At 58.8% G+C, this 57,671-nt stretch carries 49 protein-coding genes and 1 tRNA gene (2 of these 50 running past the window's edge); 26 read left to right on the top strand and 24 right to left on the bottom strand.

Annotated features, from left to right (window positions below; genetic code table 11):
* Positions 1-931: the 5' portion of an ABC transporter permease gene (locus TM1040_RS02130; protein ID WP_011536957.1), read on the bottom strand. Its footprint begins 191 nt before the window's first position; 931 of the gene's 1,122 nt are visible here — the first part of the coding sequence; it begins with the start codon at positions 929-931; its stop codon lies off the left edge, out of view.
* 73 nt (positions 932-1,004) lie between these two features.
* Positions 1,005-1,955 carry a sugar ABC transporter substrate-binding protein gene (locus TM1040_RS02135; RefSeq protein WP_011536958.1) on the bottom strand — a complete coding sequence of 317 codons (951 nt, stop codon included), beginning with the start codon at positions 1,953-1,955 and terminating at the stop codon, positions 1,005-1,007.
* A gap of 186 nt (positions 1,956-2,141) precedes the next feature.
* On the opposite strand from TM1040_RS02135, the gene TM1040_RS02140 reads away from it, so the two are divergent.
* Complete coding sequence (locus TM1040_RS02140) at positions 2,142-3,146, top strand: LacI family DNA-binding transcriptional regulator (protein ID WP_011536959.1); 1,005 nt, start codon at positions 2,142-2,144, stop codon at positions 3,144-3,146.
* Here TM1040_RS02140 and TM1040_RS02145 read toward each other — a convergent pair.
* From TM1040_RS02145 to TM1040_RS02155, 3 genes are read right to left on the bottom strand one after another with little or no spacing between them, the layout of a single operon-like run.
* A complete protein-coding gene (locus tag TM1040_RS02145) occupies positions 3,143-4,276 on the bottom strand; it encodes a Gfo/Idh/MocA family protein (protein ID WP_011536960.1) in 1,134 nt (377 codons plus the stop codon). The genes TM1040_RS02140 and TM1040_RS02145 overlap by 4 nt on opposite strands.
* Positions 4,277-4,288: 12 nt before the next feature.
* Positions 4,289-5,182 (bottom strand): TIM barrel protein, encoded by an 894-nt coding sequence (locus tag TM1040_RS02150; RefSeq protein WP_011536961.1) that lies wholly within the window; start codon positions 5,180-5,182, stop codon positions 4,289-4,291.
* 19 nt (positions 5,183-5,201) lie between these two features.
* Positions 5,202-6,305 carry a Gfo/Idh/MocA family protein gene (locus TM1040_RS02155; protein ID WP_011536962.1) on the bottom strand — a complete coding sequence of 368 codons (1,104 nt, stop codon included), beginning with the start codon at positions 6,303-6,305 and terminating at the stop codon, positions 5,202-5,204.
* A gap of 123 nt (positions 6,306-6,428) precedes the next feature.
* On the opposite strand from TM1040_RS02155, the gene iolD reads away from it, so the two are divergent.
* The 5 genes from iolD (at position 6,429) to iolG (ending at position 12,045) form a co-directional block, all read left to right on the top strand.
* On the top strand, positions 6,429-8,297 hold the full coding sequence (gene iolD, locus TM1040_RS02160; protein ID WP_011536963.1) for a 3D-(3,5/4)-trihydroxycyclohexane-1,2-dione acylhydrolase (decyclizing): 1,869 nt from the start codon (positions 6,429-6,431) through the stop codon (positions 8,295-8,297).
* 100 nt (positions 8,298-8,397) lie between these two features.
* Positions 8,398-9,372: a 5-dehydro-2-deoxygluconokinase gene (iolC, locus tag TM1040_RS02165; protein ID WP_011536964.1), complete on the top strand. Its 975-nt coding sequence runs from the start codon at positions 8,398-8,400 to the stop codon at positions 9,370-9,372.
* Between the two features lie 12 nt (positions 9,373-9,384).
* Entirely contained in the window at positions 9,385-10,227 is an 843-nt protein-coding gene (locus TM1040_RS02170) for a 5-deoxy-glucuronate isomerase (protein ID WP_011536965.1), read from the top strand.
* The gene (locus TM1040_RS02175; protein ID WP_011536966.1) at positions 10,224-11,054 is read left to right on the top strand and encodes a class II fructose-bisphosphate aldolase; all 831 of its coding nucleotides are present in this window, start codon (positions 10,224-10,226) and stop codon (positions 11,052-11,054) included. The genes TM1040_RS02170 and TM1040_RS02175 overlap by 4 nt, the downstream gene beginning before the upstream one ends.
* A 1-nt stretch (position 11,055) precedes the next feature.
* Complete coding sequence (iolG, locus tag TM1040_RS02180; protein ID WP_011536967.1) at positions 11,056-12,045, top strand: inositol 2-dehydrogenase; 990 nt, start codon at positions 11,056-11,058, stop codon at positions 12,043-12,045.
* A 143-nt stretch (positions 12,046-12,188) separates the two neighbouring features.
* Here the strand turns inward: iolG and TM1040_RS02185 are convergent, their stop codons facing one another.
* A complete protein-coding gene (locus tag TM1040_RS02185; protein ID WP_011536968.1) occupies positions 12,189-13,214 on the bottom strand; it encodes a YeiH family protein in 1,026 nt (341 codons plus the stop codon).
* Positions 13,215-13,220: 6 nt separating this feature from the next.
* The gene (locus TM1040_RS02190; protein ID WP_166485495.1) at positions 13,221-14,450 is read right to left on the bottom strand and encodes a cytochrome-c peroxidase; all 1,230 of its coding nucleotides are present in this window, start codon (positions 14,448-14,450) and stop codon (positions 13,221-13,223) included.
* 147 nt (positions 14,451-14,597) lie between these two features.
* On the opposite strand from TM1040_RS02190, the gene TM1040_RS02195 reads away from it, so the two are divergent.
* Complete coding sequence (locus TM1040_RS02195) at positions 14,598-15,041, top strand: tetratricopeptide repeat protein (RefSeq protein WP_011536970.1); 444 nt, start codon at positions 14,598-14,600, stop codon at positions 15,039-15,041.
* 67 nt (positions 15,042-15,108) lie between these two features.
* Here TM1040_RS02195 and TM1040_RS02200 read toward each other — a convergent pair whose 3' ends face one another.
* The 7 genes from TM1040_RS02200 to TM1040_RS02230 form a co-directional block, all read right to left on the bottom strand.
* A complete protein-coding gene (locus tag TM1040_RS02200) occupies positions 15,109-15,423 on the bottom strand; it encodes a Dabb family protein (RefSeq protein ID WP_011536971.1) in 315 nt (104 codons plus the stop codon).
* A gap of 88 nt (positions 15,424-15,511) precedes the next feature.
* On the bottom strand, positions 15,512-16,570 hold the full coding sequence (gene dctP, locus TM1040_RS02205; protein WP_011536972.1) for a TRAP transporter substrate-binding protein DctP: 1,059 nt from the start codon (positions 16,568-16,570) through the stop codon (positions 15,512-15,514).
* Between the two features lie 36 nt (positions 16,571-16,606).
* A complete protein-coding gene (locus TM1040_RS02210; RefSeq protein WP_011536973.1) occupies positions 16,607-18,082 on the bottom strand; it encodes a TRAP transporter large permease in 1,476 nt (491 codons plus the stop codon).
* Positions 18,082-18,672, bottom strand: coding sequence for a TRAP transporter small permease (locus TM1040_RS02215; protein WP_011536974.1), 591 nt, complete (start codon positions 18,670-18,672; stop codon positions 18,082-18,084). Before TM1040_RS02215 ends, TM1040_RS02210 begins: the two co-directional genes overlap by 1 nt.
* Positions 18,673-18,729: 57 nt before the next feature.
* A complete protein-coding gene (locus TM1040_RS02220) occupies positions 18,730-19,248 on the bottom strand; it encodes a flavin reductase family protein (protein WP_011536975.1) in 519 nt (172 codons plus the stop codon).
* On the bottom strand, positions 19,248-20,138 hold the full coding sequence (locus TM1040_RS02225) for an aldo/keto reductase (protein ID WP_011536976.1): 891 nt from the start codon (positions 20,136-20,138) through the stop codon (positions 19,248-19,250). Before TM1040_RS02225 ends, TM1040_RS02220 begins: the two co-directional genes overlap by 1 nt.
* Positions 20,138-21,292, bottom strand: a complete 1,155-nt coding sequence (locus tag TM1040_RS02230) for an LLM class flavin-dependent oxidoreductase (RefSeq protein WP_011536977.1) — start codon at positions 21,290-21,292, stop codon at positions 20,138-20,140. The genes TM1040_RS02225 and TM1040_RS02230 overlap by 1 nt, the downstream gene beginning before the upstream one ends.
* 102 nt (positions 21,293-21,394) lie before the next feature.
* Here TM1040_RS02230 and TM1040_RS02235 point away from each other — a divergent pair, with 102 nt between their 5' ends.
* A complete protein-coding gene (locus tag TM1040_RS02235; protein WP_044026554.1) occupies positions 21,395-22,105 on the top strand; it encodes a GntR family transcriptional regulator in 711 nt (236 codons plus the stop codon).
* An 8-nt stretch (positions 22,106-22,113) separates the two neighbouring features.
* Complete coding sequence (locus tag TM1040_RS02240; RefSeq protein ID WP_011536979.1) at positions 22,114-23,220, top strand: Gfo/Idh/MocA family protein; 1,107 nt, start codon at positions 22,114-22,116, stop codon at positions 23,218-23,220.
* Positions 23,221-23,321: 101 nt separating this feature from the next.
* Here TM1040_RS02240 and TM1040_RS02245 read toward each other — a convergent pair whose 3' ends face one another.
* A complete protein-coding gene (locus tag TM1040_RS02245; protein WP_011536980.1) occupies positions 23,322-24,026 on the bottom strand; it encodes a VIT1/CCC1 transporter family protein in 705 nt (234 codons plus the stop codon).
* 190 nt (positions 24,027-24,216) lie between these two features.
* Complete coding sequence (locus TM1040_RS19660; RefSeq protein WP_166485496.1) at positions 24,217-24,771, bottom strand: LytTR family DNA-binding domain-containing protein; 555 nt, start codon at positions 24,769-24,771, stop codon at positions 24,217-24,219.
* 536 nt (positions 24,772-25,307) lie between these two features.
* Here TM1040_RS19660 and TM1040_RS02255 point away from each other — a divergent pair.
* Both TM1040_RS02255 and TM1040_RS02260 read left to right on the top strand, forming a co-directional pair.
* Entirely contained in the window at positions 25,308-26,084 is a 777-nt protein-coding gene (locus TM1040_RS02255; RefSeq protein ID WP_011536982.1) for a MipA/OmpV family protein, read from the top strand.
* 10 nt (positions 26,085-26,094) lie between these two features.
* Entirely contained in the window at positions 26,095-27,306 is a 1,212-nt protein-coding gene (locus tag TM1040_RS02260; protein ID WP_011536983.1) for a fumarylacetoacetate hydrolase family protein, read from the top strand.
* An 86-nt stretch (positions 27,307-27,392) separates the two neighbouring features.
* Here TM1040_RS02260 and TM1040_RS02265 read toward each other — a convergent pair whose 3' ends face one another.
* Positions 27,393-28,766: an ABC1 kinase family protein gene (locus TM1040_RS02265; RefSeq protein ID WP_011536984.1), complete on the bottom strand. Its 1,374-nt coding sequence runs from the start codon at positions 28,764-28,766 to the stop codon at positions 27,393-27,395.
* Positions 28,763-29,995, bottom strand: a complete 1,233-nt coding sequence (locus tag TM1040_RS02270; protein ID WP_011536985.1) for an FAD-binding domain-containing protein — start codon at positions 29,993-29,995, stop codon at positions 28,763-28,765. The genes TM1040_RS02265 and TM1040_RS02270 overlap by 4 nt, the downstream gene beginning before the upstream one ends.
* 248 nt (positions 29,996-30,243) lie before the next feature.
* Here TM1040_RS02270 and TM1040_RS19665 point away from each other — a divergent pair, with 248 nt between their 5' ends.
* Genes TM1040_RS19665 through TM1040_RS02280 form a run of 3 tightly spaced genes read left to right on the top strand, consistent with a single transcriptional unit; the run spans position 30,244 to position 33,965 of the window.
* Positions 30,244-32,871 (top strand): PAS-domain containing protein, encoded by a 2,628-nt coding sequence (locus tag TM1040_RS19665; RefSeq protein WP_049763185.1) that lies wholly within the window; start codon positions 30,244-30,246, stop codon positions 32,869-32,871.
* 15 nt (positions 32,872-32,886) lie between these two features.
* Positions 32,887-33,252 carry a response regulator gene (locus TM1040_RS19670; RefSeq protein WP_084789005.1) on the top strand — a complete coding sequence of 122 codons (366 nt, stop codon included), beginning with the start codon at positions 32,887-32,889 and terminating at the stop codon, positions 33,250-33,252.
* A complete protein-coding gene (locus TM1040_RS02280) occupies positions 33,249-33,965 on the top strand; it encodes a response regulator (RefSeq protein WP_011536988.1) in 717 nt (238 codons plus the stop codon). The genes TM1040_RS19670 and TM1040_RS02280 overlap by 4 nt, the downstream gene beginning before the upstream one ends.
* A gap of 103 nt (positions 33,966-34,068) precedes the next feature.
* On the opposite strand, the gene TM1040_RS19675 is transcribed toward TM1040_RS02280, so the two are convergent.
* The gene (locus tag TM1040_RS19675) at positions 34,069-35,544 is read right to left on the bottom strand and encodes a calcium-binding protein (protein WP_011536989.1); all 1,476 of its coding nucleotides are present in this window, start codon (positions 35,542-35,544) and stop codon (positions 34,069-34,071) included.
* A 450-nt stretch (positions 35,545-35,994) separates the two neighbouring features.
* Here TM1040_RS19675 and TM1040_RS02290 point away from each other — a divergent pair, with 450 nt between their 5' ends.
* From TM1040_RS02290 to TM1040_RS02305, 4 genes are read left to right on the top strand one after another with little or no spacing between them, the layout of a single operon-like run.
* A complete protein-coding gene (locus TM1040_RS02290; RefSeq protein WP_011536990.1) occupies positions 35,995-37,245 on the top strand; it encodes a sarcosine oxidase subunit beta family protein in 1,251 nt (416 codons plus the stop codon).
* Between the two features lie 28 nt (positions 37,246-37,273).
* The gene (locus TM1040_RS02295; protein ID WP_011536991.1) at positions 37,274-37,570 is read left to right on the top strand and encodes a sarcosine oxidase subunit delta; all 297 of its coding nucleotides are present in this window, start codon (positions 37,274-37,276) and stop codon (positions 37,568-37,570) included.
* Positions 37,567-40,521: a sarcosine oxidase subunit alpha family protein gene (locus TM1040_RS02300; RefSeq protein ID WP_011536992.1), complete on the top strand. Its 2,955-nt coding sequence runs from the start codon at positions 37,567-37,569 to the stop codon at positions 40,519-40,521. Before TM1040_RS02295 ends, TM1040_RS02300 begins: the two co-directional genes overlap by 4 nt.
* Positions 40,514-41,065 carry a sarcosine oxidase subunit gamma gene (locus tag TM1040_RS02305; protein WP_011536993.1) on the top strand — a complete coding sequence of 184 codons (552 nt, stop codon included), beginning with the start codon at positions 40,514-40,516 and terminating at the stop codon, positions 41,063-41,065. Before TM1040_RS02300 ends, TM1040_RS02305 begins: the two co-directional genes overlap by 8 nt.
* A gap of 11 nt (positions 41,066-41,076) precedes the next feature.
* Here TM1040_RS02305 and TM1040_RS02310 read toward each other — a convergent pair whose 3' ends face one another.
* Both TM1040_RS02310 and TM1040_RS02315 read right to left on the bottom strand, forming a co-directional pair.
* A complete protein-coding gene (locus TM1040_RS02310) occupies positions 41,077-42,090 on the bottom strand; it encodes a GlxA family transcriptional regulator (RefSeq protein WP_011536994.1) in 1,014 nt (337 codons plus the stop codon).
* Positions 42,090-42,995 carry a LysR family transcriptional regulator gene (locus TM1040_RS02315; protein WP_011536995.1) on the bottom strand — a complete coding sequence of 302 codons (906 nt, stop codon included), beginning with the start codon at positions 42,993-42,995 and terminating at the stop codon, positions 42,090-42,092. The genes TM1040_RS02310 and TM1040_RS02315 overlap by 1 nt, the downstream gene beginning before the upstream one ends.
* A gap of 111 nt (positions 42,996-43,106) precedes the next feature.
* Between TM1040_RS02315 and TM1040_RS02320 the strand changes: the two genes are divergently transcribed.
* The 6 genes from TM1040_RS02320 to TM1040_RS02345 all read left to right on the top strand — a co-directional run bounded on the left by TM1040_RS02320 (position 43,107) and on the right by TM1040_RS02345 (position 50,679).
* Complete coding sequence (locus TM1040_RS02320; protein ID WP_011536996.1) at positions 43,107-44,555, top strand: aldehyde dehydrogenase family protein; 1,449 nt, start codon at positions 43,107-43,109, stop codon at positions 44,553-44,555.
* A complete protein-coding gene (locus TM1040_RS02325; RefSeq protein WP_011536997.1) occupies positions 44,555-45,535 on the top strand; it encodes a membrane dipeptidase in 981 nt (326 codons plus the stop codon). Before TM1040_RS02320 ends, TM1040_RS02325 begins: the two co-directional genes overlap by 1 nt.
* A 68-nt stretch (positions 45,536-45,603) precedes the next feature.
* Positions 45,604-47,148 (top strand): BCCT family transporter, encoded by a 1,545-nt coding sequence (locus tag TM1040_RS02330; protein ID WP_011536998.1) that lies wholly within the window; start codon positions 45,604-45,606, stop codon positions 47,146-47,148.
* A gap of 112 nt (positions 47,149-47,260) precedes the next feature.
* Positions 47,261-48,964, top strand: a complete 1,704-nt coding sequence (locus TM1040_RS02335; protein ID WP_011536999.1) for a hypothetical protein — start codon at positions 47,261-47,263, stop codon at positions 48,962-48,964.
* Positions 48,961-49,611 (top strand): DUF3726 domain-containing protein, encoded by a 651-nt coding sequence (locus TM1040_RS02340; RefSeq protein WP_011537000.1) that lies wholly within the window; start codon positions 48,961-48,963, stop codon positions 49,609-49,611. The genes TM1040_RS02335 and TM1040_RS02340 overlap by 4 nt, the downstream gene beginning before the upstream one ends.
* A gap of 60 nt (positions 49,612-49,671) precedes the next feature.
* Positions 49,672-50,679, top strand: coding sequence for an Ldh family oxidoreductase (locus tag TM1040_RS02345; protein WP_044026458.1), 1,008 nt, complete (start codon positions 49,672-49,674; stop codon positions 50,677-50,679).
* Positions 50,680-50,908: 229 nt separating this feature from the next.
* On the opposite strand, the gene TM1040_RS02350 is transcribed toward TM1040_RS02345, so the two are convergent.
* Positions 50,909-50,984 (bottom strand) — tRNA-Ala (locus tag TM1040_RS02350).
* Positions 50,985-51,359: 375 nt separating this feature from the next.
* Here TM1040_RS02350 and TM1040_RS02355 point away from each other — a divergent pair.
* Positions 51,360-54,371: an aminotransferase class III-fold pyridoxal phosphate-dependent enzyme gene (locus TM1040_RS02355; protein WP_011537002.1), complete on the top strand. Its 3,012-nt coding sequence runs from the start codon at positions 51,360-51,362 to the stop codon at positions 54,369-54,371.
* Between the two features lie 90 nt (positions 54,372-54,461).
* Here TM1040_RS02355 and TM1040_RS02360 read toward each other — a convergent pair whose 3' ends face one another.
* The gene (locus TM1040_RS02360) at positions 54,462-55,379 is read right to left on the bottom strand and encodes a LysR family transcriptional regulator (protein ID WP_011537003.1); all 918 of its coding nucleotides are present in this window, start codon (positions 55,377-55,379) and stop codon (positions 54,462-54,464) included.
* Between the two features lie 155 nt (positions 55,380-55,534).
* Here TM1040_RS02360 and TM1040_RS02365 point away from each other — a divergent pair, with 155 nt between their 5' ends.
* The gene (locus tag TM1040_RS02365; RefSeq protein WP_166485518.1) at positions 55,535-57,187 is read left to right on the top strand and encodes a GMC family oxidoreductase; all 1,653 of its coding nucleotides are present in this window, start codon (positions 55,535-55,537) and stop codon (positions 57,185-57,187) included.
* Between the two features lie 32 nt (positions 57,188-57,219).
* Here the strand turns inward: TM1040_RS02365 and TM1040_RS02370 are convergent, their stop codons facing one another.
* Positions 57,220-57,671: the final stretch of an aldo/keto reductase gene (locus tag TM1040_RS02370; protein WP_011537005.1), read on the bottom strand. 517 nt of this gene lie beyond the right edge of the window; only the last 452 of its 969 coding nucleotides appear in the window; the start codon falls outside the window, past its right edge; its stop codon occupies positions 57,220-57,222.

Consider the following 57,671-nt stretch of genomic DNA (forward strand, 5'->3'; position numbering starts at 1 on the left):
CGCCCCCGATGACCACGGCGATGATGGCCTCGAACTCTTTCAACAGACCACGGTCTGCGCCCGCAGAGCCGAACTCCATCACCTGACAGACCGCAAATACGGTGGCGCAGAAGGCGGTGAACATGAACATGAGGATCTTGACCTTGTTCACTGGCACACCCGAGTTGCGGGCAGCCTCCGCATCTCCACCGGCGGCAAAGATCCAGTTCCCGAACTTGGTCTTGGTCAGCAGTATATGGCCAAAGAGGATCAGCACAATCGCCCAGATGATCAACATCGGAACGCCATCCACAACGGGCTGGCCCTGCCGGGTGCCGCGTTCAAATGTCGCGATGAGGCCCGCTTCCCCCATCCACTGAAACAGACCTGTCAGGACTTTGCCCCCAAAAATGGGAGCAAGCCAGTCGCCCTCTGCCGCATCCTTGATCCCACCAATAATCGTTTTGCGCTCAATCACTTGCGGCAGAAAGATCGCAAAACCGCGCAGGATGAACAGGAAGGCCAGAGTCACAATAAAGCTGGGCAAGCCTGTGCGGATCACGATGAAGCCGTTTAGCGCGCCGATTGCGACGCACAGCACAAATGTGAGCATGATCGCCATCCAGACCGGCCAGCCAAGCGTCACGCTAAAGATCGCGATCAACATACCGGCAAAGCCGATCATCGAGCCGACCGATAGGTCAAACTCGCCTGCGATCATCAGCAGGCACGCGCCAACGGCGATAATCATGAACTGTGCCGAGACCGTCGCCCAGTTCATCATGCCCTGGCTGTTGAACATGCCGCTGTCGAAGGCGAACAAAAGGAAGAACGTGAACACGGCGACGGTGCCGACCATGCCGCCAAGCTCCGGGCGGATCAAGGCTTCGCGGAGGCGGGATCGGGATTTGATCCTCTCGTCGACCGCGGTATCGGTGGATGCGTTGGACATGGGTGCCTCTAAGCTCCGTTGTCAGGATAGAGAAAGGGCGGCCAAATCGCTCCGGCCGCCCTTGGGAAGGAAATCAGCGATACTCGCCTGCAAACTGCTCGATCTTCTCGAGACCATCGGCGGTTACAAAGCCGGGACCAGAGTTGATGTTGTTGCCGGGCAGGACGCCATAGCGGTGGTAATTCGTCATGACCACAACCGGCAGGTAAGCCTGGAGGAAAGGCTGCTGGTCAATACCCCACTGGATGACACCGGATTGGATGCCTTTGACGATTTCGCCGCCCAGATCGAAAGTGCCGAAGTAGATGTCACCCGCCATGCCGTTTTCTTCAAGCGCCAGGAGCGTTGGGTCGGCACTGGTCGGCCCCAGGGTCAAAACAGCGTCGGTGTCGGGATTGGCCGAAAGATAGGCCAGCACACGGTTCTTGATTTCAGCCGGGTCCTGACCCGCGTCAATCATTTGCGTACCGAGCTCCACCCCGAGACCATCCGCGAACCCCTGGCAACGATCCTGCGAGGAAGGTTGTACAATATAGTGGTTCACACATAGGAAGCTCTCGACACCGTCGCCTTTGGCGCGCAGACCCGCAGCGTAGCCCGCGTCGTACTCCGGCTGCCCCACATACATCAAAGCCCCGACAGAGCGTGCCTGATCCGGGGTGCCCGTGTTCATGATGATCACGTCCACGCCACTGTCGACCGCCGTTTTGATGGGACCGGACAACACGTCATAATCTGCCAGCGTGGTGATAATCCCATTCGGGCCTGATGCGGCCGCCTGCTCGATGATCCGCGCCATATCGGCTAAATCGCCCGTAGGCGGGTTGCGGTATTCCACTTCGACGTCCATCTGCTCGCCGGCCAGTGCGATGCCGTTCTTGATCGTATTCCACCAGCTGTCGCTGTCAGGCGCGTGGCTGACCAGGATGTATTTCTCCCCTTCGGCTGAGACCGTCGTGGCCACCATCAGGGGCGCTGCGGCAACAACCGCCGCCAGCGCAAATTTCTTTGTCAATGAAGTCATGATTTCCTCCCCAAATTCACCTTGCTTCTGGTGCGAGAGCGGTCCTCCCCGCCTCTCCGACTCAAGATTAACCACATCCCAATCCACTTTGCAACCGGTTGCAAAATTTTGTGGAGCATTTGATACTGCGGGAACCTTGTAAACCCGCTACAAGGAACAGACAGGTTAGCTAAGAAGGCAAACGGGATGGCCGTTACGTTGAAAGAGGTTGCAGAACGTGCGGGGGTTTCCCGTTCTGCTGTATCGCGCACCTTTACCGACGGGGCCTCTGTGTCCGACAAGATGCGGCGCAAGGTTGAAAAGGCCGCCCGCGAACTGGGCTACAGCCCAAATGCGCTGGCCTCATCGCTGACAACAGGGCGCACCAAGCTGATCGGGCTTGTCTCGAACAACTTTCACAACCCCATCTTTCTCGAGGTCTTTGATCTCTTCACGCGCGGCCTTCAGGATCGGGGCTTGCGTCCATTGCTTGTGAACCTGACCGATGAAACAGACCCCGAGCATTCTGTGAATATGCTGCGCCAGTATTCCGTCGATGGGGTGGTTGTGGCCTCGTCCACGTTGCCCCCGGGGTTTGCCAAGGCCTTTCGCGACGCAGGCGTGCCCGTGGTTCATAGTTTTGGCAGATCATCCTCGGCGCCTCAGGTGCATGTTGTTGGGATCGACAACGTTGAATCGGGGCGCATGGCGGCACGCGCGCTCATTGCGCGGAACTATACGCATGTGGCCTTTATGGGCGGTCCGGAAACTGCGACCTCCACGCAGGATCGCCATGCAGGCTTCATGTCGGAAATGTCCAAACACCCCAACATCCGGGCGACATACTCCTTCGCCGAGGCCTATTCCTTTCAGGCGGGACGCTCCGAGATGATGAGGCTTCTACAGGCTGGGCCTGCCGAGGCGTATTTCTGTGGCGACGACGTCCTCTCGATTGGTGCGCTCTCGGCCATCTCAGACAGCGGCCTCAGCGTACCGAAGGACATCGGCATCATCGGATTGAATGATATGGAAATGGCTGGTTGGGAGAGCATCGACCTGACAACGGTTCATCAGCCGATCCGACAAATCGTCTCTTCATCCATTGAATTGATGGTGGCGATGCTCGATGAGCCGGACCGCTATCCCGAGGCCCGCATCTTTCCCTGTTCGATTGTCGAGCGGGGCACATTGCGCCCCGCCCCCAAAACCTAGCGAAACATCGGTGGGCGCGCGTCCATCCATTCACCGCCAGCCTTGGCCGAAGACACCGCAGTGTGAACCGCAGCCATGGAACGCACTCCGTCCGCCGCATTGGGCAAGCCATCTCTGGCCGCCCCGGAAATTGCGTCGGCCAGATCGCAATAGATATTGGCCACCGCCAGTGGAAAGCCCTCAGGGTGGGCAATCGCAACGCGGCTGAGACGTTGCGCCTCCTCATGCAGACCTGCTTCGCCCTTCTCGATGACCTGTGTGCGCCCTCCGACGGGCGTATAGATCAACTGGTTTGGTTGTTCAGACGCCCAACGCAGCCCCCCTGTTTCCCCAAACACCTGAATGTCGAAACCATGCTGGCGCCCGATGGCCACGGACGACGTCCAGAGCCGGCCTACGGTGCCGCCTTCGAGGCGGAAGTTGACCATCGCGTCATCCTCTAGCACCCGCGAAGAAATCGTAGAGGCAAAGTCCGCCGAGAGCCGCTCCACCTCATCACAGCAGATAAAGCTGGCCATGTGCAGAGCATGAATGCCGCAATCCGCGAACTGTCCGGACACCCCAGCCATTTCAGGGTCATAGCGCCACCTCACCCGAGGATTATCCGCATCTGTGGCATCCCCGTGATGACCGTGGCTAAAGTTGGTGACAACGAGGCGGATCTTGCCAATTTCTCCAGCACGCACCATTGCGCGGGCTTGCCGCACCATCGGATAGGCTGAATAGCAGTAGTTCACGGCACAGATCTTACCGGATTTCTGCGCAATTTTGACAATCTCCTCGCCCTCTTCCACCGTCATGGTCATCGGTTTTTCGCAGAGCACGTTGAAACCGGCCTCGAGGAAGTTCTTGGTGATCTCAAAGTGCGTGGCATTTGGCGTCGCGACAGTCACCAGATCAACACGGTCCTCACGACCACGCTCACCATCGAGCATTTCGCTCCAATCTCCGTAGGCGCGATCTGCGGCAATGCCGAGACTCTGCGCATAGGCCCGACCGACATCGGCGCGATGATCCAAGGCCCCGGCCGCGAATTCAAAACGCCCATCTGCCAATGCTCCCAAACGATGCGCCGGGCCAATCTGGCTGCCTTCACCGCCGCCGATCATGCCCCATTTCAGTTTCGTCATGGCTGCATCTCCTCAGTTGAAGCCGATCGTTTCGAGATATTCGCGGTTCTTCAGTGCGTCTCCAACCGGATCCGGATCAAGGGTCGGGTCGCAGTCCTGCTCAACCGTACACCATCCCGCAAATCCTGCCTCCAAAAGCACCTGACGCACCGCCGGAAAATCGACATCCCCAAGGCCCAGATTGCAAAAGATGCCCTGCCCGCATGCCTCGTAAAAACCGGTGCGATTGGCGATAACCTCCGCCTTTACCTTCGGGTCTATATCTTTGAAATGCATGTAGGAAATCCGACCAACATGGCGCTTCATAAACGCAACCGGGTCAAACCCTGCATAGGAGTGATGACCGGTGTCGAAACAGATCTTCAAAAGCGATTCATCCACCTCACTCAGAAGGCGCTCCAGCTCGGGTTCAAAGTCCATAAACCCAGCAGCATGCGCATGGATGCCCACAGTCAGACCGTATTCTTCAGCCCCGATCCGAGCACTCTCTGCGATGCGGTTTCGGTAGGCGGTCCATTCGGCTTTGTCCATCTGCTCAGCCTCTGCCGCGCGACCCGCGGTTGGCGCGCGACGTGGCGAGATCGAATCGATCAGGACAAGATGCTGCGCACCATGCGCTCTCAATGCGCGCGCAGTACGATGGGTGGCATCCACGACATCCTCCCACGCCGCTGGATCATGGTACGCGCGAAAAACCACGCCACCGATCAGGTCGAGATCATGCTCGGCCAAAGCCTCCCCAAGCTCCACAGGATCCTCGGGCATGAAACCCACGGGCCCCAGTTCTATCCCCTTGTACCCTGCCTCAGCACAGTCCTTCAGGACTGACCGCCATGTCGGATTGCGCGGATCATCCGCAAATTCGACACCCCACGAACAGGGGGCGTTGCCAATTCTGATGCTCATCGTCTTGCGTCTCCGCTACTTAGAAATCTTTGATATCTTTCCAGGTTTTGCTCTCGGATGCGGCCAGCCCCGCAGCGATTACCCGGTTTACGTCATGCCCGTCGCGAAACGTGGGCCACTGCGCTTCACCGGTCTCGATCGCGCGCAGGAAATCCCGCGCCTCAATGATGATCTGGTCCTGATAGCCCGTTCCGTGCCCCGGCCCCTGACAGAAAGGTTCGTAATCCGGGTGGGCGGGACCAGTGAGGATCTTGCGGAATCCTCGCTCTGCTTCTGGACCTTCCATACGATAGAGCCACAGCGCGTTCTGATCTTCTTGATCAAAGCGGATCGCACCTTTTGTTCCTGTGATCTCATAGGCATAGCCCATCTTGCGTCCTGTCGCGATGCGGCTGAAATACATCTGCCCCATGGCCCCGTTCTCAAAGCGGCACATCATCTGAGCGTGATCGTCATTTGTGACCTGGCCGCCCGGTCGTTCTTTGTGAACGGTTTCAACCTCAGCCATGACACGCGCGATCGGTCCGATCAGTGCCAGTGCCGCATTGACCATATGTGGCGCCAAGTCCCCCATGGTTCCATTTGCCATGCCACTGGTTCGCCAGCTCGCCGGGGTCTCGGGGTTAGCATAAAAATCCTCGGTGTGTTCGCCGCGGAACCAGGTGATCTCACCAATGTCACCGGCAGCAACCAGGGCGCGGGCAAATTGGCTCGCAGGGGTGCGGATGTAGTTGAAACCCACCATATTCGCGACTCCGGAGGCTTCGGCGGCCGCGACCATGGCTGCACTGTCCGCGAGCGATGCACCCATGGGTTTTTCACACAGCACCGGTTTACCCAACGCAAAGCATGCCTCTGCGATCTGACGATGAACCTCTTGTGGCGTAGCAATGACTACCGCTTCCACGCGTGGATCGTGAACAAGCTCTCTCCAATCCGCGGTCGCACGGGCAAAACCATAGGCCTGCCGATAGCGCTCGGCACTATCTGGAGAAGAAGCGCAGACCATTTCCAAGCGAGGGCGAAGAGCCGTGTTGAAGACCGCTCCGACCGCGGCCATGGCCACCGCATGCGCCTTGCCCATGTAGCCACCCCCAAGGATACCGATACCGATTTCCGACATGCGATTTTCCCCTCCCCTGTGAAAACTGTTTGCAACCGGTTGCAAAATTCGTATCGTGTGAATCGAGATCTAGCAAGCCACATTTGGCAATGCGCCGCTTTTTCCCATGGGAGATACGCTGACATGTCTGCGCAAGACGACACCATCCGCCTGACCACAGCACAGGCCATCATCCGCTGGCTGTGCAACCAGTACATTGAAATCGATGGCGAAGAGATGCGCCTGTGTGGCGGTGGCTTCGGCATCTTTGGACATGGCAATGTGACCTGTCTGGGCGAGGCGTTGAACACCGTCCGCGATGCGCTTCCGCTCTATCGCGGACAGAATGAACAAAGCATGGGATTTGCAGCTGCAGGATATGCCAAGACCTGGTTACGGCAGCGGTTCATGTTCTGCACCGCAAGTGCGGGGCCGGGCACCGCCAATCTCGTGACGGCGGCAGGGCTGGCTCATGCCAATCGCTTGCCGATGCTGATGCTCTGCGGAGATACCTTCCTCACCCGCCTGCCGGACCCAGTTCTGCAACAAATGGAAAACTTCAACGATCCGACCTTTGGCGTGAACGACGCGTTCAAACCGGTCAGCCGCTTTTGGGATCGAATCTGCCATCCAGCACAGGTGATTCAATCGCTCCCGGCTGCGATTGCAACCATGCTTGATCCGGCGGATTGCGGCCCGGCCTTTATCGGCCTGCCTCAGGACGTGCAGGGCTGGACCTATGATTATCCAACTAAATTCTTTGACAAAAAGGTACATCGCATTCGCCGTCAGGCACCAGATGCAGATGAAATCGCAGATGCGGTCGCCGCGTTAGCCGCGGCGGAGCGCCCCATCCTGATTGCAGGTGGTGGCGTCCAATACTCTCGCGCCGCAGAAACACTCCGTGAATTTGCCGAGACCCACCAGATCCCGGTGGTCGAAACCATCGCGGGCCGCGCCAATATGCGGGCGACACACCCCCTGAACATCGGCCCGATTGGGGTGACAGGGTCAGACAGCGCAAATGCAATCGCGGAAAAGGCCGATGTGATCGTCGCCGTTGGCACCCGGTTGCAAGACTTCACCACCGGATCCTGGACAGCCTTTTCAAAGGACGCTCAGTTTATCTCGATCAACGCCGCGCGCCATGATGCAGGCAAGCATATGTCCTTGCCAGTTGTGGGCGATGCCAAGTTGAGCCTCGCCGCAATCGAGGCCGCAACAGACTACAATGCACCCCTAGATTGGGTCGCTTATGCGCAGGATCAGCGCAGCAAGTGGGACCGATATGTGGTCGAGAACACCGCCCACGGCAATCGCCCTAATTCCTATGCCCAGGCGATCGGCGTCGTGAACGACCTCTGCGATCCGCGCGACCGCGTAGTGGCCGCTGCGGGTGGGTTGCCGGCTGAGGTCACAGCAAACTGGCGCACGCTTGATATCGGCACGGTGGATGTGGAGTTTGGCTTTTCATGCATGGGGTACGAGATTGCTGGCGCCTGGGGCGCGCGCATTGCTCAGTCGCAGATGGAACCCGATCAGGATGTCATCACTTTCTGCGGGGATGGCTCTTATATGATGCTGAACTCGGACATTTATTCCAGTGTCCTCTCAGGCAAAAAAATGATTGTTCTCGTGCTCGACAACGGAGGCTTTGCGGTCATCAATAAACTGCAAAACAACACAGGAAATCAGAGCTTTAACAACCTTCTTGCGGATTGCCCGACCATTGCAGAACCCTTCGGCGTGGATTTTGTCGCCCATGCCGCCTCGATGGGGGCGATGGCCGAAAAAGTCGCCAACCCGGCAGAACTAGGCGAGGCATTCAAACGCGCGAAGGCTGCCGACAAGACCTATGTGATCGTAATGGATGTGGACCCCTATGAGGGATGGACCACCCAAGGGCATGCATGGTGGGAAGTCGGAACGCCCCATATCACCGAGGATGAAGCCGTCAGGACTGCGCATCTGGACTGGGAGTCCTCGCGCAGCAAACAGCGAAAGGGCATCTGATGAAGCGCTTTCTTGCACTCACATCCAAACTTGTGTCGCCCGCCTTCGAGATACGTTCCCGTCAGGCACCGTTGAACGCGGACAACACGGAGGGACAACAGTGAACCTGATAGACGGCATCAAAGGCAATCGCTTTGCAGTCTTTGGACGCGCTGGCATGGATATGTTTGCCGACCCCATCGGAACCAAAAGCGAGGACGCCACGACATTTCGCGCTGATCTGGGGGGATCTTCGGCCAATATCTGCGCCGGTCTTGTAAAACTCGGGGCAGAAGCGGCACTCGTCACCTCGGTCTCGGATGACGCGGTCGGACGATTTTGTGTGAACCGTCTGCGAGACTATGGAGTCGAGACACGATATGTCCGCGCGGTCGGAGGCGAAGCACGCACATCGCTAGCCGTCTATGAGAGCCGGATTGATGATTTTCAGAACGTGATTTATCGCAATGGCGCTGCCGATTTTCAGGTGACCAAAGCCGATATGGATGCAGTCGACTATAGCGCGTTCTCGGCTCTGATCACGGCAGGCACGGTCTTTGCCGCCGAGCCGTCTCGCTCCGCGACCTTTCGCGCGTTCGAGCACGCACGGACGGCGGGACTGCCAGTAATCTTTGACATTGATTACCGCCCCTATAGCTGGCCCTCGCCCGAAGTGGCCTCGGAGGTCCTGACCCGCGCAGGTGAGGCCAGCGACCTGATCGTGGGCAATGATGAAGAATTCGGCTTTATGGCAGGTCACATCGACAAGGGGCTCGAGAAGGCGCGCGCCCTCGCCGCACAAGGTCGCATGGTGATCTACAAGATGGGCGAGGCGGGCGCGATCACCATTGCCGAGGGACAGGAAATCCGTACCGGCATCTACCCTGTCACCGCAGTCAAACCCAATGGCGCAGGCGATAGTTTTATGGCCGGGCTTCTAGCGTCAATCGCGCAGGGCCATGCGCTCAGTGACGCCGTACTGCGTGGGTCAGCCTGTGCATCCATCGTTGTCTCCCAGCCTGGCTGCGCAAACGCCATGCCTACAACTGCCGAGCTTGAGGCCTTTCTGGCTTCGCACCCCGGCCCAACCGTCTGAAAGGAACGCCCAATGCATATTGCGCCCCATGACAACCAAAACAAACCTATCGTAGACGCAGAGCATGATTTGGTGCCGCTGAACTACTTCAACATCGTAAAGCTCAGGCGAGGAGAGGTGTTTGAATACGCCGTACCCGGCTATGAAACCTGCGTTGTGCCCGCCACGGGCACCGTCGATATCGACGTCGAGGGCGCGATCTATCCCGACCTTGGCAATCGCACCGAAGATGTGTGGGATGGCGAGCCGGAGGGTGTTTATGTGCCCGTTGGAGCCAAGGTGCGCATCACCTGCAAAACCGACGTTACCGAGACCTTTATCGCCGGTGCAAAATACGACAAGGTGCTGGAGCCCTTCGACGTGCGCGCGGATGCGCTGGATGTTGTACAGTATGGGTCTGACGACACGAAGACGCATCGCAAGATCAAGCATATCCTGGGCGCGAACCACCATGACAAAGTAGGTCGTCTCTTGGTGAGCGAGCTCTATACAGTTGGGGAGGGCGGCTGGTCCGGGTTCCCGTCGCACAAGCACGACACCGACCGCCTGCCTGATGAGACCCGCCACGACGAGACCTATAATTTCCGTTTCAAGCCAAACTATGGTTCCGGCGTGCAGATGCTTCAGCGCGAAGACAATCAACCTGGCGACGCCTATCACATCATGGACGGATCGACGGTCCTGATCGACAAGGGCTATCACCCTTGCGCGGTTCTGCCGGGATACCAGATGTATTACTTTACCATTCTGGGTGGCCTCAGCCAGCGAAGCCTCAAACAGTATTTCCAACCCACCCATGCCGAGCAGCTGCACACGATTCCCGGCATCATGGACATGGTGGCAAAGTTCAAATGAGTCTGGCGACACTAAGAGACGTCCTTCAACCTGCATTGAAGGACGGCTACGCTGTGGCAGGCCTTGTCACGCTGGGGTGGGAAGACATGCGCGCCTATGTGGCAGCAGCAGAGGCCGAACACGTGCCAATAATCCTGCAAGCTGGTCCGTCGTGTAGGGAGCACACGCCTTTGCCGGTGTTGGGCAAGATGTTTCGCCATCTGGCCGAAGCGGCAAGCATACCGGTCGTGGCGCATTTGGATCACGGCTACACGGCCGAAGACTGCCGGATCGCGCTTGAAAGCGGTTTTACGTCGGTTATGTACGACGGATCGCGCAAAGCGCTTCAACAAAACATCGACGAAACCGCTGCAATCGCGGAAATGGCGCATAGCGCGGGCGCATCCTGCGAAGGCGAGATCGGCTTTGTCGGGTACTCGGGGGGCGAAGGCTCTGCAGGGACAGATCCGGAAGAGGCCGCCCGATTTGCGCGTGAGAGCGGCGTTGATGCAATGGCCATCTCTGTGGGGAATGTCCACCTCCAGCAAGACAAGGAAGGCGGTTTGGATGAGTTGCGGATCCGCGCGATCGAAGCGTTGACCGATGTGCCGCTGGTCATCCATGGCGGCTCTGGCGTGCCAGTGGCACAACGCCAAGCGCTCGCGCGCGGCTCCAAGATCTGCAAGTTCAACATCGGGACAGAATTGCGCATGGCGTTTGGGCAGGCGCTCCGCGCTGCGGTCAACGCGGATGATGCGCGCTTTGACCGGGTGCAAATTCTCAAGGAAACACATGATCCCGTCGTCACAGCGACACGCCGGGTGTTACAAGCATTTAAGGGAGCCTGAAATGGCAAGGATCGGACTTCTCGGCTGCGGCCGGATTGGTCAAGTTCACGCGCGCTCGATCAGCCAGATTGAAGGTGCCACCGTGACGGCAGTTGCAGATGCCTTTGCAGAGCCCGCACAGGCCTTGGCCGACAGTACTGGCGCGCAAGTTCTGGACCCTTTGGCGCTGATCGAAAGCACAGAGGTGGATGCCGTCGTGATCGGCACCCCAACAGACACGCATTATGATCTCATCCACGCGGCAGCCCGCGCTGGCAAAGCAATCTTCTGTGAAAAACCAGTGGATCTGTCGTCTGATCGCATTCGCGATTGTATTGCTGCAGTGGAACGCGCAGGCGTCCCCTTTCTGACAGCGTTCAATCGACGGTTTGACCCGAACTTTGCAGACCTACAAACGCGGCTCCGCCAGAAGCAGATCGGCGAGGTCGAGATCGTGACGATCCAGTCGCGAGATCCCTCTCCGCCACCCGTCAACTACATCCAGAGCTCGGGCGGGCTGTTTCGTGACATGATGATCCACGATCTCGATATGGCGCGGTTCTTGCTGGGCGAAGAAATGGTACGGGTCTACGCGGTTGGCTCGGCGCTGATCGACCCCGAGATTGGCAAGGCTGGCGATGTCGACACAGCCGCCGTCACGCTCACCACCGCAAGCGGCAAGATCTGTCAGATCACCAACTCGCGGCGGGCAAGCTATGGATATGACCAGAGGATCGAAGTCCACGGCTCTGGCGGTATGCTGCGCGCGGAAAACGTGCATGAGACAACCGTGGAAATCGCAACACAGTCCGGGTTCACCAGAGCCCCGGTTCAGCACTTCTTTCTGGAGCGCTATAAGGCCGCCTATCATGCGGAGATGTCTCATTTCGTCGCGGCAATCGAAACAGGCAGTGCGCCGACCCCCAGCCTGTTTGATGGCTTGCAGGCCCAGCTTCTGGCGGATGCCGCAACGCGATCATGGGTCGAGGGCGGACCGGTCGACCTGACCTGAACGCGGCGCCCCTGCATGCAGCGGGATAACACATGAAACGAGTGTACCAAGCCCCTGATATAAGGGGCCTGGTACATTCAAGGGCGAACCCATTGGACGAGACCAAGACACGCTGCCCGCGCAGGTTTGGTGGAAATGGCGTGTCACATCACGACAAAGGCCAGCACGAACACCGCAAGTCCAATTGTCTGCGCAACGATCATTGCAACGGAGCTCCCCCCTAGCGAGCGCAACTCGCCGATGGAAGTCTTCATTCCCACTGCAGCGACCGCCGTCACAAGCGCTGCGCGCGACAGCGTATCGCTTGGCTGCACCAGCACCTCTGGGATCAAATGCATCGAGTTCAGCGCCGCGAAAATCAGGAAGGCCAAAACAAAACCGGGGATCAACGGCGGACGCTTGGCGCCAGCAGGGACTTGATTGCGCAGGACCAGCGCGCCGAGGAATACGATCGGCGCCAGTAATGTGACCCGGAACAGTTTGACAACGGTAGAAAAATCGCCTGTCTCGGTGTCGATCGAATACCCCGCGCCAACAACCTGCGCGACATCATGGATCGTGCCACCAAGAAAGACACCTGCATGACGCGCATCCAATCCCAGGCTCTCGGCCAGGATTGGATAGAAGATCATAGCAACCGTCGACATCAACGTCACCGCGATTACCGTAAAGCTCAGGTTGCGCTCACTATCTTGGGTCTTTGGCAAAACTGATGAGATTGCAAGGGCCGCGGAAGCCCCGCAGATCGCAACAGCACCCCCGGTCAAAAACCCAAAGAGCCGGTCTTTGCCGAGCATTGGTGCCAATACGATGGAGCATATGATGGTCAAAAACACCCCGGCAAAGACCACAAGAATGAACTCCATCCCAAGCCCATGGATCATCTCGACACTCACGCGCAGCCCCAATAAGGCGACCCCGACGCGCAACACGACGCGCGCCGCAAATTGAATGCCAGGACCGGTGCGAGGCTCTTGCGACAGGAACTGGAAAGGGATGCCCAGAAGGATCGCCATCAGCATCACTGGCGCGCCATAGTGGTCCGAGATGAACTGCGCGGCCATTGCGATCATGGCGGCAAGAGCAAGCCCCGGGCCGATGTCGCGCGCCTTTAGCAGAAACGCACGCGCGACGAAGCGCCCGCGTGGCGCGATGGATTGTGTTTCCATTGATCCTTACCTGTCTACTGGAAGGCCGCTTGGAACGGTCTTGGGAATTTCAGATGTCTGTGCCTCGGCCCGCGCACCGGTCAAACTGTGCAAAAATGCAACCAGATCAGCGACTTCCGCATCGGTGCGCGGTGGGATATCTATATCGCGCGCTGCGGCCTGTCGCGCCATTTCGAGTCTATCTTGTCGGATCACAAAATCGATCTCGCGCAGCCACGTCACATCAGGCAACACCAGAAGCTCAGGCGACCAAGCCTCACGCGATCTGACGGGATCCAGATGATGCCGGACCATCAACTCCAGCGTCGGAAAGGCACCGTTATGCCCGTAAGGGGCCGTCAGCGCGACATTGCGCAACATCGGCGTACGAAAGCGGTAGAAATCTTCAAGAGCATCGCTCTCGCCCGCGCGCCCCACATCGCGTGCATAGGGATCAAACTTTCGCGTGCGCCCCGGCCCAAAGGCTGGGAGCCCCAGTGCATGAAACCCCTGATCCGTCAGCAAGGATCCGGCGTGGCAACCGCTGCAGCCAGCGGTCCCGAAAAACAGATCTGCGCCACGCTTCTGACTTGCGGACAAGGCGGTATTGTCGCCGGAAAGATAGGCATCGAACGGGCTGTCATAAGAGGTGAAATCCTGCACCATGAAATGCGCCAAAGCCTCGGCAACATGTGTGATATTGACGTCCGGAGCAGTGCGGATGTCCTCAAACGCGCTGATAAAACGCTCGCTGTATTCCGGGATGACCCGCACCCGTTTGGCCAGAATGGGCCAGGCCGCATCGATCCGATCGCGGGCGGCGCCGATGACCTCGTTTTCGCCTACGTTGCCCGCCATCTCGATGCTCGAGGTCATCGGGAACAGCGCTTGGGCGGCAAGCAAGGACTGAAGACCCTGTGGCAACCACTCCTCTGCGGGCGTATTAAACCCATTTGCATAGATCGGATCCCTGCTCACGCGGCCGTCATGCATCACATGCTCAAGCGCGTGCGCCCCGAGGTTCCAAAGCGCTGGCGCGTTCCGGGGCACACGTTTTTGCACCCGGTTTTGTCCCGTATCGCTTTGGCGTTCCGACCCCAATCCATGCCCCCCCTCGCCCAGCCCCAAAGAGAGCCCATCAGAAGTTCCGTGACGCGGATGATGACAGGTGCCGCAGCTGATATTTCTGTTCCCTGACAGTATTTTGTCATAAAATAGCAGGCGACCGAGTTCGGCTTTGGCGGGATCGGTCGCCATGAAATCATCGGGTGTCAAAGCCGGTGGGACATCAGGTGCAGCTGCGGCCCAATGAGGAGCGCTGACGGCGATAAATACCGTCAACAGGAGTGAAACAAGATGATGAAGTTTGCAACGCACAGGATCATTGCAGCCACGCTGGCTGGGATGATCGCAACCACCGGTTTTGCTGAAATCGAAAAGGCGCGGGACCTGATGGAGGCGGGCGACTTTGAGGACGCCAAGCAGGAACTTTGGCCAGCTGCGCGATCCGGCAATGCTGATGCCGAGGAATTGATCGGCGTCATGTATGCCATGGGTCTGGGCGTTGAACGTGACGACGCCCGCGCCTTTGAATGGTACCTGCGCAGCGCCATGAAAGGACATCCCGGCGCGCAGTCCGGCATTGGCTGGTACTATGAGGTTGGGCGCGGCATGCCCGCCCCGGACCTGGTGCGCGCCTACATGTGGTACACCCTGTCCGCCATCGGTGGAGACCCCGACGCTGCGATCAGTCTTGAAGAAGTGGTCAAAAAGATGACCCCAGCGCAGATTGAAAAAGCGCATATCCTTGTCTCCGATTACAAGGTCTGGATGTACCCGTTCAATTAACGGGGCCACTAAAAAGACGTCCCGGGACATTCAAAGATGAGAACTGGCACACGGCCTGTCGCGCGCGTCAGTCTTCAACCTCGAGATCATAGACCAGAATACTATCCGCCCCACCGACGCAAAGATCGACCAGCCGCGCGGCCAGAGCCATATGGGTCGGGTGTTTGGCGTATTCATCCAAGGCGTCTTTGTCCTTGAACTGCAAGACAAACCCATAGCTGTAGTCTTGTGTCTTCTGTTCGAAATCCCGATTGGGCCCGAATTCCGCGCTCATGCAGCGGCGGATCGACAGGGCAAAATCGCGCAATTCTGACAACACTGCATGCTGCTCGACTGCGCGAGCTTCGTCGGAAAAATTGCAGAATACACAATGCAGGATCATGCGCGCCCCTCCCCTTCCCAAACGTTCTTTCCCTGAGCGTATCGGATAAGGGCCGCCGCGCAATGAGACGGCCCCTGTGTTTACAACCTTATTTCAGGTCTTTAGCGCGATCCGCGTCGATCTCGGCCTCGGCAGCTGCCACGGCGTCGGTCAGCGCGGTGAAGATTTCGTCACCACGGGTCACGTTGGACTTGAACCAGTCGTAGACCGGGGAAGCGGCTTCTTTGAAGGCGGCTTTCTGGTCCGGGGTCGGTACGTAGAGGTCGCCACCACCTGCTACGAATTCTTCGTAAGCCGCGATGGATTTACGCTTCGGAGACGCGAAGGTCGCCTGCTGCAGCGCGTAGAAGCCGTCCACAACCACGCGGCGCATGTCTTCCGGCATCGCCTGGAAGCTTTGGTTCGACATCCACCACAAGGCCCCCATGTAGGCGTGGCCATCCAGGGTGACATACTGCAAACCAGCATCGGGGAACTTCATGCCCATGATGTCGGTGATACCGTTCTTCGACCCTTCAACAACTCCGGTCTGAAAGGAGGTGAACAGTTCCGGCCACGGGATCGGGGTCGGGGATGCACCCAGGGCTTTGACCAGTTCTTGCGGCAGGTCCGCAACCACGGTGCGAATCTTCAAACCTTCCATGTCCGCAGGCTCTGCGATGCGGCGTTTGGTGTTGGCAAAGTTGCGCCAACCGCCGGTGTTGCCGATGGTCATCAGACGAATGGTGTCGCCGGAATCTTCCAGAGCCATGTCCCGCATGGTGCGGGTGAAATCACCGGACAGGACATGCTCTGCAATCCGGTCGTCCGCCATCAGATACGGAAGGTCCAGAACCTGCACATAGGGGAACAGGCCGGAGGCACCGCCCGAGGTCGAGATATAGATGTCAATCGAACCATCCGCGACGCCCTGAAGGCATTCCGCCCCGTTCGAGCACAGCTGCGTACCGATGAACAGCTCCACTTCGATGGCGCCATTGGATGCGGCTTCGACGTAGTTTTTGAAAACCACGAGGCCATCGTAGTCTTCGTCGTTTTCGTTCGAGTTTGCCGTTGCACGCAGTGTGTAATCGGCAGCACTTGCTGTCAGGGCGGTGCCTGCCAGAAGCACCGACAGCGCAGCTGTCTTAACCAAAGTTTTGAGCATTCATATCTCCTCCTGTTATGCTCTTCTTTTTGTCTACTAGTTCAAGAACCCAGTAAGCCTTGGAACTGTAAGGGAAATCGCGGGCACGAAAGTGATCAGAAAGATCACTGCGATCTCGATCGCCAGGAAAGGCAGGATCGCCCGCGCGATCGTGGTCACCCTCTCGTGTGACACCGCTGCCGCCACAAACAACACGAGCCCCATCGGTGGCGTCGCCAGGCCAACCGTCAGATTGACGCACATGATGATTGCAAAATGCACCGACTCGACCCCGAGATCCGCAAAAACGGGGCCGAGAATGGGGCCAAGAATGATGATCGCCGGCCCCGCATCGAGGAACATCCCTACGATGAAGAGCAAGAGGTTGATCAGGAACAACAGGATCAGCGGGTTCTCGGACAGGGTCAGAATGAAAGAGGCAAGCTGCTCCGGCGCATGGCTGAGGCTGACAACGGTTTTGAACGACATCGCCGCCCCCACCAGCAAGAGCACAACCGAAGAGGTGATGCCCGCACGAGTCAGCACATCCGGCAGATCTGCCAGCGTCATGGTCCGCAGCACGCCAAACCCGATGAAAATCGCATAAGCAACCGCTACGGCTGCGGCCTCTGTCGGGGTGAACACACCCGCTAGGATACCGCCAAGGATCAGCACAGGGGTCTGCAATGGGACAACAGCCCGTTTGCAGATCAAGCGAAACTCATGGCTGACCTGGCGTCTCAGGCCAAGCATCAGCCCATGCGCCGCAAGGAGACTCGCGAGGAAGATCAACCAATGAGTTGTTGCAGTGGCGTCTGCCCCGCTGGGTACGAACTGCGACAGGATCAGGCCGAGGTTGAGGCGCACCAGAAGAAAGGACACCACGGATTCCATCCGGCCAATTTCGACCTTTTCAAAAACAACGCGTTTTGCTTCTGGCAACTGGTACCGATTGGCCATCAGACGCACCGCGACCATCAGCCCAACCCCCACCAGAACACCCGGCACGATCCCGGCAAGGAAGAGCGCGGCGACGCTTTCCCCCATAACATAGGCGTAGATGATCATGATGCCCGAAGGGGGGATAATCGGGCCGATGACCGAACTTGCGGCAGTGATGGCAGCGGCAAACCGGCGCGAATAGCCTTCTTTTTCCATCGCGGGGATCAGCATGGACCCAAGGGCCGAAGTGTCTGCGACCGCAGAGCCAGACAGGCCAGCAAAGAGAATCGAAGACAGGATGTTCACCTGTGCCAAGCCTCCGCGCAGATGCCCCATCAATGCCTGAGAGAACTCCACCAGTCGCTGCGTGATGCCGCCACGGTTCATCAACTCCCCTGCCAACATGAAGAAGGGGATCGCCATCAGCGGGAAGCTGTCCATACCATTGTAAAGGTTACGATAAAGAAGTGTCAGGTCGCGTTCTTGACCGTTCAAAATCAGCAACGCGCCGGGGGCCGCCAGTAGGCTGAAGAACACCGGTAGGCCGATCATCAAAAGGACCAGAAATACCGGGAGGAACCAAATCAGCATTACTCCGCACCTCCCATGGTGAACTTGTCGCGTGCGGGCAACAGGTCGCCCTGCCCGAAGATATGCACAACGCGCTCGAGCATGAGCTCGATGCACACGAGGATCAAAAGTCCGACCCCGATCAAAAGCGACATCATCATCCAGCTGCGCGGGACGCGGTACCACTCATCAAACGCAAAGGATGTCGGGACATAGAGAGACGCGGTGGCGAAGCGGCCGCCAATCCCGCCAACTTCTTTGTATCCGATCTGAAAGGCGAGGATCAGCACGCTCATGGCGATGCCCAGAAGCACCAGTTGCAACAGGTGAACTGCCACCCCGCGCAAGAGGACTTCGAAGACATCAATGGCGACAAACCCACCGCGCCGAAACGCGGTCGGCGCCATCAGGCCAGTCATCCACAGCATGCAGAAACGCGCTGCCTCGTCCGGCCAAGGCAGCGCATTTCCAAGCACATAGCGAAAGAAAACCTGAATCAGGATCGCAATCACCATTGCGGCAACGGCGCACACCCCGATCCAGCGTCCAACCGCCAAAAGCCCGCTGTTGAGCGGGCGTAATACAGCCAGTAGAGCCAGGATTGGCTTCATTTGTTGTCATCCTCCCTTAGACCGCCCTGGCCCATGGGGCCAGAACGATACCGTGCCTCAACGTGCTGCGAACTGCCCCATCTGCCCTTTGAAGAACGTCAGTGCCTCGCCATCCTCCCGCATAGTGGCGCGGCGCACCTCGCCGAGCACAATCGCATGATCTCCTCCATCGTAGATCGCCGTGCGACGGCACTCAAAGCGGGCCAGGCATCCCTCCAGCACCGGCACCCCCTCGTCATTTACGGCAAGGTCCATTTCCTTCAGGCCAAATGCATCTTTTGCCACATGCCAACACAGGTCGCCTTGTTCTGCGGCGAGGACGTGAATGGCGTAGTGTTCGGCTCTCTCGAAATAGGGGAACCGGCGCGAGTTGCGATCGGGCGACCAGAGCACCAATGGGGGCGTCAGCGACACCGAGGAAAAACTGTTTGCCGTTATGGCGACCGGTCCTTCTTCGGTGGCAGCAGTCACGATTGTCACGCCAGTTGCGAACCGGCCAAAGGCATCCCGCAACAGGCGGGTATTGGACGGGTCCGGCTCGAAGCTTTGCGTCAGAGTAGGTCCATCAATCGACATCATGGCACCTCTTTGCCCAATGCGGCCTCATAGAGTTTGAACCAGGTTTCACGATCCAGCTCGACTTTGGTTGCGTCTGAGATCGTTTTGATACGGTCGAGGTTATTGGTCCCCAAAACTGGCAGGATCTGTGCCGGGTGGCGCAGCAGAAAGGCAACCGCGACAGCAGCGCGATCCACACCCTGCGCTGCGGCAATTGCATCCATCCGTTTGGTAAGCTCACTTGTAGCGGTCATCAGCCCGCCACCGCCCAGCGGCGACCAGGCCATAACGGGGTGATTGTGCTGCTGATGGAAAGCCAGATCGCCGTTGGTGAAGGGGGAGACCTCTCCCAAAGAGATTTCGATCTGGTTGGTCGAAAGTGGTGTCTTCATCGCCGACTGCAACAGCGACCAATCCCATGGACGGAAGTTGGACACGCCGACGGCGCGCACCTTGCCGGAGGTCACCAGTTCATCGAGCGCCGCGCCGGTCTCATTGTGATCCATCAGCGGGTCGGGACGGTGGATCAGCAAAAGGTCGATCTGCTCGATGCCCATCTCGGACAGTGAGGTTTCAACCGAGTGCATGATGTGCGCGCGCGATGTGTCGTAGTATTTCACCGATTTGTCGGCGTATCGACCAATCGGGGCGACGATGTCGCACTTGGTCACGATCTCCATCTGGTCGCGCAGAGAAGGGTTCGCCTTCAAGGCTCCACCCAAGATAGCCTCCGCGCCATAATCCCCATAGATGTCGGCCTGATCAAAGGTGGTGATGCCTTGCTCGAGACAGGCTGCGATCTTTGCTTCGACGTGGGCGGGGGAGGTGTCTTTTACATCTCCGATGCGCCACATCCCATAAACAAGGCGGCTGAACGACAGATCAGATGTCAGGTTTACGCGATCCATTAGCGGCGTTCTCCTACGGCAAGAGGTGTCGCCGGGGCTGTGGACGGAACTCGGCCATGCGCCTCGGGCAACGAACAGGTTTTCAAATGCGGCATGATCCGCGCACCAAAATGCTTGGCTTCTTCGAGGTGCGGGTAGCCCGAGAAGATAAACGCGCGAATGCCCATCTTCTGGTAGTCTTCGAGCTTGCTCATGACCTGATCGGTGGAGCCGACCAGCGCGGCACCACAGCCGGAGCGGGCGCGCCCGACGCCAGTCCAGAGGTTCGGTTCGATAAAGCCATGGCTATCTGCAATTTCTCGGTTCTTCGCCTGATGGCTCACGCCGAGTGATTTGGCGTCCAGGGCACGCTCGCGGATGGCGCTGCCCCGCTCGTCTTCCAGCTTGGAGACGATATAATCCGCATATTCACGGGCTTCAGCCTCGGTGTCGCGCACGATGGTATGAACACGCAGCCCATAATCCAATGTGCGATTGTATTTTTCCGCCACAGCGTTGACAGCCTGCATACGCCCTTGGAGCTCTTCCATCTTCTCCGGCCACATGAGGTAAACATCGCAATGCTGACCGCAGAGTTCCAATGCCGCTGGGGAGTACCCGCCAAAGTACAGGAGAGGGCCACCGGTCTGATACGGCCGGGCCGGGTCCGTGGTGAGACCGCTGAAACTGTAGACCTCACCCTGATAGTTGATCTCATCGCGGGTCCAGGCCTGCTTCAGGATTTCGACGACCTCGCGTGAGCGCTGGTAGCGATAATCGCTATCCGCTTTTTCGCCCGGGAAGTCGGAAGAGATGATATTGACCGTCAAGCGCCCCTCGAGCATGTGATCGAGCGTTGCAATCGTGCGCGCCAACATGATCGGCTGCATTTCTCCACAGCGGACAGCGGCCAGAAGATTGATCTTGTCGGTGATCGGCGCACAGCCCGCAACAAAGCTAAGCGTGTCCTGCCCGACCTGATAGGAAGAAGGGCAAAGGATGTTCCGAAACCCCTGTTGTTCCGCCTCTTTCACAATGTTTGAACAATGTGCCCAGGACGAACGCAGGTTGCCGTCAGGCACGCCCAGAAACTGGTAATCGTCTGAGCAAAGCGCGGCGAACCAGGACACTTCCACGGCGTCTAGATCGGCGGATGTCACGGGGACAACGGTCATCGATTTCTCCCAAGTCTTCGATCTCAATTTTGACTTGCATAGCCTGCGCGTTAATGTACATCAATGGTGTATCAATTTTTTCTGCAAGGCAAGCTCCTTCCCATGACAGATGCGCCTATTTCCGCCACGTCGATCCCGCTCTACCTCCAAATCAGCGAGTCCCTGATCCGGGAAATTGCAGCGGGACGGCTTGTGGACGGAGAGCGCCTGCCGCCAGAGCGGCAGCTGGCCGCCCAGTATGGCACAACGGTGCGGACGCTACGCAAAGCCTTGTTAGAACTTGAAAAACAGAGCCTTCTCGAGCGCGTCCAAGGGTCCGGAAATTACGTCAGATCAAGCCAGAGCGCACAGAGCATCTACTCGATGTTTCGCCTTGAGCTACACCAAGGCGGCGGCCTACCGCACGCGGATATTCTCAGCGTGGACTATGTCAAAAAGCCGGATGATCTGCCAGCATTTGGCACCTCTGCCCACGGCAATCGAATCCGCCGGCTTCGGTATCTGGATGGCGTCAAAATCGCGATCGAGGAAATCTGGCTGGACGGAGACTCGGGTCGCGTCGACCCCGCGCAGATGTCTGATTCTCTCTATCGCTACTACCGGCTGAACCTCGGGTTCTGGATCACCCGCGCCGAAGATCGCGTTTCAATCGCGCGGGTTCCAGAGTGGACACCAGAGAGTTTCACCAAGCCTGCGGGCGAAATAACCGGATATATCGAACGCTTTTCCTGGGCACAGACGCCCGATGCGGTCGAGTTTTCCCGAACATGGTTTGACACGGACAAGGCACTTTATGTGCAGCGTCTGACGTAGGAGGAAAGATGTCAAAACCCACGCAATATGGTATCATCGGCTGCGGCATGATGGGTCAGGAACACCTTCGCAATATCGCTCTGCTTCCCGACGCCAGGGTCGCCGCAATCTTTGAGCCAAACGCTCTGATGCAGGCAGAGGCGGCAAAATTCGCTCCCGACGCGCAATTCGTCGACAGTGTCGAAGCGCTTTTGGCCATTGCAGAGCTGGACTGCATTATGATTGCCAGTCCCAACTTCAGGCACGTTGAACAGCTCGAAACATTGGCCTCACAGAACCCGCTGCCGGTTCTCGTTGAAAAGCCATTGTTCACAACCCTCGACGATCTCAACCGGATTGAGGAGTTCGCTGCGCATTACCCCGCTCCGGTCTGGGTTGCGATGGAATATCGCTACATGCCGCCGATCACAGCATTCCTGAACGAGGCCGATACCGCGACGGGCGGCATCAAGATGTTGACGGTGCGTGAACATCGGTTCCCTTTCCTTAGCAAGGTCGACGATTGGAACCGCTTCAACGCCCAATCGGGTGGCACCTTCGTGGAAAAATGCTGCCACTTCTTCGATCTGATGCGTCTGGCGCTCAAATCCGAGCCCGTGCGCATCATGGCCTCGGGCGGACAGGACGTGAATCATCTCGACGAGCGTTACGATGGGTCCGTCCCGGATATTCTCGACAATGGCTATGTGATCGTCGAATTCGAGTCAGGCGCGCGCGCCATGCTGGAGTTGTGTATGTTCGCAGAAGGATCGAAATACCAGGAAGACGTCTCTGCCGTCGGCCCCAACGGAAAAGTCGAGGCTTTTGTGCCCGGTCCCGGCCGCTTCTGGCCGTCCCATCTGGGTGACGCCCCTGTGCCCAAGCTTGTGCTTTCGCCGCGCAATCCCAAAGGGCCAGAAGAGCGCGATATTCCCGTCGATCCCACGATCCTTGATGCAGGGGATCACAATGGATCGACCTTCTACCAGCACCAGAAATTTCTCGAACTGGTGCGCGGGGAGCGTAGCACCCCCGAAGTCAGCCTGAATGACGGCAAAATGGCCGTCTTGATGGGGTTGGCCGCACAGATGTCGATTGCCGAGAACCGCACCGTGGAGATATCCGAATTGCTGTAGCCGCGCATGCAAGGGGCGCGTGAATCTACGCGCCCTGCCCCGCGCGCTTACGCAACGGACGCCTCCGCCTGTTGCACCCCGCTGCTAGCGCCAATCCGAGCCTATACGCTCACACCAAACAACCAGCCGATCACGGCTGTGACGACCATCGCGAAGACCCCCCATCCCACAACGCGGATGACCGCAGGCGCGATGGGTGCCGCACCAGCTATTGCGCCGAGCGCTCCGAGAATGGCCAACGCAAAAATGGTCACGATCAGCACCACGGGAATGATGGCCGACGCAGGTGACAAGATCGCAGCCAACACCGGAATGGCTGCTGCAACGCTAAAGGTCGCCCCCGACGCCAAAGCAGCCTGCAGAGGATTTGCGGTGTGGACTTCAGACAAGCCCAACTCATCCCGAATATGAGCCCCCAAGGCATCCTTTTCGGTCAACTCCTTTGCAACCGCCTCGGCGGTCGGTCTGCTCAGCCCGCGCCCCTCATAGATCTCGATGAGCTCTTCCAGCTCAGCCTCGGGCGTCTCGCTCAGCGCGCGGCGCTCGCGTTCGATGTCAGCCTGTTCCACATCCGATTGCGACGACACCGAAACGTATTCACCAGCCGCCATCGACATCGCGCCCGCCACCAGACCGGCGATACCTGCGATCAAGACCGGGCGAGGGCCGGGATCTGCCGCCGCAACGCCGACAACCAGCGAAGAGACTGAGACGATCCCATCGTTGGCCCCAAGAACCGCCGCGCGGAGCCAACCGCTCCTGTTTACATAATGCGGGTCGTCTGGATGCGCGCTGGCGTCGTTCATGTGGATCCTCCGAGGTAAATGTGGCGGGCCGAAGCTGCTGCTCGTCAGATATATAGTCCGCAGCCGCCTTCAGATCTTTGATCTAGAATAAAGACCCATTGGCCCGTCGCCTATCCTTGCAGACCCGCTCTTCGACACCGCATTGGGTCCCCTTTGCTTAGATGGAGACGCAACAACTGCCCCCAGCGTTTCAGATCGTGTCGCGGCGCGCTGTTTTTGTGAAGTGTTGGAGGCTGAGCTTAAGGTCCGCGTGTTTGCGGCGGCTGACAGGAATCTCCGTTCCGTCCAGCATGGAGCAGAGATAGCTGCTCCCGTTGGTGCGCACATGCGACACATGCGCGAGGTGGACCCAATGTGAACGGTGCACCTGCACCCCGTCAAACGCGGACAATTGCTCGACACAATCCGAAAATCGCCGACTGAGCATGGCGCTGCCCTCAGTCGTTCGCAGATGGACGTAGTGATCATTCGCGCTTGCGCTGACCAGATCCTCGCCCAGCGCGGCGGGAAGTTCTGGAAACAGAGTCCGGAGCGAGGGCTTCTTTGCAAAACGCGACAGGATCTCCGATTGGCGCGCAAAGGCCATCTCCACCGCCTTGAAAACCGCAAGAAGCGCGACAGAGGTCAAACTTATAGCGGGCAAGGCAACATGTTGCAGCTCTTCCCAATAGCCATCCGCTCGAAACTGCGGCTCCCCGATTGCGGCGGCAATGAGTGTCTCGATCCCCACTGAAAGAAATGCCACCCCAAAAGGTAGAGCTGCAACCGCCAACGCGACCCGCCAGCGATCCGATAACCCCGCACGCTGAGCGGTTAGGTAGACTGCAATCAGGACCCCCAGCCCTCCGGCAAGATGTGCGGCCCAGTGAAATAGGGCCCATAAAAACGGCAGATCCCGACTCGCACGAGGCTCAAAAAGCGCCAACAGAACTGCACAGACCAGAGTACCAGCCAGGCAGATCACTAGCGTTTTTCTTGGTGTGGCATCTCTGAATACATAGGAGAAAACCTGTCGGGTGGTGAGTTCTGTCTTCATCGAATGCGCCTGTCCAAATCCGCGATCAAATCGCCGCCACTCTAGACCGGTGCTCGGTCCATGGACACCGGTTTTACGCCAGTGGTCGATATCGACCGTTCGCGTACTGACCTGAACCGCCCGCGAAAAATCCTCGTTGTTTCAAGTGCTTTCGCTGTCCTGCCCCAACGTCTCGGACAAGTTTTTGCCCACCGCGCCGATGTGTTCGCCGCGGTGGGAATTTTGGCTTTGAAAGGTCTCAAAAAATGCAAAGCAAATCGAACCTGGCAGCACTCGGAGCAGCCCTCTGTGTTCTCCTGTCTACCCCGGCCCATGCCGAGAATAAGCTAGTCAGTGGCGCTGTTGGCCTGGGGTTTGGCACTGGACCGACGTTTCCCGGAGCGGACGAGAATGACAGCGGCCTCTTCCCCGTCGTTGATCTCAAGATCGGCCAGTATGTCGTGGTGAACCAGCGCGGGCTGGGGCTCGAGCACAGCCGCTCACTGGGGCACGGTGAACTCAGCTATGGCCTTGGGGTGGGATATGACTTCACCTCTCGCAGCGTTGAAGATGATCTGCGACTCGCAGGGCTGTCGGACGTGGACGCGGGGGCAATGGCGACACTGTTCCTCGAGTATCAGACTGGGCCATTCAGCTACGGGCTCGAAGTGATGCGCGGATTGAATAGCGATGGTCACGAAGGAACCCGCGCCAAACTCTCTGGCGGATATGACATTCAGCTTAGCGAACGCGCGGGGCTCTCGGTGTCGCCCTACCTGATCTGGGCCGATGACAACTGGATGGATTCCTTCTTCTCGGTTTCCAACGCGCAGTCGGTCGCTTCGGGGCTGGCGGCCTATGACGCCAACGCGGGGATGTCTCAGGCCGGTTTGAATCTCACTGCAAGCTACGCACTGCGCGAGCAGGTGATCGTTTTTGCAAGCGTGGATTACGCCACCCTCTTGGGAGACGCCGCAGACAGTAGTGTCAGCTTTGACGACAACGCAGCAAGCCTGTCTGCCGGCGTAATGTTCCGGTTTTGAGGGGGATCTGATGCGATATTCCGTTCTGCTTCTCTGTGCCGGCCTGTCATTGGCGGCCACGATCTGGCTCACGCTTGACGAGGATCCCAAACGCCGGAACCACTTCAACGCCGAAAGCACGCCCCTCAAGATGGGCGTGCTCACTCCGGAGGATGGCATCACGCTGGCGCTGACCCGGACCGCCTCAGGGGACACGCCTCATATACTCCTCATAACCGAGGCAAACAGAGAGGGCGTTGCTGCGATAGACTTGACGGCGGGGAACTGGACCGGCGCAACAGACTTCTTTGAGGTTCTCGACGAAATCGGCGCTGGGAACCTTGCCAAGATAGCGCTGCGTGCAAACAGAGGTGAGCTGTCAATCGAGAGATTTGAATATGACCGTCTGCTTCCGGCCGCTGGCTCTGCGACACGTCACGTCGCCAGCGGGACAAATTTCCCCGAGCACCAAGAAGAAGCCAATGCGCAAGGAGTATTCAATTTCCCCAAGTTTGGCGCAGCGACACCTCCCGTGACCTCGGTTGAAACCAGCCCCCAGACACTTTTGGACTATGAAGTTGAAATCTGCGCGCGGTTCGACCGCGACATCAAAACCGTTGAGGATTTTGACGCCGCACGCAAAGGCTTTTTCCTCTGTGGCGACTTTACCGATCGGGCAGTACTCTCGCGTCTGGTGGATCCCGATAACCTGGACTCAGGAACGGGCTTTAGCGACGCCAAGAGCGGACCAGGTCAGTTTCCATCCGGCGGACTTTTTGTCGTACCAAACACCTGGCAGGACTTTGTCGCAGAAGAACGCCTGGTAACTTGGGTCAACGAGGAGCTAAGGCAGGATACCCGCGCAGGCGATATGATCTTGTCCTTTCGCGATTTGATCGAAAACGTGTTGGCGGATACGCAGCGGCAAAGGTTCCTCTATCGCAATCGCTACTGGCACCTGGTCAACGATGGCACGATCGGACGGGGCCAAGTACTGATGTCTGGCACTGCAGAGGGCGTTATCTTTATGCCGCCCACGCTGCGACAAATTCTGCGCGGTGCTCTGAAATATGTGACCGAAGGCGATGTGTTCAAAGGGACCTCTCCCTACACATCGGTGGTGGCATCATTTATCAAAGAAGAGCTCGCCTCCGGGCGCTATCTCCAGCCAGATGACCGGGTGACCCATTTGTCCTCCCATATGGGACTGATTTCTACGCAGATCGTCGAAGGCGAACGCTGACAAGGCTTGCGCATTTCGTCCGCAACAGACTCAAACTGAAGAGAGCACGCGCGAGACCTTCTATGGTCTTGCGCGCGCTCACAGGGCTAGAGGTAAGGATCAATAATATCCCGCAGGCAAAGCTTGGTACGAAGCCGATTGCCAAGCAGAAAAAGGCCGCCAAATTTGCGCTGCAGATAGAGAACATCCATGGGCAAAGAGGGCGGGTGGTAGCCGCTTTGAGCCAAGGCCATGCCCTCTTCGTTCAGCGCACGGATCAAGGTCTGGTCGGCAAAATCAAACTCTTGCGCTCTCAGCACCTCAAACACACCCGCAATCAATGCAAGTAGGCGCGCTTCGGACGAGCCAATGTCTGGCCCATCGGAAATGAGACCCAAGGCGCGCGCCGCGTCCCAGATCCCGTGATCGTCACCGACAAGGCCAGATCGGAGCATGTCAGCATAAGATTTTGTCACCAGCGGGTGGAGATCACGCGCGGCCCCAAAGTCGAGCAACACGATACGTCCACTCTGCGGCACGTAGCGATAATTGGCAAAGTTGGGATCGCTCTGCATGGCACCGAAGTGAAAGACTTCGCGCAGGCTGAGATCAACAAGTGCAGTCATTACACGGTTGCGCGTTGCCGCATCCGCGTCGGCCAAGGTTTCAATCGGCTGACCGGCGACATACGACATGGCAAGGATCTGCGCCGTGCTGAGATCCGCATGATACTGTGGCACGACAAACGTGTCGGAGTCCGTGAGCCACTCTGCGAAACGTTTGAGCTGCGCGCCCTCGCGCGCGTAATCCGTCTCCTCATGCAGCTGTCGGCGTGCCTCAGCAAGGTAGGGCGATATATCAAACCCCTTTGGAAGCAGGCCCGAAAGACGCAATAAGGCCCCGACGTTGCTCACATCGCTGTCGATGCTGCGTGCGACTCCGGGATATTGAACTTTGATCGCCAGATCTCGACCGTCCCGCGTCCGTGCGCGGTGGACCTGTCCAATGCTTGCCGCCGCAATCGGGCGGACGTCGAACCGTTTGAACTGGCGGCGCCACCCTGCCCCCCATTCGCGTTCCAACACTTGGCCAAGCTGGGAAGGTGGCATGATATGTGCCCGATCCCGCAACCGAGCCAGAATTTGTGCAAGCTCCGGAGGCAGGACCTCCCCAGCATCCATCGACAGAAGCTGGCCGATTTTCATCGCCGCCCCGCGCATGCGAGCCAGTTCATCCGCAACGCGCCGAACATTCGCAGGTGAGGCCAAAAGGCTGCGTGCGTCAGGTCTGGTGCCACGCGCGATGCCGGCAATGGCCTGAAGCGTAGCACCCCCTGCGATCCCGGCCGCCAATCCGCCCAGCCGCATAAGTCGGTTGACGCGGCCAGCAGGCACCTTGATGGCGTCTGTGGACACCGTGTCTCCGTTCGGGAGCAAGGCCCCGGCGTCTGCGACCATGTTCCCTTCATCGCGGCGGCTCATGTCAGCCCGGCCTTGGTCAGGATGTCAGGCAAGCGCTTTTTGACCTTGAAAAACCCGGCCGTTGCATGTGGCCACACCAGCCCGTCCCAATCCCGTTGCCATTCCGCTACCGCGACCCCCCGAGCCCGCAACAAAGGCAGCGCCCGCGCAATCCAGTCTCCCAGCGGGCCGACCGTTGCATAGGGCATGAAGATCTGCTGCGCCCCAATCGACTGCACCCAATCAGCCAGCGCCTCTGGCTCCGACGCCGCCCAGGGCTGTGCATCCAGACCTATGCGCGCAACGGTATCTGCCAGAGCATCCTCCTCGAATGTTGACACGGCGGCGGCCACCCTGCGTGGCGAGCGCAGGTGACTGCAATATAGGCGTGCCGCCCCCCGAATATCCAGTGACGCAAGATCCGCTGACGCAGGCATACAGTCTTCTTCGGTCAAAAGAACCGCAGTCGGCTTTGCTTCTTCAGGGGAGAGGACAGATCGCAAGGGGTTCACGTGCGGAAGCCCCTCTGGTTCTTCGTCCATCAGGCCAGTCACTTCTGTTGCGAGCTCACTCTCCTGGGGCGCAAATCGCCCACCACTGAACCGCGCGATATTCGAGGCTTGCGCCACGTAGGGCTTGCCCCGCGTATGAAGTCCTGCCACCCAGCGCCACGAACAAGTGTTCGACGCGGGGTCGCCGTCCAGCAAGTGTCGAAGGAAGAAATCTGCTCCCAACCGCCACGGCAGCTTGAGCGTGAAGATCCAAAGCGACGCAAACCACATCCGCGCGTGATTGTGCAGATACCCTGTGCGCACCAGCTCCTTGGCCCAGGTATCGAAATAGGCAAGACCGGTCTCACCCGTTTCTGCAGCATTCACGCGTATCGCCAACCCCGGATCCTCTTCAAGGGCGACGAAGTCCGCATCGCGCCCGGTGATATAGTTTGCCCAGACCTCCGGTCGCCGCTCCATCCATCCCTTGAAATAGCCGCGCCACAGGACTTCTTGGACGAATTTGTCTGCCTCCTGAGGTCCGTGTGCCGCCAAGGCTGCCGCAATCACTTCCGGCTCGGTCAGGAGGCGACGGCGAAGATAGGGCGATAACATCGACACAGCGCTTTGACGTTGAGGCCCATAGTCATGGTTGCGAAATGTCGCGTAGTTGAGCCCCATGCGCGGCGTGAATGCCTCCATTCGCAGCAGAGCTTCGGCGCGTGTCGCGGGGCCTATTTGCGGTTCTTGTGTTGCCATATCCGAGAAATGTTCTGCGCAGCGGCGCAGTCAATGGCGCGTCACATTTTGACATGCGGGCGCAGCGGTCGCGGCATCAGGTGGTCTTGATTTCGTGCGCTCCGCCAGCGGTGCCTGACACAATTGATACAGAACATGGGGATGATCTGAAAACCAAAGTCGTTAAGAGTAGGAGAAGTCCGACAAAAACGCCTTATGCCGAGGATACTGCCATGCACGCCCACAGGACGAGCAAGGAAACCCCAGACGTGAGTGTCACCCGGGAGAGACCGGGCCCCGTTTTATGCAACGCCCTCGACATCCTCGATGAAGGCTTTGTGCTCTTTGATCGCGACCGCAAGCTGGTGTTTGCCAACAAGAGCTACGCCGCGATGCTCGGCCCGCATGCACATCTTCTGGAACCAGGCCGCGCCATGCAGGAAATCATCAGCCAGGCAGTCGCAAGTGGCCATATCAGGATCCTGCGCGGCGCAGAGCAGGGCATGCCAGCATTCTTGGCCGCGCTCGGCACACTAGATAGCGCCACGATCGAGATTTCGGTCAAAGACGGCACCCAGCGCGAGATCAACCTGACCTGTCTGGAAGATGGCCACCTTGTCGCCAAGGTCAAAGACGTGACCGAGCAGCGCACGGCAGAGGCGCGCGCACGCACGCTTCTGAACAAGGCGATCGACGCGGTTGATTTTGGGATCGCACTCACCGACGAAAACGACAGGCTTGTCTTTGCCAACCAGAAGTATCGCGAAGTCGCAGATCCCGATGGCGCCCTCCTTGAACCTGGTAGGCACATCGTCGAGGCCTATTCACAGGCCATCGAGACCGGCGTTTTCCAACTGCCCGAAGGTAGCACTGCGGCTGAGATCCTGTCAGAGCTGCAAGACCTGATTGGAAGTGCGGCGAAGGGATTTTCACTCACCAGTTCTACCGGACGCGAGATCGTCGGCAACATCTACGAGACTGACCTCGGAGGTAAGCTGCTGACGTTGGAAGATGTGACCGATCAGTTGCGGGCCGAACGGCTATACACGGATGCGGTTGGGCGGCTGCCGGTTGGCGTCGCCATTGAGGAAGCATCGGGGACGCTGTCCCACTGCAACAACGCCTTTGCCGAACCTTTCGGACATTCCGCAGAAGACTTGATGAAACTCAGCGATACCGAGCGTTTCTTGTCCCTTGCGCCTATGATCCAATCCATCGCGGGACAGGATGTTGGCACGCGCGGAGTCGAAATCTTTAGCGCCGCGATTAAAAAGCAGAGAGACACCCTGCAGCCGATGGAGGTCTGTTTTAGAAACGGGCGCCATTTCCTCGTGGAGCGCGCGATAACCGAGGGCGACGGTCGCGTGGTCGTAGTCACGGAAACCACGGCATTGAAAGAAGCAGAACGACGGAGTCTCGAGACCCTGACCGATACGATCCAGTCCTTGGAGGAGGGGCTTGTCGTCTTTGACAGCGATGCGGGGTTCTTGCTCGGCAACCGGCGCTGGCGGGATCTGTTCTTCGGCGATACTTCCGAGCCCGCCCCCGGCGAGCGGGTCTCGATGCTCTGGCAGCGCCTGGTATGCGCCGGTGCGATCTGCACACCCGCAGGCACCACGCCCGAGGCCTACGCCCAGCAACTCGACCAGTTCACTCAATCACTGGGGCAGAACGAAACTCTGTTTCTGCGCGACGGGAAAACTCTTCTTGTTTCAGCACATAGGACCGAGCAGCAGGGCTTTTTGCTCACCTTCGTGGATGTCACCGAACAAAGACGCGCCGAAGCGGAGCAGCGCGAAGCGGACCTATTGCTGCGCAAGATCGTCGATGCATGCCCTGCCAACTTTCTTGTCTCGCGGGTCGACGATGGCAAGATCATCTATTGCCCTCCGCCGTCGCGCGAACGCTTTGGCAACATCACCTCGACCCTCAGCTTTTTCCTGAACGCAGAAGACCGCCAGACATATCTTGATGCTTTGTTGCCCACTGGCGCGCTTGATGATTACCGCGTCCAGTTTCGCCGCGCCGATGGCTCGATCATGCAGGGCATCACGGCTGCGCGGGTCACCGAATACAAGGGCGAGCAAGTGATCGTCTCCTCTACGCGGGACATCTCTGATCTGCTTGCGATGCAGGAAGAGCTGCAGCAACAGCGTGATGCCGCGCATCAAGCCGAAAAGCTATCAGCGCTGGGGGAGCTGCTCGCTGGGGTTGCCCATGAGCTGAACAATCCACTGTCCATTATTGTGGGATATGCACAAATGCTAGAGGGCCGCCTTCAGGACAAGGTGCTCTCCAAACGCGTGGACCGGATCGCCGAAGCGGCGGACCGCAGTGCGCGGATCGTGCGCGCGTTCCTTGCCATGGCGCGGCAACGCCCAACCAAGATCGAACCGTGCTCGCTCAACGACATCGTACTCGCCGCACTCGATGTTGCTGGATACGGAATGCGCAGCAGCGGGACCGAGATCCTTTCTGAACTTGATGACGACCTGCCCTTGGTTTCGGGGGACGCCGACCAGCTTGTGCAGGTGTTCTCCAACCTCATCATCAACGCTGAACAAGCGCTGGCGCCCCTTGGACAGGCCGGCCGCCTGACGATCCGGTCGTCCTTTGACCCGGCGCAGAACCAATCGGTCGTGGAAATTCGTGACAATGGCCCCGGCATACCCGCCGCGATCAGGGCGCGGATATTCGAGCCCTTCTTCACAACCAAGGATGTCGGAAAAGGCACCGGGATCGGCCTCGCCTTCAGCCACCGGATCGTCGATGCCCATGGCGGCCAGCTGGATCTTGAGACGACCGAGGGGGAAGGCACGCGCTTCTTTGTGCGCCTTGGTGTTCATGACACAGGCAGACCGCTGAAAAATGATCCCGAAGACGACACAACCCCATAAGCGCTCAGACGCGTACTGGTTGTCGATGACGAAGAAACCGTCGGAGAGCTGATCTGCGAAATGCTCGAAGACCTGCGATGTGTGCCTACGCTCGCGACCGACGCCCGTGCCGCACTCGGGGTGTTGGAGCAGGACGGGTTTGATATGATCGTGAGTGATTTCAAGATGCCCGGCATGAATGGTGCGGAGTTCTACGATGCCCTTCTCAACCGACATCCACAGTATGCGGACAGGGTCGGATTCGTGACCGGCGATGCACTCAGCGAGGACATCTTTCGTTTTCTATCCAAAGTCGGACGACCCCACATCGAAAAGCCAATCCTGCGCGATGACCTCTCCGCGCTCCTTGAGCGCCTGACGTGCAAAGGAGTGAACGGATGACGCACGCAGCCGAAGCAAAGAGAATTCTGGTCTGTGACGATGAACATCACCTGCGAGAGATGTTGTCGGAGTACCTCTGCGAAAGAGGTTACGAGGTGATGGAAGCGGAAAACGCCGATGCCATGCTTGCTGTCTTCAACGACGACACCCCCGATGTGGTGGTTCTGGACATCAATATGCCCGGAACGGATGGGCTGACGGCGCTGCGTACGTTGAGGGTCAACTCGACGATCCCGGTGATCATGCTCTCCGCCGCAGGAGAGGTGGTTGATCGGATCGTCGGGTTGGAAATGGGCGCGGATGATTATCTGGCAAAGCCGGTTGACCTGCGCGAGCTTGAGGCGCGCATCAAGGCGGCGTTGCGGCGCCAGGGTTTTGCCGGGGAGGAAAGCGCGCAAAGGGATCGAATGACGGGCACCGTTCCCTTTGGCATGTGTCGTCTAGACCTCGACGGCGCCAAGCTTTTTGGAGAGAGCGGCGAAGAGATCGCTATAACATCCATGGAGTTCAGCCTACTTCGCGTTTTTGCTCAGAACCGGGGACGTGTGCTGAATAGGGATCAATTGCTTGAACAGGCGCATGACCGCGGGTGGGAACATTTTGACCGCTCGATCGATCTGCGGATCTCACGCCTGAGGCGCAAGATCGAGCAAAACCCCACGAAGCCCGAAACCATCCGAACCGTCCGCGGGATCGGCTATATCTTTGACTGACACGGTCAGCTCGAAAAGCGGCGGCGCGCAGAAGGACCCTGCACGCCGTTTTTTTTGATGCCAGGGGCGGCCCAAAGAACCGCCCCATCTTTCGAGTGATCGTTTAGGCGATCACAAAGACGTCGCTCTCGGTGAGATCAATGTAACCCAGCAAGGTCAGTGAAAGATCTGCCTCATGTCCGATGTCGTCTCGCAGGTAAACATGCGTGACCGCACCGAACTCGTCGCTCACCGTCTGCTCGAAGTAGGCTTCGGCTCCAACTCCACCCGAGAAACCATCGCCTCCACGCCAGGTCGTCGCGCCAAACCCTTGAAAGACCATGAGATCCCCGCCACCAGCCGAAAAGTCCTGAATTACATCGCGAGGACCACCGTTGGCACCACTGTCCCCGAAGTCGAAGTAGAACAGATCATACCCCTCGCCGCCGAACAGATAGTCGCCGATGTCACCGGCAGAGTTGGTCCCACCATAAATATGGTCATTGCCACCACCGCCCTGAATGTAGTCGTTGCCACCGTCACCGTAGATGAAATCGCTGCCTTCGCCACCGCGCATGATGTCGTTGCCGGCGCCACCCTCCATAGTGTCATTGCCGGTCCCGCCATTCAGCTCGTCATTGCCAAGGTCGCCAGTCATCATGTCGTTGCCGCTGCCGCCGTTGATGAGGTCGTTCCCCTGATCGCCAACCAGCACATCGGCTCCACCACCGCCTTCCATATGATCGTTGCCAAGCCCACCTTGCAGCAGGTCATTGCCTATGCCGCCAAAAACTTGGTCATCCCCATCGCCGCCCAACATGGTGTCGCGGCCCTCATCGCCCCACATAAGGTCATTGTCGTCACCGCCCTCGATGAAATCGTCACCGTCTCCGGCACGCACGACGTCGCGACCTTCTTCTCCGAGGATCCGGTCATTGCCGTCGCCGCCGTTGATCATGTCATTGCCACGGCCACCTTGAAGCCTGTCATTTCCACTGCCACCGTCGATGGTGTCACTACCGACATCGCCGATGATGAAGTCATTGCCAATCCCGCCATAGAGCGCATCATTGCCGCGGCCACCATGAAGCAGGTCATTCCCCGCACCTCCATAGGCGACATCGTTGCCATCGTAGAGGTAGATGTCATCGTCACCCCAAAGGCCCCAGGCCTTGTCGACCCCATGCGTGCCTTCGAATGCGTTCTCGCCATTCCAATCGATCCAGATGTTGCCGGGCGTTATGTTCAAACCATTGGCCAGGCCGGGCGTTAGAAAGCCGGGCTCAGCCAGGTTGGTATCAAAGCGCGTAAAAATATTGGCGCTGACCGACATCGACGGAGGCCCATCATTGCCGCCACGATCTGGGTCCCGATCGTCCCCGCGATCCGGCGTGTCAGACCCGCCTGTGTCGCGCCCATCATTTGTCTCGGTATCGGGCTGGGTGTCACCACGCGAAATAGGATCGGTCTCTTCAACCGGATCGCGCTGCGTTTCGGCGTCCCCGCGCGAGGGGTCGCTGGAGTCGCTCGGCTCCACGAGGCCCTTCTTGGCATTCCACCCCAATACATTCGAAAATGGTTTCAACAGTTTAATCGTCATCTGGTTCGTCCTTTCACCCAAATACGGACCCGGCGGAGACAGCGACTCTTCGACAAGATGTGCCACCGGACATGACCGGCATTCTGCTGTTTTTGTGTATCGGCAGACGTTCACCAGCGCAGAGATTTGTAAGTGTTGTGTCAGCAATCCCGCCAAGAGACGGCGTTCTGATACAATTGACATGTTCCAAATCGCGCGTGGAACAGAAGGACGTGATCGCTGATCTGCCATGGCCTGCTCAGGCGTGAATCGCCTGTACCAAGACGGAGCTTTCGAGAGCTCGGTGCGCGCTTGATCGGCCCTCGCCTGCCTCGTGGCGCCCGCTACGCTGAGCGGCCATAACGCTGCTGAGCGCGCCAGATGTCGAATCTGAAATCAATCTTGTCCAAAACCGAACGGGTATTTGAGACCAGATCTCCTGTTAATGCGAGCATGCACACAGGAGCCCGCATGCGTTACTCTGCTTTGAGACTGATCAAGGAAAGCCTGACCGGACACAGGGGCTGGGGGCCTCAATGGCGCGACCCTGACCCACAAGCGTCCTATGATTACGTCATCATCGGGGGCGGGGGACACGGATTGGCCACCGCTTACTATCTGGCCAAAGAGTTTCAGGGCCGCCGGATTGCGGTTCTGGAAAAGGGCTGGATTGGCGGTGGCAACGTCGGGCGCAACACGACGATCATTCGCTCCAACTACCTTCTGGACGGCAACGAGCCGTTCTACGAGTTCTCGCTGAAGCTTTGGGAAGGGTTGGAGCAGGACCTGAACTATAATGCCATGGTAAGCCAGCGTGGCATTCTCAACCTTGTGCACACCGATGCCCAGCGCGATGCCGCGCGGCGGCGCGGGAATGCGATGATCCTGAACGGATCGGATGCGGAACTCCTCGACACTGATGGCGTCCGCGCGCTCTATCCGTTCCTGAATTTCGAAAATGCCCGCTTCCCGATCAAGGGTGGCCTCCTGCACCGGCGCGGTGGGACCGTGCGGCATGACGCTGTTGCCTGGGGCTACGCCCGCGGCGCAGATCAGCTGGGCGTGGACATCATCCAGAACTGCGAAGTCACCGGCTTCAGGGTGGAAAACGGCCGCGTAACAGGCGTTGAAACATCACGCGGACTGATTCGCGCTGCAAAAGTCGGCGTATCCGTCGCGGGCAGCTCGAGCCGCGTGATGGCGATGGCCGGAATGCGCTTGCCAATCGAAAGCCACGTGCTGCAGGCCTTTGTGTCCGAGGGACTCAAACCCTTCATTCGGGGGGTCATCACTTATGGCGCGGGACATTTCTATTGCAGCCAATCCGACAAGGGCGGGCTGGTGTTTGGCGGCGATATAGACGGCTACAATTCATATGCACAACGCGGCAACCTTCCGGTGGTCGAAGATGTCGTCGAAAGCGGCATGTCACTGATCCCCGGTCTGGGGCGCGCACGGCTGCTGCGCAGTTGGGGCGGCATCATGGATATGTCCATGGACGGCTCCCCCTTCATCGACAAGACCCATATCGAAGGCCTCTATTTCAACGGTGGCTGGTGCTATGGCGGCTTCAAGGCAACACCCGCCGCAGGCTTTTGTTTTGCGCATCTCCTGAAGACCGACCGCCCACATGAAACCGCCAAAGCCTATCGGCTCGACCGGTTCATGACGGGGCACATGATCGACGAAAAGGGCCAAGGCGCCCAGCCCAACCTTCACTAATGCACCTGCCACGCAAGGAACTGACCCGATGATCATCAACCATCCGCTTCTGGGGCCACGAGACGCGCAGGAGTTTACCTATCTGGGCGACGCGGGTCTGATCAACCGTCCCTACTGGCTGTCGGAGAACGCCATGCGCGCATTTCATGACTATCTGCATCTGCGCGAGAACCCGGCAGGGCTGCATCGCGAACTCTGGTTCCACGAGCAGGGTGACCGCTCCTGGCTCGTGGTGACCCGGGACACAACCACACATGAAATCACGAAGGTCGAGCTGGCCCGCGACGTGGCCCGCGCAAGCCGTTCAGCAGAGGTCAGCCAATGACACAGGTGAACCGTATATCCGGTGGGCTGATCGACCGATCTACCGAGTTGAACTTCACCTTTGATGGTAAGAACTATCAGGGATACGCGGGCGACACGCTGGCCTCGGCACTGCTCGCCAATGGGGTGCGCCTCATGGGACGGTCGTTCAAATATCACCGCCCGCGAGGCGTACTGGCCGCCGGATCAGAAGAACCCAATGCGCTGGTCGAGTTGCGCTCCGGGGGGCGCCAGGAACCCAATACCCGCGCCACTGTGGCAGAAATCTATGAGGGCCTCAGCGCCAATTCACAGAACCGCTGGCCCTCGCTCAAGCATGACGTCATGGCGATCAATGATCGCTTCTCGGCATTCCTGAGTGCTGGTTTCTATTACAAGACTTTCATGTGGCCACGCGCATTCTGGGAGAAACTTTACGAGCCGGTAATCCGCAAGGCTGCCGGGTTGGGGAGCCTTTCAGGCGAAGGCGATCCAGATGCCTATGACAAGGGTTACCTGCATTGCGACCTGCTGGTGATCGGCGCAGGGCCAGCCGGCCTGTCCGCCGCCCTGACCGCAGGACGCGGCGGGGCGCAGGTGATCCTCGCCGATGAGGATTTTCAACTTGGCGGGCGCCTGCTGTCCGATGCCCAGTCTCTTTGTAATCAATCGAATGCGGAATGGGTGGCAGCAACTCAGGCCGAATTGATTGCACTCCCGAATGTCCGCGTCATGCCACGCACCACCGTGTTTGGCGCCTATGATCACGGTGTCTATGGCGCAGTGGAGCGGAATGCGGATCACTTGGTTGCCCCTGAAGAGAATAAGCCGCGTCAGACGCTCTGGCGGATTTACTCCAGACGCGCGGTGGTTGCCATCGGCGCAATCGAACGCCCCATCGCGTTTGAAAACAACGACCGTCCGGGCGTGATGCTGGCCGGGGCCACCCGCGCCTATGCGAACCGCTGGGCTGTGACGCCTGCGCGCTCTGTCGTGGTTTTCGCCAACAATGATGACGCGCATCAAACAGCTAAGGACCTGATCGCCAAGGGGATCGAGGTGCATGCCGTTGTGGATACCCGCTCCGATGCCCCAGGGATCGAGGGCACCGAGCTTTTGGCCGGCGCGCAGATCATCGGCACCAAAGGGCGACTGGGCCTGACATCGGTTACGGTGCGACTCTTGGATGGTCGGACGCGCGATATTACCTGTGGCGCCCTCGCCATGTCGGGTGGCTGGAATCCAAATCTGGGCCTCACCTGTCATCAGCGCGGGCGCCCGGTGTGGCGCGAAGACATTCACGCCTTTGTTCCGGGTTCAGATTTGCCCGCAGGCCAATCTGTTGTTGGCGCTGCAATGGGCGAGATGTCGACACACGCCGCACTCCGGACTGGCGCAGAGACCGCGCGCGAGGCGCTCTCTGATCTGGGCTTTACTGCGCCCGGCGTTGAGACACCCAAGGCAGAGGACGCGCCCATTTCTCTGACCCCCTTCTGGCATGTCGCAGATGCAAAACGCGCCTGGCTCGACTTTCAGAACGACGTGACCGTCAAGGATGTGAAGCTGGCGCATCAGGAGAACTTCACATCCGTCGAGCATTTGAAGCGCTACACCACGCTGGGCATGGCGACCGATCAGGGCAAAACTTCAAATGTCGGAGCCTTGGCTGTGATGGCAGAGCTGACCGGCAAGCCGATCCCGGAAACCGGCACAACCATCTTTCGGCCGCCCTATACGCCCGTCTCGATGGGGGCTCTTGCGGGTCGGGCCGTCGGCAAGGATTTCCACCCAACCCGTCTGACTCCCAGCCACAAATGGGCCGAGGAACAGGGCGCCGTATTTGTCGAGGTCGGCAACTGGCTGCGCGCGCAATGGTTCCCAAAAGCGGGTGAAACCCATTGGCGTCAGTCCGTGGATCGCGAGGTACTCGCCACCCGTAATTCCGTCGGCATCTGCGACGTGACAACGCTGGGTAAGATTGACGTACAGGGTACGGATGCAGCGGAGTTCCTCAACAAGATCTACGCAAATGGATTTGCCAAGCTGCCGGTGGGCAAGGTCCGCTATGGCCTGATGTTGCGCGAGGATGGAGTGGCCTATGATGATGGCACCGCCGCCCGACTGGCCGAGGATCACTTCGTTGTCACGACGACGACCGCCAATGCCGTTCTTGTCTATCGAAACATGGAATTCGCGCGCCAATGCCTGTGGCCTGATCTCGACGTGCAGCTGATCTCCACCACCGAGGCATGGGCACAATATGCGGTGGCTGGTCCAAACTCTCGCAAGCTGCTGCAAAAAATTGTCGACCCGGAGTTCGACATCTCCAACGCCGCCTTTCCGTTTATGGGCTGTCGCGAGATCACGGTCTGCGGTGGTCTGCGGGCGCGGCTGTTTCGGATCTCGTTCTCGGGAGAGCTTGCCTATGAAATCGCGGTTCCAACCCGCTACGGAGATGCGCTGATGCGCGAAATGATGACTGCAGGCGCAGAGTTTGATGTCACGCCCTACGGCACAGAAGCGCTCGGCGTGATGCGGATCGAGAAAGGCCATGCAGCTGGCAATGAACTGAACGGCACCACCACCGCGTTGAATCTCGGTCTGGACCGTATGGTGTCCACCAAGAAGGACTTCATCGGCAATGTGTTGTCCCGTCGCGAAGGCATGAACGCCAAGGACGCACTGAACCTTGTGGGGGTGCGCCCGGTCGACCCATCTCATTCCCTGCCCGCAGGCGGCCATCTCATGCGCAGGTCCGGTCCAGTCGATGCAACGCAGGATCAGGGCTATGTCACATCTGCCGCCTATTCTCCTACTCTCAAGAGTGCGATTGGGCTGGGCTTTGTGAAATCGGGGTTTGAGCGAATGGGGGAACAGCTCCGGCTCGTGAACCCGCTCGAAGGTCAAGAAATCCTTGTTGAAATCGTCAGCCCCCATTTTGTCGACCCAGAAGGAGAAAAGCTCCGTGCATAGATTGAAGCCTCTCACACCCATGGGTGCGGTGACACCGCGTGTGGATACGATCGGAACGCTGACAATCACTGAAATCGTGCACCAGGCACTGGCCTCCATTGCTGCGCGCGAGGGACAGATGGAGGCGCTGCAACAGAAGCTCCCACTTCCCTTGCCCGATGTGGGCAAGACCAGAACCCAAGGCGCATTCAGCGCTTTCTGGACCGGTCCTGCGCAGTGGATGATCGTAGCCAACCACGACCAGCACGAGGCACTTGCATACGAGATCAAGCAGATGGTCGGGCAGACGGCTTCGGTCGTGGAACAGACCGATGGGTGGTGCCGCTTTGATGTCTCGGGTGCAGCGCTTTACGATCTCTTTGAACGTCTCTCAAGCGCGCCAGTGCGGCGTATGACCAAGGGCGATGTGATCCGCGGCACGGTCGAACGTCTGGGGGCATTCCTTTGGCGACTCGATCAGGATCATATGGCCGTGATCGCCCCGCGTTCCTCTGCGGCGTCACTACATCACGCTCTGATTGCCGCAGCCCGATCGATCGCCTGATCCTTACACTCTCACGAGGGCAGCGCGTCGCTGCCCTTGACCCGCATTGAGTTCTTCGCCCGCCGATCCGCGATTGGTGTCATCCCGAAACTCTCTCGATAATGGCGCAAGAATGCACCTGGCGTGGCATATCCAACCATAAAGGCGATCTCAGTCACCGGTGTGTTGGAATAGAGCACCAGTTGACGCGCCTGTTTCATCCGCATCTTGCGGTAATACTTGAGCGGGCCCTGGCCTGTTGCCTGCTTGAAGCTGCGCTCCAAAGAGCGGGTCGAGACACCAACGGCCTCGGCAACCTTGCTGATCTGGATCGGGCTCTCGATGTGCTCGGCAAAATGCTCAATCGCGCGCGCAACCTGTTTCGGCAGCAGGTTCTGGCTTTTTGCCGTGTCATGGACCGGCGTTTTTTGTGCAGCGGCAGCACTGCGGATGTAGGGATGCTGAAACCAGCAGGCCACCTCGGCCATGATGTCCCCACCCAGGTGCGTCTCAATCAAGGTGAGCATATGATCAAAAGCCGCTGAGGCCCCTGAAATGGTAGTGTAGTCGCCCTGTTCACAAATAACCGTGCTTTGCGCAGGTATCTCGGGAAACTCTGCGTGAAACGCGGCCTCATAGCACCAGTGGACCGACAACGGGTTTTCGCGCGTAAGTCCCGTTCGCGCCAGCGCGAATACCCCGCCGCTGATCGCTCCGAGGCGGGCCTTGCGGCGCTGCAAGCGTTGCAGGGCAGCGTTCGCGCGTGAAGGTTCGGCAAATCGGGCACTCGGGCTCGCCGTGAACAACAGCAAATCAAGCTCTGTGGTGTCCGAGAGCGTACAGTCGGGTGCGAAACTCACGCCAGCTGACGAAACGACCGGCCCGGCGTCTTCAGCAACCACCTTCCACTGAAAGGCCTCCCGTCCTGAAATCTCATTGGCGGCGCGAAGGGGTTCGATACAAGACGTCAGGCATGCCATTGGAAAACCCGGAAAGACCAGGATACCCAAGGTCAGAGGCGGCGGGGTGGTCTTTGCGTCGATCATCAGGAGTGCCTCATCACCGTGTCCCGCGAAATCTCTTTCGCGATTTGCAGAATGTGCCGCTCTAGCAAGCGCGCCGCAGGAGATTGATTCGAATCCGCTCGCCGCAACATGTGAATTTCCCGTTTTGCATGCGGCTCCGTGAGTGGACGGAACACGAGCCCTGCCGAATTTGAGGCTCGAACCGCCATTTCAGGCAGAATCGTGATCCCGATGTTGGCCTGCACCATCCCAAGGATCGAAGTGAGGTTGTGGGCCGAAAGCATCGCCCGATCGTGTAACGCGACCGAAGCCGCGGCACTTATCCCAGCCGAAAGAGAATTCGCAATGAGCCGTTCATCGGCTAGTGCCTCCCATGTGACGGGACCGGTGCTGTCCGCCAGTTCATGCGAAGGTGCGCAGATCACCCCAAAGGTGTCAGACAGAAGATGCTGGCTGCTTAGTCCGGCGCCTTGCTGTCCCAGAGTCGCGATACCGATGTCGATCCGATCACGGGACAGCTCATGGAGAATGGAATGAGAATCCATATCGCGCAGCTCAATGTCGACATTCACGTAGTCGTTGATATGGCGTGAAAAAACCTGGGGGATGATCGTACCGGCCACAGAGGGCACAGTGGCTATGCGCACATGGCCATGCGTGGCCTTGGCGAAGCCCTCGATCGCTCGGACCATATTGTCAAACTGCTGCAACTCGCGCTCGGCCTGCTCCAGCACAAACGCACCCAGTGCGGTCAACTTGCTTTTGCGGTCGGTTTCAAACAGCGGCTCACCCAAATGCGTCTCCAACTGCTTCAGCATCATGGAGACAGCTGAGGGCGTACGTCCCAACACCTGAGCCGCATCACTCAGGTTTCCACTTCGGGCAACGGTGGCAAAACCACGGAGCATTTCGATTTTGAGCGCCATCACATGACTACTTCAGTTTTGCTGTAATTAGGTTCAGTTGTTTGAGTTTGATTGAAGCATCGCAAAGAGTCCATACCCGAGAAAACTGACTTCTGTGTGAGGCGACACATCATGACCGATATTCAAAAGAACCTGATCGCTGGCGAATGGCTGACCGGCGAAGGCGAAATCGAAAATCGCAACCCTTCGGACCTTTCGGATCTGGTCGGGATCTTCGCTCAGGCCAGCAGCGACCAGCTTGAGGCCACCCTAGATCAAGCAAAGGTCGCACAACGCGAGTGGGCTGCCTATGGTCTCGAACGCAAGCAGGCGGTCTTGATGGCCATCGGCAATGAGTTGATCGCCCGTTCTGAGGAGCTTGGCACGCTGTTGTCGCGCGAAGAGGGCAAACCTTTCGCTGAGGGCAAGGGCGAAGTCTACCGTGCCGGTCAGTTCTTCACCTATTACGCCGCCGAATGCCTGCGCCAGATTGGCGAGAACGCTGACTCGGTGCGTCCTGACATCGAAATCGACGTGCGCCGCGAGGCCGTGGGCACGGTCGCCATCATCAGCCCTTGGAATTTTCCGACCGCCACCGCCTCGTGGAAAATTGCGCCCGCTCTGTGCTACGGCAACGCAGTCGTGTGGAAACCTGCCAATGTGACGCCTGCCTCGGCGGTTGCGCTGGCAGAAATCATCAACCGCCAAGACATCCCCAAAGGGCTGTTCAGCCTTGTGATGGGTGCGGGTCGCACCGTAGGTCAGCGCCTGGTCGAGAGCCCGAAAGTCAATGCGATTTCCTTTACTGGTTCAGTGCCAGTCGGCAAAGGCATTGCCGCAGCGGCAATCCAGAATCTGACTAAAGTACAGATGGAGATGGGCTCGAAGAATGCGTTGGCCGTGATGGACGACGCGGATCTGAACCTCGCGGTGAGCCTTGCTCTGGGTGGCGCTTTTGGCGGCACGGGTCAGAAATGCACCGCGTCCTCTCGGCTTGTCGTCCACGCTGCAGTGCATGATGCCTTTGTTGAAAAGCTGGTCGCCGGCGCACAAGCGATGAAGGTGGGCCACGCGTTGCATGACGGCACACAGATGGGACCAGTGGTGAGCGCACAGCAGCTCGAGGAAAACCTCGCCTATGTGGATCTGGGCCGTTCAGAAGGGGCAGAACTGGCCTGTGGAGGAACGCGATTGGAGATGCCGCACGACGGTTTTTACATGTCGCCAGGCGTATTTCTGAACACCAGCAACGATATGCGCATCAACCGCGAGGAGATGTTTGCGCCGCTGACCTCTGTAATCAAGGTCGACAGCTATGATGAAGCGCTGGCAACGGTGAACGACACCAACTTTGGCCTGACCTCAGGCATTGTGACCAAATCGCTCGCCCGCGCCACGCATTTCCGTCGCAACGCACAGACTGGCGTTGTCACCGTGAATCTGCCGACCGCGGGCACCGATTACCACGTTCCCTTTGGTGGGCGCGGCGACAGCTCTTACGGCCCACGCGAGCAAGGCAAGGCCGCGGCAGAATTCTACACAACGGTCAAGACGGCCTACATCAGCGCAGGCCCCGTCTGATGCGCATCGATGGTCTGCAATACGCAAACTGGTCGGAGAAGATCTTTCGCCAGCTTCGCGAAGGGGGCGTGGACGCGATCCACGTCACCATCGCCTATCACGAGAACTTTCGTGAAACGGTTCTGAACTTTGAAAAATGGAATCGATGGTTTGAGCAATACCCGGACCTGATCATGAAGGGCCAGTGGGCGCAGGACATCGACATCGCACGCGAGACGGGCAGAACGGCCGTGTTTTTTGGGTTCCAGAATCCCTCGCCGATCGAGGATGACATCGGCCTGGTCGAGATCCTTCATAGTCTCGGCGCCCGCTTCATGCAGCTGACCTATAACAACCAGTCGCTACTGGCGACGGGCTGTTACGAGGCCGAAGACATGGGCCTGACCCGGATGGGCAAACAGGTTGTAAAGGAAATGAACCGCGTCGGCCTCGTGATCGACATGAGCCATTCGTCGGATCGCTCCACCATTGAGGCGGCGGAATATTCCACACGCCCCATCGCGATCACCCATGCCAATCCGCACGCATGGTCTCCTGCCCTGCGCAACAAGAAAGACGCGGTGATCCGCGCGGTTACCGAAAACGGCGGCATGTTCGGTTTTTCGGTCTATCCGCACCACCTGAGGGACAAATCCGACTGCACGCTGGAGAGTTTCTGCGAAATGATCGCGCGCACTGCTGACACCTATGGGGTGGAGCATCTCGGAATCGGCACTGACCTTTGCCAGGACCAGCCCGACAGTGTCGTGGAATGGATGCGCGTCGGGCGTTGGACGAAAGAAATCGACTACGGCGAAGGGTCCAAGTCCGCGCCCGGTTTCCCACGGATGCCCAGCTGGTTCGAGGACAACAGAGACTTTGAGAACATCGAGCAGGGGCTTCGGTCCGTTGGCATGACGACCGGTGAAGTCGCCGCCATCATGGGCGGCAACTGGTACCGCTTTTTTGCAGAAAGCTTTGGGCCCAAGGCGGGAGGCTAACGGGGCCGGGACAGGTGAAATTTGGCCATGGGCGCTCAGGCGGGGCCGCACAATAAAGGGAGGACAAGATGTCAGACACATCTTTGGAAACACATCTCAAGAAGAGCCGGCTCAACACGCCGCTTTTCCTGATTTCGGGGGGCTTTATCGCGCTCTTTTGTATCGCCGCATTGATCGACCTTGAGGGGTTGTCGGCGGCTGTGGATTGGGGCTTCAACGTCTCGGCCACCTATTTCGGCCTCTACTGGCAGGTTCTCCTTCTGGCGACCTTCCTGATCGGCCTCGTGCTCTGCGTTCTACCAGGTGGCAAGGCAATCATGGGCAATCTGGCCGCGCCGGAATTCACCCTGTTTCAGTGGGGCTCCATGATCATGTGTACCCTGCTTGCCGGCGGGGGTGTATTCTGGGCTGCGGGGGAGCCAATCGCACATTTCCTTTATTCACCACCGCTCTATGGAGCTGAAGGTGGGACCGAGGCGGCCGTCAATCCCGCAATTGCGCAGAGCTTCATGCATTGGGGCTTTCTTGCTTGGGCCATTCTTGGTTCGCTCTCGACCGTGATGTTGATGCATTATCACTACGAAAAGGGCCTGCCGCTTGCTCCGCGCACGCTGCTCTACCCGCTGTTTGGTGACAAGGCGATCAACGGGCCAATCGGTCTGATCGCAGATGCGTCCTCGATCATTGCCGTTGTTGCTGGAACCGTGGGGCCAATCGGTTTTCTGGGCCTTCAGGTCAGCTATGGCCTGTCTGACCTCTTTGGTCTCCCGGACGTCTTTGCCACGCAGTTCATGGTGATCGGTGGGCTTGTCGCGATCTATACGATCTCGGCGATGACTGGTTTGTCGCGCGGGATTCAGCTTCTGTCCAAGATCAATGTGATCCTGGCGGCGGCGCTCTTGATTTTCGTGCTGGTAGCTGGACCGACGGGATTCATCTTTGGCTCCTTCTTCTCTGGCTTTGGCACATATCTTGGCAACTTTTTCCAAATGGCCCTGTTCCGCGGTGACGCAGGCGTCTTTGGCGAACCGGGCTGGCTGGGCTGGTGGACCGTGTTCTTTTGGGGATGGTTCATGGGCTATGGCCCGCTGATGGCGATGTTCATTGCCCGTGTCTCGCGGGGCCGCTCGATCCGTTCGATCATCATCATGCTATCGATCATCGCCCCGATCGTCACCAACTTCTGGTTTACCATCATCGGTGGCACCGGCATCTCGATGGAGCTGGCCGCGCCGGGGACCATTTCCACCGCGTTCGAAGGGTTCAACCTGCCCGCAGCACTATTGGCGATCACCTCCAACCTGCCGATGGGCTTTTTGATCTCGCTTCTGTTCCTGATCCTGACAACGATCTTTGTGGCCACAACCGGCGACAGCATGAGCTACGTGATCTCAGCCACGATGAGCGACGGGGAAAATCCGCCCACAATGGTGCGCATTTTCTGGGGCGTTGCGATGGGTATCATGGCTATCATCCTGATCTCGGTCGGCTCCGGGGGCGTGTCCAAGCTGCAGAGTTTCATAGTCGTGACCGCCGTGCCAGTCTCGCTGATTCTGCTTCCATCGCTCTGGGACGCATTGCGCATCACAATTGCCAAAGGCCGCGAGCAATAAGACACTGGGCGCTCTCGAGCGCCCAGCCAACTTTGCGTGTTTTGGGCCCTGTTCGCGCAACTCGCTTTGCGGCCCGAAATACGCTACCTTTTCGAGTGTAAAGGCCAAGAGTATGACCACGATACCACGCCGTGACCCCAACTTGGTGATGCGCCTCGCCCGTTTGGGGTCCATTCACCAATCACGCCTGTCTTTCATGCGTGTCCTGACGCGACGACTGGCCCGCGAAGGATGGCAGTTTGAGAGGACGGCCTTTGATGTAAACAGCGCCGGCGAAGGGCATGCCGTCTACACCGCCTATGGACCAGAACGCGCCTATTCTCTGATCGCCTTTGCCCATGATCTCCCGCCAGAAAAACGCTCGGACCGGGTGATTGCGGATGCGTGGGATACCACCTTTACCCTCTTTGACGGCGTGCCCAGCGCGGAGGACATCAAACGCCTCTCGCAGAACATACCGCTGCAGGAGGCTGGTCGTGTGACCGGCTCCGAACTCTCGGTCTCGCGGGCCAACCGTTCGGTACGTCTCTGGGAGCATGTAGTGTCCAGCCTTGCGCAAGGACGCCAGCCGGATCCCAATCGCATCAACGCAGTGGGCTACCTCATGCGAACCACAGCGGTTTACGGGTCGGGCAAGCTGGGGGCCGCAGATCGCGAGATGATCGCCGACCGTCCCGAATTCAGTGCGCCATTTCAGGTCGAAATGCTGTCAGTCTATCTCACCCGTTGGTTCGTGCTCGATCTGGTACAGCATATGGCCAACCAACGGGCCGCCGCCATGGGGCAGGACGCTGCCCAGCTCTGCCCCGCAATTGCCCGCAGCACGGGGATCGGGAACTCAACCGGTCTTGGCATGGCGCCATTCCTGCTCAATCATCCGGTCTTGTTCAATAACTGGATTGCCGCGCGCGAGGCCGCCATTCAGACCGTCCGCCAGATCGAAACCGCCAGCGCCAGCGCGATCGCCTTGTTCCGGTCGCTCATCGCACGCGGCAGAGTCACAATCGACACCTGGCAGTCTGAGCATCCGATCCAGATCACAAAGATCAACGCCCTGCGTGCAGACCTCCTGAAACTGGAGGAGTACCTGTCCGAGACGGATCTATCTGCTCGTTTCCCTTGGGACGCGCTCTATCGCTGGGCCGAGGGGACCCTTTCACTCGAAGGGCAAGAGTGGATCGCTTCTCTGATCCTTGAACCTTATGGAGCACGCGTCGACAAATTTGCGGATGAGATGTCAGCCGACAATACCGCCACCTTCCGCATCGCTGGCGCGATGAGCGTGAAGGATCTACGCGCCCTTCTAACCGACATCTACGCCTGGGCCATCGAGACTGACTGGCAAGCACCGGAAAACCGGGCCCGTGCTTGGTATGTGTCGGAGGAAAAGCTTGAACCGCGCCTCGGCGAACGCTTTGAAGAGCCGATCGAAGCATTTGAGCAGCCCCTTGCCCCCGGTCGTGACGCAGCGCAATTGTTCAACGCTCTGGCGCATTGGCCAGACGAAGCTCAGGTCGCCGACTTCCTGTTACGCCACCCCGAACACCGCCATGTATTGCGCCGGGCGCAGATTGTCGGGCGTGCGCCCTATGCCGAAATTCGCGACAATACGATTTCGGCTCAGGTGCTTCCGATTGACATGCTGCGTTGCAAGCTCGCCTTTTTCGGCGCCACACAGTTCGACCCACGCTCGGATCGCTGGGTGCGGATCTGCATGTATGGCGGTGCGCCGCTCCCCACTGAATTGACGCCGGAGAACGCAGATTTTTGGGTCTTCCCAGAGACGGATCCGGTGCTTGAGGAGGGCGCAGCATGAGCCACTCATTGAATGAAATCGAGGCGATGGCCAAACGTGCCGGGCGTGGCGCGGGTCTGTCTTGGGGATTGGCGGAAGAAGCAGCAAAAGGAACGCGCTGGCTCTCCTCTTTTGGCTTTCCCGGCACTGAGATGTTGGCCGAACTCTTAGAGCTGAACGACCAGATCCCGCCAATTGATGTATCTCCGGTATCACTGAGCGCCGCCCTCTGGCACGCGCCAGCACGCCGGATGAGCCCCTTGATCGCGGGTGCGTCCCTCTCGGACTGTGCCGTTCGCCTGTTGGATCGCGGCACAATCACCATGCAGGACGTCAGCCTCCCGCTGCTGGCCGTCCCGTTCATGGGCGGCGCCGCATTGCGCCTCGGTGTGCCTGTTGCGGCAGAATGGGAGGGCGCGCGGCTTGCCACCGATGGCAAACAGCTGTGCGTTCAGGGCGAACCGGACGCTCTGCGTGCCGGGCATGCAGGCCTGCTGGTGTTCTCGGCCCCGGCGGACATGACCGGAAAGCGCGAGCCGGTGATGCGGGCTGATGTCTCGGAACAGAGTTGGGAGACGCTCGGCGAATTTGCCCACCGCACCTTTGCGCCCGCCACCGAAGAAAGCCGCCTGCGCGGGGCAGGTGCAGGGACCAACGACAACAGCTGAGACCACAGCGACAGGCGCGCCCTTCCCCGACATATGAGTGACAGACAAGAAAGAACAGAGATGACCGCCACCGAAACACTCACGCTCTCGGAAATCGAAAGCCTTGCCTTTGATGCACTGGTTGCAGCGGGCACCTCACCCGCAAACGCCCGCCCTCTGGCAGTTGCAACCGCGATGACCGAAGCCGATGGGGTCGCCTCGCACGGGCTGGCCTATATCCCGATCTATGCCCAGCATGTTGAATGCGGCAAAGTCGACGGACAGGCCAACCCCAAGGTCGCACACCCTCGACCCGCAGTGATCACCGTGGACGCAGCCACCGGATTTGCACATCGTGCGATCGACCTCGGCTTTGAGCAGTTGATCCCTCTGGCCAAGGAAATGGGTGTCGCGGTGCTGGCCGTGAACAACTCCTACAACTGTGGTGTTCTGGGGGTTCACACGCAAAGGCTGGCGCAGGCTGGGCTGATGGGGTTTGGCTTTACCAATGCCCCTGCCTCGATTGCGCCCTCGGGTGGCGCAAAGCCTGTGGTGGGCACCAATCCATTTTCAATCTCGGCGCCGGGTTCAGATGGCACTGCGGCTCTGCTCATTGATCAATCCGCCAGCACGATTGCAAAGAGCGAAGTGATGAAACACGCCCGTGAAGGCAAGCCGGTCCCACAAGGCTGGGTGCTGGACGCCGATGGCCAGCCCACCATCGATCCCGATGCAGGCCTCAAAGGGTCAATGGTGCCGTCCGGCGGATACAAAGGCGTGGGCATTGCCCTGACCGTCGAGCTTCTGGCAGCGGCCATGACCGGCGCAACCCTGGGCGCGGTGGCGAGCCCGTTTTCCGGCACAGCGGGCGGTCCGCCCAAAACCGGCCAGTTCTTTATCGCCATAGACCCGGACGCTACATCCGGGGGGCTCTTTCAGGAAAAGCTCGCGGATTTGATTTCGGCATTTCGTGATCAAGATGGCGCACGTCTGCCAGGAGATGGTCGCCAATCCGCCCGTCTCCGGGCCGCCACCGAGGGCGTGAGGGTGAACGCCGCCCTACTGGAGCGCGTGCGCGCCCTCATCTAAGCCTTCGAACTCAACGGGGACGCAATCTGTGGGCGGGGTCCAGTGCCCGCCCGCGTGGAGGGTTCGGTAGGGAACCCCAACGCCGACCTTTGTTGACTGGGTTGTGTCAAACAACCGTATCGCCGAACTCCGGGAGCAGAGCGCGACTCCTAAACCAAGTACCGAGGCCCTAAGGAGGTGACGGATACATGATCTCCACATCTGATCGGTTTGACATTTGTAGATGAGATGGTGGAGCCTAGCGGGATCGAACCGCTGACCTCCTGCATGCCATGCAGGCGCTCTCCCAGCTGAGCTAAGGCCCCATCGAGCAGTTTGCAGTGCTTTGCACGCTGCTTGGACTGCGATTTACGGGAGGAGCGAAGGGGCTGCAAGAGCAAAATGAACCTCGCGGAAAATTTTTTACTCCCGCGCCGCTGTCGATCACCGCAATACCCGAACTCCTGCACGTATGCATGTCGCCTCACGCCGGGTTCCTCTCCAGATATGGCGAAATCACCCACTCGGGCCTGGCGAAAGTCGGCGACGCCAGGGACAGGACACGCCGCGCAATCTGCGCGATACCGAGTTGTAAAAGCTACACTTGTGGCGACGCTTACTTGCTTTTGGATACTGGATATAGAACAAGAGAAGCGGCGATGGCTTTCGCCCCATTTCAAAAAGGGTTTTGGGAGGATCACATGGATCATTGGGCATCCGCTATGGAGCAGCACTGGGGCATTCAAGCGGAGCTGAGGCAGCTTGATGGCGAATATGACCTCAACTTCCTCGCCGAAACCCCGGAGGGCACGGGATATGTTGTCAAAGCCATGCGCCCTGATTGTGAAGACTGGCTCGTGGATATGCAAATCCGCACCCTGGATCATATCTCAGCAGCAGATGCCGATCTTCCCTGCCCCCGTGTCATCCCTGCGCGCTCTGGCCAGAAAATGCTGCGCCTCGAAGATGCGCATGGCAACGCGCGTCTGGTTTGGGTGATCGAGCGCCTTGCTGGCAAATGTTATGCAGAGGCCGCCCCCAAAACCGACGCCTTGATTGCGCAGGTTGGGCAGATTTTGGCTCGCACAACGGTTTCGCTCCAAGACTTTGACCATCCTCATCTTGCGCGGGATTTCAAATGGGATCTGATGCAGGCCGATTGGGTGAATGGCGCGCTCGATTGCCTTGAAGATGGCGCGCGCAGAGCTTTGATCGCGGACATTGGTGATCAGTTTACGGCGCTCAAGCCAGCACTTGCAAAGCTGCCGCAGCAGGCGATCCACAATGATGCCAACGACTACAATATCCTCGTGAACGGCGGCGCGGGGACCGGTATTGAGCCCAAGATCTCGGGACTCATTGATTTTGGCGACATGTGTCGCGCGCCGCGCATCTGTGATCTTGCGATTGCAGCGGCGTATGTGGTGCTCGACCACCCCAAGCCCGAAGCGGCGCTGACAGCCCTGGTGTCGGGCTATCACGCCGAAAACCCGCTGAGCGCGCCTGAGCTCGATCTTCTCTGGCCGCTCCTCAGAATGCGCCTCGCCGTTAGCGTGGTGAACTCCACCCTGATGGCAACAGAGAACCCGCATGATCCCTATGTGACGATCTCGCAGGCCCCCGCATGGCGGTTTCTTGAAGGGCACGACCTGAACGGCGATCTGATGGCGGCGCGGCTGCGCGCGGCCTGTGGCCTTCCCGTGGTTGAAGGCGCAGATCGGGTCATGGCCTGGCTTGATGAGGCGCGAGGCAGTTTCGCTCCGCTCATGGGGCAGGACCTTACCGATGTACCGATGGGATCGCTCTCGGTTGAAAAGAGCCTCTGGCCGCAAAACCCTTTTGACATGCCACTGGCCGAGGCTGCGCGCGTGGGAGAGGAATTTAACACCGAAGATCAGATCTGGCTTGGCTATTACCACGAGCCGCGTCTGATCTACACCGCGCCTGCATTCCGCAATGGTCCATGGAAAGCCAGCGACCGCCGCACGGTGCATCTGGCTGTCGACGGGTTTGCGCCTGCTGGCACCACGCTCCATGCCCCCCTCGAGGGAGAAGTCTGGGTCGTCGAGAACCGTGACAGCCATCTCGATTACGGGGGCGTGATCATCCTGCGTCACAAGACCCCGGAGGGAGACCCGTTCTACACCCTTTATGGGCATCTCGACCCCGAGGTTGTCACCCGACTGCAGCCCGGCGACCCCATCACAAAGGGGGAGGCGTTCTGTCGACTTGGAACAGCTGAGGAGAACGGGGGCTGGGCACCACATGTGCATTTCCAACTGGCGCTGAGCTGCGACGGCATCGAGACCGATTGGCCTGGCGTGGGATCGCCAGATGACATGTATCTGTGGCGTGCGCTCTGCCCCAATCCAGCCGCGCTTCTGAATCTGCCTGATGACAAGACCTGCTATCGTCCCACGGACAAATCCACAGTTCTTGAAAAAAGACGCGCGCATTTTGGCGGCAATCTCAGTCTTACATATTCCGACCCGGTGATGCTTGTGCGGGGGTGGAAACACCATCTGTTCGACGAATGGGGTCGACCCTATCTAGACGCCTACAACAATGTGCCGCATGTGGGCCACGCGCACCCTCGCATTCAAGCGGTTGCGGCCGATCAGCTGCGCCGTATGAATTCCAACACCCGTTACTTGCACCCGGCGCAGACTGCCTTTGCCGACAAAGTCCTGTCAAAATTGCCCGATCACTTCGAAGTCTGTTTCTTCGTGAACTCCGGCACCGAAGCCAATGAGCTGGCGCTGCGCCTAGCGCGAGCACACACGGGTGCAAAGGGCATGGTCACGCCGGATCACGGCTATCATGGCAACACAACCGGTGCGATCGACCTTTCAGCTTACAAATTCAACAAGCCGGGTGGCGTCGGGCAGGCGGATTGGGTGGAGCTGGTCGAGGTCGCGGACGACTATCGCGGCAGCTTTCGTCGCGACGATCCGGACCGCGCTCAGAAATTTGCGGATCTTGTCGACCCGGCGATTGCAACTCTGAACTCGAAGGGGCACGGCATTGCGGGCTTTATCGCGGAAACATTCCCGTCGGTTGGGGGCCAGATTATCCCGCCCAAGGGCTACTTGCCTGCAGTATATGAAAAAATCCGCGCAGCGGGTGGTGTTTGCATCGCAGATGAGGTTCAGACCGGCCTCGGACGACTGGGCGAGTATTACTTTGGCTTTGAGCACCAAGGCGCCCTGCCCGACATCGTGGTAATGGGCAAGCCCATCGGCAATGGCCATCCGCTCGGGGTGCTGGTCACAACCAAGGCGATTGCCGAGAGTTTCGACAACGGGATCGAGTTCTTCTCGACCTTTGGGGGCTCCACCCTGTCCTGTCGGATCGGCAAGGAAGTGCTCGACATCGTGGATGACGAAGGGTTGCAGGAAAATGCCCGCGCCCGTGGGGCGGAGCTGATCTCAGGGCTCAGAGCCCTCGAGCGCAAATATGCCTGCGTCGGAGATGTGCGTGGGGTGGGGCTGTTTCTGGGGTTGGAACTGATCCATGCCGACGGCTCCGAGGCGACAGAGATCTGTTCCTACGTCAAAAACCGGATGCGCGATCACCGTATCCTGATTGGCAGCGAAGGCCCCAAGGACAACATCCTGAAAATCCGCCCCCCCCTCACCATCGAAGCCGAAGACGTGGAGATGCTGGTGAGCGTGCTAGATGAGGTGCTGGCTGAGATCAATCCGGCTGAGTAAACCAGTCGCGAACGCGCCCTCTCCCTGAGGGCGCCATTACGCCTTCAGCATCCGGTCCGGGGTCGAACCAGGGTACAAGAGTCCCTCGCCTCAGCTGATGGGCGACCAGACCGCGCTCAACTGATCAAAGAATGCTGCAATCAGCGGGTCTTCCAGTCGGTCTTTCAGCGTCAGGACACCGAGCGAGGCTGGAACGCTGAGCGTCTCGCAGATCACGACCCCGTTAGATTGCCTTTGGTGCAGAGCGATTGACTCGCGGCACAGGCTCAGCCCGACGCCTGAGCGCACCATCTCCAGCATCGAAGCCTCATGGTCGACCTGGGCGACGGTGTTTTGCTGGCAATCGTGTTCCGCAAATATGCGGCTCAACAGGCGGTTGTGAACCGATACCTCGGGCGTGCCGATCCAAGGCAGCCGGGCCAGCTCGGCCCAGCCCGCGCCGGCGACCCGTGCGTCCCAACCGGGCGGCGCGATAATCCGATAGGCAAAATCCGCAAGCTTCTGCGCGTGGAGCTCGGTCTCGGAGGGTAGTGCCTCCAGCTGATCCGGCGCCGCAAGGTAATAGCCTGCATCCACCTGCCTGCGCAGAATCCTCTCCAGAATCTCCCCACTCACCCCGTGCACAAGTTCGGTTGTGATTCTCGGATTTGAAGCTCCCAACTGGCTCAGAAGCCGCCCTAACCGAATGAACTCCGGGTCGATAATGGTTCCAAGCCGCAGCGTCCCAGAGATATGATCGCTATGCTGGCTTGCCGCACGGCGAAACTCTGCCATTACGCGCAACACCTCTTCGGCCTTGGGCAGAAGATGCTGCGCATCTGGCGTAAGGTCCAGACCACGCGGCGTGCGGGTGAACAGGGTTACACCAATATCCTCACTTAATCGCCGGATCTGATGGCTCACCGCGGGTTGGGTCAGGTTCAAGACGTCCGCAGCCCGCGACACAGACCCCTCACGGGCCACGATCACAAAAGCCAAAATACTGTTGGGGTTCGAAAATCTCTCCATATTACCATCTTTAATATCGGAACGAAAAATTTGTCATTGGAAATGCGCCACGCTGCTTTCTAATCTCCGAGGCACTGCCCGTGCCCACCTCGTCCAAAGCGATGAGCGGGGAGCTGGTGGGACAAAAGATCAAGGGAGACAGCATCGTGTCAGACATGGAGACGCATTTTGATTTCATCGTCATCGGGGGTGGATCAGCCGGCTGTCTTCTTGCCAATCGCCTCAGCGCGGATCCGAGCCATCGCGTCCTGCTGTTGGAAGCCGGCAAGGCCGATACCTACCCGTGGATTCATGTTCCGGTTGGCTATCTCTACTGCATCGGAAACCCGCGCACCGATTGGCTCTATAATACCGAAGCCGATAAAGGGCTGAACGGGCGCGTGCTCAAGTACCCGCGGGGCAAGACCCTGGGGGGCTGCTCTTCGATCAACGGCATGATCTACATGCGTGGACAAGCACGGGACTATGACAACTGGGCCCGTCTTACCAATGAGCCGGATTGGACCTGGGAGCGCTCGCTCGAGGATTTCAAGGCGCATGAAGACCACCACAAGCTCGATGATGGCGCAGACCCTGTCACCGGCGACAACAGCCGGTTCTCGGACATGCATGGTCACGGAGGTGAGTGGCGTGTCGAAAAGCAACGGTTGCGCTGGGATGTACTCGACAGTTTTGCCGAGGCCGCAACCCAGACCGGGATCGAGCGGACCGAAGATTTCAACAGCGGTGACAACGCGGGCGTCGCCTATTTCGACGTCAATCAACGCTCTGGCTGGCGCTGGAACACCTCTAAGGCGTTCCTGAAACCCGCCAAGTCGCGCCGCAACCTGACGGTCTGGACCGAGGCGCAGGTGGAAAAGCTCACATTTGAAACAACTGACGGCGCGCTTCGATGCACCGGCGCACTACTGCACCACAAGGGGCAGGCACGCCAAGTCACTGCGCGGCGTGAAACCATCCTGTCGGCGGGGGCTGTGAACTCTCCGCAAATCCTGCAGCTCTCGGGGATCGGTCCCGCTGCCCTGCTGAAGAAACATGGAATTGACGTCCTGAAAGACGCCGCCGTAGGTGAGAACCTGCAAGATCACCTGCAAATTCGCGCGGTGTTCAAGGTCAACGGCACACGAACGCTCAACACGCTTGCCAACTCCCTGTTTGGCAAGGCCATGATCGGCGCGGAGTATCTTTTGAAACGCACGGGTCCGATGAGCATGGCGCCAAGTCAGCTCGGGGCGTTTACCCGCTCCGATCCAAGCCGCAGCCATGCCAATCTTGAATACCACGTCCAGCCGCTAAGCCTCGACGCCTTTGGCGAACCGCTTCATGATTTCCCGGCCATGACCGTCAGCGTGTGCAATCTCAACCCAACCAGCCGGGGAACAATCAAAATCCGCTCTGGTGATTTTCGTGATGCCCCCCTGATTTCGCCGAACTACCTCGCCACCGACGAGGACCGAAAGGTCGCCGCCGACAGTTTGCGTCAGGTGCGCGAGATCATGTCACAACCTGCAATGCAGCCCTATGCTCCCACAGAGTTCAAACCGGGTACGCAGTATCAAAGCGACGAAGAACTTGCCAAACTCGCGGGCGACATTGCCTCTACGATTTTCCATCCCGTAGGCACCGTAAAAATGGGTAAGGACGAGGACCCTACAGCCGTGCTCGATCCGCATCTGCGCCTGAAGGGAGTTGCGAGTCTGCGTGTGGTCGATGCCAGCATCATGCCGGAAATCACCAGCGGCAACACCAATGCGCCGACGCTGATGATCGCGGAAAAAGCGGCGCGCTGGATTTTGGCCGAGGCCTGAGCGCCCGCTTGCAAACCCGGTTCAAAAACCGTCTAACGATCAAACGCCGCCAGCATGTCTTGCGGTGCCTCTTGCGCCATCAGGTCCAAGTTGCGCTGCAATTGCTGCGCCTTGGCAGTCCCAAGCAAGAGCGAAGCCGACGCAGGGTGATCGCGCCCAAAATGCAAGGCTGCCGCTGGCAGGCTGAGGCCAAGTTCGGCCGCGCGTCTCTGCAGAGCCTCAACACGGGCAAGGACCTCTGGCTCGGCGGGCACATAGTCGAAGGTCGCGCCTTCTATAGGACCGGTTGCCAAAATCCCTGAGTTAAAGATCCCCCCCAGCACAAGGCTGGTGCCCGCACGAGCGCAGGTCGCGACCAGTTCTTCCTCACCGGATCTGTCCAGCAACGTCAGGCGCCCTGCAAGCAGGATCACGTCCAGCTTCCCCTGCGCCAGCACATCAAGGCAGATCTGATTTTCATTCACGCCAAGACCAAAGGCCCCGA

It is taken from the genome of Ruegeria sp. TM1040 (genome assembly GCF_000014065.1).
Lineage (GTDB): Bacteria > Pseudomonadota > Alphaproteobacteria > Rhodobacterales > Rhodobacteraceae > Epibacterium.

What these genes read in the sequence shown, in the direction of transcription:
- TM1040_RS02135 (WP_011536958.1), bottom strand. Translation starts at nt 1,955, where the DNA reads ATGACTTCATTGACAAAGAAATTTGCGCTGGCGGCGGTTGTTGCCGCA.
- TM1040_RS02140 (WP_011536959.1), top strand. Translation starts at nt 2,142, where the DNA reads ATGGCCGTTACGTTGAAAGAGGTTGCAGAACGTGCGGGGGTTTCCCGT.
- TM1040_RS02145 (WP_011536960.1), bottom strand. Translation starts at nt 4,276, where the DNA reads ATGACGAAACTGAAATGGGGCATGATCGGCGGCGGTGAAGGCAGCCAG.
- TM1040_RS02150 (WP_011536961.1), bottom strand. Translation starts at nt 5,182, where the DNA reads ATGAGCATCAGAATTGGCAACGCCCCCTGTTCGTGGGGTGTCGAATTT.
- TM1040_RS02155 (WP_011536962.1), bottom strand. Translation starts at nt 6,305, where the DNA reads ATGTCGGAAATCGGTATCGGTATCCTTGGGGGTGGCTACATGGGCAAG.
- iolD (WP_011536963.1), top strand. Translation starts at nt 6,429, where the DNA reads ATGTCTGCGCAAGACGACACCATCCGCCTGACCACAGCACAGGCCATC.
- TM1040_RS02170 (WP_011536965.1), top strand. Translation starts at nt 9,385, where the DNA reads ATGCATATTGCGCCCCATGACAACCAAAACAAACCTATCGTAGACGCA.
- TM1040_RS02175 (WP_011536966.1), top strand. Translation starts at nt 10,224, where the DNA reads ATGAGTCTGGCGACACTAAGAGACGTCCTTCAACCTGCATTGAAGGAC.
- iolG (WP_011536967.1), top strand. Translation starts at nt 11,056, where the DNA reads ATGGCAAGGATCGGACTTCTCGGCTGCGGCCGGATTGGTCAAGTTCAC.
- TM1040_RS02185 (WP_011536968.1), bottom strand. Translation starts at nt 13,214, where the DNA reads ATGGAAACACAATCCATCGCGCCACGCGGGCGCTTCGTCGCGCGTGCG.
- TM1040_RS02190 (WP_166485495.1), bottom strand. Translation starts at nt 14,450, where the DNA reads ATGGCGACCGATCCCGCCAAAGCCGAACTCGGTCGCCTGCTATTTTAT.
- TM1040_RS02195 (WP_011536970.1), top strand. Translation starts at nt 14,598, where the DNA reads ATGATCGCAACCACCGGTTTTGCTGAAATCGAAAAGGCGCGGGACCTG.
- TM1040_RS02200 (WP_011536971.1), bottom strand. Translation starts at nt 15,423, where the DNA reads ATGATCCTGCATTGTGTATTCTGCAATTTTTCCGACGAAGCTCGCGCA.
- dctP (WP_011536972.1), bottom strand. Translation starts at nt 16,570, where the DNA reads ATGCTCAAAACTTTGGTTAAGACAGCTGCGCTGTCGGTGCTTCTGGCA.
- TM1040_RS02210 (WP_011536973.1), bottom strand. Translation starts at nt 18,082, where the DNA reads ATGCTGATTTGGTTCCTCCCGGTATTTCTGGTCCTTTTGATGATCGGC.
- TM1040_RS02215 (WP_011536974.1), bottom strand. Translation starts at nt 18,672, where the DNA reads ATGAAGCCAATCCTGGCTCTACTGGCTGTATTACGCCCGCTCAACAGC.
- TM1040_RS02220 (WP_011536975.1), bottom strand. Translation starts at nt 19,248, where the DNA reads ATGTCGATTGATGGACCTACTCTGACGCAAAGCTTCGAGCCGGACCCG.
- TM1040_RS02225 (WP_011536976.1), bottom strand. Translation starts at nt 20,138, where the DNA reads ATGGATCGCGTAAACCTGACATCTGATCTGTCGTTCAGCCGCCTTGTT.
- TM1040_RS02230 (WP_011536977.1), bottom strand. Translation starts at nt 21,292, where the DNA reads ATGACCGTTGTCCCCGTGACATCCGCCGATCTAGACGCCGTGGAAGTG.
- TM1040_RS02235 (WP_044026554.1), top strand. Translation starts at nt 21,395, where the DNA reads ATGACAGATGCGCCTATTTCCGCCACGTCGATCCCGCTCTACCTCCAA.
- TM1040_RS02240 (WP_011536979.1), top strand. Translation starts at nt 22,114, where the DNA reads ATGTCAAAACCCACGCAATATGGTATCATCGGCTGCGGCATGATGGGT.
- TM1040_RS02245 (WP_011536980.1), bottom strand. Translation starts at nt 24,026, where the DNA reads ATGAACGACGCCAGCGCGCATCCAGACGACCCGCATTATGTAAACAGG.
- TM1040_RS02255 (WP_011536982.1), top strand. Translation starts at nt 25,308, where the DNA reads ATGCAAAGCAAATCGAACCTGGCAGCACTCGGAGCAGCCCTCTGTGTT.
- TM1040_RS02260 (WP_011536983.1), top strand. Translation starts at nt 26,095, where the DNA reads ATGCGATATTCCGTTCTGCTTCTCTGTGCCGGCCTGTCATTGGCGGCC.
- TM1040_RS02265 (WP_011536984.1), bottom strand. Translation starts at nt 28,766, where the DNA reads ATGAGCCGCCGCGATGAAGGGAACATGGTCGCAGACGCCGGGGCCTTG.
- TM1040_RS02270 (WP_011536985.1), bottom strand. Translation starts at nt 29,995, where the DNA reads ATGGCAACACAAGAACCGCAAATAGGCCCCGCGACACGCGCCGAAGCT.
- TM1040_RS02280 (WP_011536988.1), top strand. Translation starts at nt 33,249, where the DNA reads ATGACGCACGCAGCCGAAGCAAAGAGAATTCTGGTCTGTGACGATGAA.
- TM1040_RS19675 (WP_011536989.1), bottom strand. Translation starts at nt 35,544, where the DNA reads ATGACGATTAAACTGTTGAAACCATTTTCGAATGTATTGGGGTGGAAT.
- TM1040_RS02290 (WP_011536990.1), top strand. Translation starts at nt 35,995, where the DNA reads ATGCGTTACTCTGCTTTGAGACTGATCAAGGAAAGCCTGACCGGACAC.
- TM1040_RS02295 (WP_011536991.1), top strand. Translation starts at nt 37,274, where the DNA reads ATGATCATCAACCATCCGCTTCTGGGGCCACGAGACGCGCAGGAGTTT.
- TM1040_RS02300 (WP_011536992.1), top strand. Translation starts at nt 37,567, where the DNA reads ATGACACAGGTGAACCGTATATCCGGTGGGCTGATCGACCGATCTACC.
- TM1040_RS02310 (WP_011536994.1), bottom strand. Translation starts at nt 42,090, where the DNA reads ATGATCGACGCAAAGACCACCCCGCCGCCTCTGACCTTGGGTATCCTG.
- TM1040_RS02315 (WP_011536995.1), bottom strand. Translation starts at nt 42,995, where the DNA reads ATGGCGCTCAAAATCGAAATGCTCCGTGGTTTTGCCACCGTTGCCCGA.
- TM1040_RS02320 (WP_011536996.1), top strand. Translation starts at nt 43,107, where the DNA reads ATGACCGATATTCAAAAGAACCTGATCGCTGGCGAATGGCTGACCGGC.
- TM1040_RS02325 (WP_011536997.1), top strand. Translation starts at nt 44,555, where the DNA reads ATGCGCATCGATGGTCTGCAATACGCAAACTGGTCGGAGAAGATCTTT.
- TM1040_RS02330 (WP_011536998.1), top strand. Translation starts at nt 45,604, where the DNA reads ATGTCAGACACATCTTTGGAAACACATCTCAAGAAGAGCCGGCTCAAC.
- TM1040_RS02335 (WP_011536999.1), top strand. Translation starts at nt 47,261, where the DNA reads ATGACCACGATACCACGCCGTGACCCCAACTTGGTGATGCGCCTCGCC.
- TM1040_RS02340 (WP_011537000.1), top strand. Translation starts at nt 48,961, where the DNA reads ATGAGCCACTCATTGAATGAAATCGAGGCGATGGCCAAACGTGCCGGG.
- TM1040_RS02345 (WP_044026458.1), top strand. Translation starts at nt 49,672, where the DNA reads ATGACCGCCACCGAAACACTCACGCTCTCGGAAATCGAAAGCCTTGCC.
- TM1040_RS02355 (WP_011537002.1), top strand. Translation starts at nt 51,360, where the DNA reads ATGGATCATTGGGCATCCGCTATGGAGCAGCACTGGGGCATTCAAGCG.
- TM1040_RS02360 (WP_011537003.1), bottom strand. Translation starts at nt 55,379, where the DNA reads ATGGAGAGATTTTCGAACCCCAACAGTATTTTGGCTTTTGTGATCGTG.
- TM1040_RS02365 (WP_166485518.1), top strand. Translation starts at nt 55,535, where the DNA reads ATGGAGACGCATTTTGATTTCATCGTCATCGGGGGTGGATCAGCCGGC.